The organism is Aeromonas sp. 600774, from assembly GCF_049175075.1.
Taxonomy (GTDB): Bacteria; Pseudomonadota; Gammaproteobacteria; order Enterobacterales; family Aeromonadaceae; genus Aeromonas; species Aeromonas veronii_A.
In genome coordinates this window covers 1-56,269 of the sequence record NZ_JAAKUJ010000009.1, presented here as the reverse complement: position 1 = coordinate 56,269, position 56,269 = coordinate 1, and the positions used below count along the sequence as shown (strand labels likewise).

General features: G+C 61.1%; 51 protein-coding genes (1 of these 51 cut by a window edge). 31 read left to right on the top strand and 20 right to left on the bottom strand.

The window, feature by feature from the left end; all coding sequences use genetic code 11:
* From G5171_RS11210 to G5171_RS11195, 4 genes are all read left to right on the top strand, one after another.
* Positions 1 to 409, top strand: the 3' portion of a protein-coding gene (locus G5171_RS11210; RefSeq protein WP_421250741.1) for a YaiI/YqxD family protein. The gene continues 44 nt to the left of window position 1, outside the view; only the last 409 of its 453 coding nucleotides appear in the window; its start codon lies beyond the left edge, outside the window; the stop codon is at positions 407 to 409.
* 109 nt (positions 410 to 518) lie between these two features.
* Positions 519 to 788 carry a PepSY domain-containing protein gene (locus tag G5171_RS11205; protein WP_005341469.1) on the top strand — a complete coding sequence of 90 codons (270 nt, stop codon included), beginning with the start codon at positions 519 to 521 and terminating at the stop codon, positions 786 to 788.
* 44 nt (positions 789 to 832) lie between these two features.
* The gene (locus G5171_RS11200) at positions 833 to 1,393 is read left to right on the top strand and encodes a cytochrome b/b6 domain-containing protein (protein WP_421250740.1); all 561 of its coding nucleotides are present in this window, start codon (positions 833 to 835) and stop codon (positions 1,391 to 1,393) included.
* Positions 1,394 to 1,482: 89 nt separating this feature from the next.
* Positions 1,483 to 1,983 (top strand): metal-dependent hydrolase, encoded by a 501-nt coding sequence (locus G5171_RS11195; RefSeq protein ID WP_421260225.1) that lies wholly within the window; start codon positions 1,483 to 1,485, stop codon positions 1,981 to 1,983.
* Between the two features lie 64 nt (positions 1,984 to 2,047).
* Here the strand turns inward: G5171_RS11195 and G5171_RS11190 are convergent, their stop codons facing one another.
* On the bottom strand, positions 2,048 to 3,253 hold the full coding sequence (locus tag G5171_RS11190) for a NupC/NupG family nucleoside CNT transporter (RefSeq protein ID WP_005341473.1): 1,206 nt from the start codon (positions 3,251 to 3,253) through the stop codon (positions 2,048 to 2,050).
* Positions 3,254 to 3,795: 542 nt separating this feature from the next.
* Between G5171_RS11190 and dbpA the strand changes: the two genes are divergently transcribed.
* Entirely contained in the window at positions 3,796 to 5,175 is a 1,380-nt protein-coding gene (gene dbpA, locus G5171_RS11185; protein ID WP_005335919.1) for an ATP-dependent RNA helicase DbpA, read from the top strand.
* Between the two features lie 88 nt (positions 5,176 to 5,263).
* A complete protein-coding gene (locus G5171_RS11180) occupies positions 5,264 to 5,554 on the top strand; it encodes a YkgJ family cysteine cluster protein (RefSeq protein ID WP_216980058.1) in 291 nt (96 codons plus the stop codon).
* Here G5171_RS11180 and G5171_RS11175 read toward each other — a convergent pair.
* Entirely contained in the window at positions 5,551 to 5,955 is a 405-nt protein-coding gene (locus tag G5171_RS11175; protein WP_421250739.1) for a hypothetical protein, read from the bottom strand. The genes G5171_RS11180 and G5171_RS11175 overlap by 4 nt on opposite strands.
* 268 nt (positions 5,956 to 6,223) lie before the next feature.
* Between G5171_RS11175 and G5171_RS11170 the strand changes: the two genes are divergently transcribed.
* Positions 6,224 to 7,618 (top strand): PepSY-associated TM helix domain-containing protein, encoded by a 1,395-nt coding sequence (locus G5171_RS11170; RefSeq protein WP_421260187.1) that lies wholly within the window; start codon positions 6,224 to 6,226, stop codon positions 7,616 to 7,618.
* A 75-nt stretch (positions 7,619 to 7,693) separates the two neighbouring features.
* Here G5171_RS11170 and G5171_RS11165 read toward each other — a convergent pair whose 3' ends face one another.
* A complete protein-coding gene (locus tag G5171_RS11165; RefSeq protein WP_421250737.1) occupies positions 7,694 to 8,599 on the bottom strand; it encodes a 1,4-dihydroxy-2-naphthoate polyprenyltransferase in 906 nt (301 codons plus the stop codon).
* 208 nt (positions 8,600 to 8,807) lie between these two features.
* On the opposite strand from G5171_RS11165, the gene G5171_RS11160 reads away from it, so the two are divergent.
* From G5171_RS11160 to G5171_RS11120, 9 genes are all read left to right on the top strand, one after another.
* Positions 8,808 to 10,130, top strand: coding sequence for an isochorismate synthase (locus G5171_RS11160; protein WP_216980054.1), 1,323 nt, complete (start codon positions 8,808 to 8,810; stop codon positions 10,128 to 10,130).
* A 32-nt stretch (positions 10,131 to 10,162) separates the two neighbouring features.
* Positions 10,163 to 11,911, top strand: a complete 1,749-nt coding sequence (menD, locus tag G5171_RS11155) for a 2-succinyl-5-enolpyruvyl-6-hydroxy-3-cyclohexene-1-carboxylic-acid synthase (protein ID WP_421260186.1) — start codon at positions 10,163 to 10,165, stop codon at positions 11,909 to 11,911.
* The gene (gene menH, locus G5171_RS11150; protein WP_421260185.1) at positions 11,871 to 12,662 is read left to right on the top strand and encodes a 2-succinyl-6-hydroxy-2,4-cyclohexadiene-1-carboxylate synthase; all 792 of its coding nucleotides are present in this window, start codon (positions 11,871 to 11,873) and stop codon (positions 12,660 to 12,662) included. The genes menD and menH overlap by 41 nt, the downstream gene beginning before the upstream one ends.
* A complete protein-coding gene (locus G5171_RS11145) occupies positions 12,655 to 12,780 on the top strand; it encodes a hypothetical protein (protein ID WP_265177226.1) in 126 nt (41 codons plus the stop codon). The genes menH and G5171_RS11145 overlap by 8 nt, the downstream gene beginning before the upstream one ends.
* Positions 12,773 to 13,633, top strand: a complete 861-nt coding sequence (menB, locus tag G5171_RS11140) for a 1,4-dihydroxy-2-naphthoyl-CoA synthase (RefSeq protein WP_005354934.1) — start codon at positions 12,773 to 12,775, stop codon at positions 13,631 to 13,633. Before G5171_RS11145 ends, menB begins: the two co-directional genes overlap by 8 nt.
* The gene (menC, locus tag G5171_RS11135) at positions 13,633 to 14,562 is read left to right on the top strand and encodes an o-succinylbenzoate synthase (RefSeq protein ID WP_421260184.1); all 930 of its coding nucleotides are present in this window, start codon (positions 13,633 to 13,635) and stop codon (positions 14,560 to 14,562) included. Before menB ends, menC begins: the two co-directional genes overlap by 1 nt.
* A complete protein-coding gene (gene menE / locus G5171_RS11130) occupies positions 14,555 to 15,982 on the top strand; it encodes an o-succinylbenzoate--CoA ligase (RefSeq protein ID WP_421260183.1) in 1,428 nt (475 codons plus the stop codon). The genes menC and menE overlap by 8 nt, the downstream gene beginning before the upstream one ends.
* 216 nt (positions 15,983 to 16,198) lie before the next feature.
* Positions 16,199 to 18,958: a collagenase gene (locus G5171_RS11125; RefSeq protein WP_421260182.1), complete on the top strand. Its 2,760-nt coding sequence runs from the start codon at positions 16,199 to 16,201 to the stop codon at positions 18,956 to 18,958.
* Between the two features lie 186 nt (positions 18,959 to 19,144).
* Entirely contained in the window at positions 19,145 to 20,092 is a 948-nt protein-coding gene (locus G5171_RS11120; RefSeq protein ID WP_421260181.1) for an ElyC/SanA/YdcF family protein, read from the top strand.
* Between the two features lie 84 nt (positions 20,093 to 20,176).
* Here the strand turns inward: G5171_RS11120 and G5171_RS11115 are convergent, their stop codons facing one another.
* The 3 genes from G5171_RS11115 to G5171_RS11105 form a co-directional block, all read right to left on the bottom strand.
* Positions 20,177 to 20,791 carry a superoxide dismutase gene (locus G5171_RS11115; RefSeq protein WP_421250731.1) on the bottom strand — a complete coding sequence of 205 codons (615 nt, stop codon included), beginning with the start codon at positions 20,789 to 20,791 and terminating at the stop codon, positions 20,177 to 20,179.
* Between the two features lie 17 nt (positions 20,792 to 20,808).
* On the bottom strand, positions 20,809 to 21,288 hold the full coding sequence (locus tag G5171_RS11110; RefSeq protein WP_005354955.1) for a hypothetical protein: 480 nt from the start codon (positions 21,286 to 21,288) through the stop codon (positions 20,809 to 20,811).
* A 174-nt stretch (positions 21,289 to 21,462) separates the two neighbouring features.
* Positions 21,463 to 22,479, bottom strand: a complete 1,017-nt coding sequence (locus tag G5171_RS11105; protein WP_100644989.1) for a chemotaxis protein — start codon at positions 22,477 to 22,479, stop codon at positions 21,463 to 21,465.
* Positions 22,480 to 22,682: 203 nt separating this feature from the next.
* On the opposite strand from G5171_RS11105, the gene G5171_RS11100 reads away from it, so the two are divergent.
* The gene (locus tag G5171_RS11100) at positions 22,683 to 23,402 is read left to right on the top strand and encodes an SDR family NAD(P)-dependent oxidoreductase (RefSeq protein ID WP_335828515.1); all 720 of its coding nucleotides are present in this window, start codon (positions 22,683 to 22,685) and stop codon (positions 23,400 to 23,402) included.
* Here G5171_RS11100 and G5171_RS11095 read toward each other — a convergent pair.
* Both G5171_RS11095 and G5171_RS11090 read right to left on the bottom strand, forming a co-directional pair.
* Positions 23,389 to 25,455 (bottom strand): tRNA(Met) cytidine acetyltransferase TmcA, encoded by a 2,067-nt coding sequence (locus G5171_RS11095; protein WP_421260180.1) that lies wholly within the window; start codon positions 25,453 to 25,455, stop codon positions 23,389 to 23,391. The genes G5171_RS11100 and G5171_RS11095 overlap by 14 nt on opposite strands.
* Complete coding sequence (locus tag G5171_RS11090) at positions 25,452 to 25,763, bottom strand: HlyU family transcriptional regulator (protein WP_335828513.1); 312 nt, start codon at positions 25,761 to 25,763, stop codon at positions 25,452 to 25,454. The genes G5171_RS11095 and G5171_RS11090 overlap by 4 nt, the downstream gene beginning before the upstream one ends.
* Positions 25,764 to 25,899: 136 nt before the next feature.
* Here G5171_RS11090 and G5171_RS11085 point away from each other — a divergent pair, with 136 nt between their 5' ends.
* The 4 genes from G5171_RS11085 (at position 25,900) to G5171_RS11070 (ending at position 29,583) form a co-directional block, all read left to right on the top strand.
* Positions 25,900 to 26,106 carry a bacterioferritin-associated ferredoxin gene (locus G5171_RS11085; RefSeq protein WP_216980044.1) on the top strand — a complete coding sequence of 69 codons (207 nt, stop codon included), beginning with the start codon at positions 25,900 to 25,902 and terminating at the stop codon, positions 26,104 to 26,106.
* 142 nt (positions 26,107 to 26,248) lie between these two features.
* Positions 26,249 to 26,728 (top strand): bacterioferritin, encoded by a 480-nt coding sequence (bfr, locus tag G5171_RS11080; protein ID WP_042053647.1) that lies wholly within the window; start codon positions 26,249 to 26,251, stop codon positions 26,726 to 26,728.
* 202 nt (positions 26,729 to 26,930) lie between these two features.
* Positions 26,931 to 29,036, top strand: coding sequence for a DUF885 domain-containing protein (locus tag G5171_RS11075; RefSeq protein WP_421260179.1), 2,106 nt, complete (start codon positions 26,931 to 26,933; stop codon positions 29,034 to 29,036).
* Positions 29,037 to 29,124: 88 nt separating this feature from the next.
* Entirely contained in the window at positions 29,125 to 29,583 is a 459-nt protein-coding gene (locus G5171_RS11070) for a methylglyoxal synthase (protein WP_005363178.1), read from the top strand.
* Positions 29,584 to 29,672: 89 nt separating this feature from the next.
* Here the strand turns inward: G5171_RS11070 and G5171_RS11065 are convergent, their stop codons facing one another.
* Positions 29,673 to 30,824, bottom strand: a complete 1,152-nt coding sequence (locus G5171_RS11065; protein ID WP_421250728.1) for an iron-containing alcohol dehydrogenase — start codon at positions 30,822 to 30,824, stop codon at positions 29,673 to 29,675.
* A 237-nt stretch (positions 30,825 to 31,061) separates the two neighbouring features.
* On the opposite strand from G5171_RS11065, the gene G5171_RS11060 reads away from it, so the two are divergent.
* Positions 31,062 to 31,643, top strand: coding sequence for a hypothetical protein (locus tag G5171_RS11060; RefSeq protein WP_421250727.1), 582 nt, complete (start codon positions 31,062 to 31,064; stop codon positions 31,641 to 31,643).
* Positions 31,644 to 31,830: 187 nt separating this feature from the next.
* Here G5171_RS11060 and G5171_RS11055 read toward each other — a convergent pair whose 3' ends face one another.
* A complete protein-coding gene (locus G5171_RS11055; RefSeq protein WP_033115559.1) occupies positions 31,831 to 32,286 on the bottom strand; it encodes a hypothetical protein in 456 nt (151 codons plus the stop codon).
* 471 nt (positions 32,287 to 32,757) lie between these two features.
* Between G5171_RS11055 and G5171_RS11050 the strand changes: the two genes are divergently transcribed.
* Positions 32,758 to 34,230, top strand: a complete 1,473-nt coding sequence (locus tag G5171_RS11050; protein ID WP_216976082.1) for a C69 family dipeptidase — start codon at positions 32,758 to 32,760, stop codon at positions 34,228 to 34,230.
* Positions 34,231 to 34,291: 61 nt separating this feature from the next.
* Here G5171_RS11050 and G5171_RS11045 read toward each other — a convergent pair whose 3' ends face one another.
* Genes G5171_RS11045 through G5171_RS11035 form a run of 3 tightly spaced genes read right to left on the bottom strand, consistent with a single transcriptional unit; the run spans position 34,292 to position 35,817 of the window.
* Entirely contained in the window at positions 34,292 to 35,038 is a 747-nt protein-coding gene (locus tag G5171_RS11045) for an SDR family oxidoreductase (RefSeq protein ID WP_104016563.1), read from the bottom strand.
* A gap of 57 nt (positions 35,039 to 35,095) precedes the next feature.
* On the bottom strand, positions 35,096 to 35,341 hold the full coding sequence (locus G5171_RS11040; RefSeq protein WP_421260178.1) for a DUF3624 domain-containing protein: 246 nt from the start codon (positions 35,339 to 35,341) through the stop codon (positions 35,096 to 35,098).
* Complete coding sequence (locus G5171_RS11035; RefSeq protein ID WP_408842074.1) at positions 35,338 to 35,817, bottom strand: GNAT family N-acetyltransferase; 480 nt, start codon at positions 35,815 to 35,817, stop codon at positions 35,338 to 35,340. Before G5171_RS11035 ends, G5171_RS11040 begins: the two co-directional genes overlap by 4 nt.
* Positions 35,818 to 36,004: 187 nt before the next feature.
* Here G5171_RS11035 and G5171_RS11030 point away from each other — a divergent pair, with 187 nt between their 5' ends.
* Together G5171_RS11030 and G5171_RS11025 are read left to right on the top strand one after the other, a co-directional pair.
* Entirely contained in the window at positions 36,005 to 37,447 is a 1,443-nt protein-coding gene (locus G5171_RS11030) for a RimK family protein (protein ID WP_421244081.1), read from the top strand.
* Positions 37,448 to 37,474: 27 nt separating this feature from the next.
* On the top strand, positions 37,475 to 38,014 hold the full coding sequence (locus G5171_RS11025; protein WP_203118327.1) for an MgtC/SapB family protein: 540 nt from the start codon (positions 37,475 to 37,477) through the stop codon (positions 38,012 to 38,014).
* 63 nt (positions 38,015 to 38,077) lie between these two features.
* Here the strand turns inward: G5171_RS11025 and G5171_RS11020 are convergent, their stop codons facing one another.
* The 3 genes from G5171_RS11020 to G5171_RS11010 all read right to left on the bottom strand — a co-directional run bounded on the left by G5171_RS11020 (position 38,078) and on the right by G5171_RS11010 (position 42,283).
* On the bottom strand, positions 38,078 to 39,703 hold the full coding sequence (locus G5171_RS11020) for an alpha-amylase family glycosyl hydrolase (RefSeq protein WP_421260177.1): 1,626 nt from the start codon (positions 39,701 to 39,703) through the stop codon (positions 38,078 to 38,080).
* A gap of 108 nt (positions 39,704 to 39,811) precedes the next feature.
* Positions 39,812 to 41,779, bottom strand: coding sequence for a TonB-dependent copper receptor (locus G5171_RS11015; RefSeq protein WP_421250724.1), 1,968 nt, complete (start codon positions 41,777 to 41,779; stop codon positions 39,812 to 39,814).
* A gap of 246 nt (positions 41,780 to 42,025) precedes the next feature.
* On the bottom strand, positions 42,026 to 42,283 hold the full coding sequence (locus G5171_RS11010) for a DUF2442 domain-containing protein (protein WP_337073174.1): 258 nt from the start codon (positions 42,281 to 42,283) through the stop codon (positions 42,026 to 42,028).
* Positions 42,284 to 42,540: 257 nt separating this feature from the next.
* On the opposite strand from G5171_RS11010, the gene G5171_RS11005 reads away from it, so the two are divergent.
* Complete coding sequence (locus G5171_RS11005; RefSeq protein ID WP_337073173.1) at positions 42,541 to 44,505, top strand: LTA synthase family protein; 1,965 nt, start codon at positions 42,541 to 42,543, stop codon at positions 44,503 to 44,505.
* A 91-nt stretch (positions 44,506 to 44,596) separates the two neighbouring features.
* Here G5171_RS11005 and G5171_RS11000 read toward each other — a convergent pair whose 3' ends face one another.
* Entirely contained in the window at positions 44,597 to 45,067 is a 471-nt protein-coding gene (locus G5171_RS11000) for an Lrp/AsnC family transcriptional regulator (protein WP_005336001.1), read from the bottom strand.
* A gap of 143 nt (positions 45,068 to 45,210) precedes the next feature.
* Here G5171_RS11000 and G5171_RS10995 point away from each other — a divergent pair, with 143 nt between their 5' ends.
* The gene (locus G5171_RS10995; RefSeq protein WP_266134717.1) at positions 45,211 to 45,729 is read left to right on the top strand and encodes a cyclin-dependent kinase inhibitor 3 family protein; all 519 of its coding nucleotides are present in this window, start codon (positions 45,211 to 45,213) and stop codon (positions 45,727 to 45,729) included.
* On the opposite strand, the gene metA is transcribed toward G5171_RS10995, so the two are convergent.
* Entirely contained in the window at positions 45,730 to 46,677 is a 948-nt protein-coding gene (metA, locus tag G5171_RS10990) for a homoserine O-acetyltransferase MetA (protein WP_042053667.1), read from the bottom strand.
* 144 nt (positions 46,678 to 46,821) lie between these two features.
* Between metA and G5171_RS10985 the strand changes: the two genes are divergently transcribed.
* The 4 genes from G5171_RS10985 to yidA all read left to right on the top strand — a co-directional run bounded on the left by G5171_RS10985 (position 46,822) and on the right by yidA (position 52,109).
* Positions 46,822 to 48,060, top strand: a complete 1,239-nt coding sequence (locus tag G5171_RS10985; protein ID WP_216980032.1) for an HD-GYP domain-containing protein — start codon at positions 46,822 to 46,824, stop codon at positions 48,058 to 48,060.
* Positions 48,061 to 48,113: 53 nt separating this feature from the next.
* On the top strand, positions 48,114 to 49,262 hold the full coding sequence (locus G5171_RS10980; RefSeq protein WP_421260176.1) for a CinA family nicotinamide mononucleotide deamidase-related protein: 1,149 nt from the start codon (positions 48,114 to 48,116) through the stop codon (positions 49,260 to 49,262).
* Between the two features lie 255 nt (positions 49,263 to 49,517).
* Entirely contained in the window at positions 49,518 to 51,185 is a 1,668-nt protein-coding gene (locus G5171_RS10975; protein WP_421250722.1) for a DUF342 domain-containing protein, read from the top strand.
* Positions 51,186 to 51,299: 114 nt separating this feature from the next.
* Entirely contained in the window at positions 51,300 to 52,109 is an 810-nt protein-coding gene (gene yidA, locus G5171_RS10970; protein ID WP_421250721.1) for a sugar-phosphatase, read from the top strand.
* Between the two features lie 108 nt (positions 52,110 to 52,217).
* On the opposite strand, the gene G5171_RS10965 is transcribed toward yidA, so the two are convergent.
* Complete coding sequence (locus tag G5171_RS10965) at positions 52,218 to 55,301, bottom strand: transglycosylase domain-containing protein (protein ID WP_421250720.1); 3,084 nt, start codon at positions 55,299 to 55,301, stop codon at positions 52,218 to 52,220.
* Positions 55,302 to 55,509: 208 nt separating this feature from the next.
* Positions 55,510 to 55,827 carry a PTS system regulator TmaR gene (gene tmaR / locus G5171_RS10960; RefSeq protein ID WP_005336024.1) on the bottom strand — a complete coding sequence of 106 codons (318 nt, stop codon included), beginning with the start codon at positions 55,825 to 55,827 and terminating at the stop codon, positions 55,510 to 55,512.
* Positions 55,828 to 56,269: the final 442 nt, after the last annotated feature.

Sequence of the window (56,269 nt, the reverse complement as noted above, 5' to 3'; positions counted from 1 at the left end):
GGAGATCCTCTACCGTGCCGCCCACCGCGCCCAGGTCGTCACTACCCTGGTGGCCAATCAGGGATTGCGGGTGCCCCCCTCGCCCTTCATCAAAACCCAGCAGGTGGAGAAGGGATTCGATGTGGCAGATCATGTCATCGCCCAGCAGGTTCAGCCCGGCGATCTGGTGATCACCGGTGACATCCCCCTCGCCTCCTGGGTGATCGATGCCGGTGGCGAGGCGCTCAATCCCCGCGGCGAGATCTACACCCGCGAGACCATCAAGGCGCGGCTCGGCATGCGCAACTTTATGGAAGAGCTGCGTTCAGCCGGCGTGCAGACCGGCGGCCCGGCCCCCTTCAATGCCGCCGACAAACAGAGTTTTGCCAACGCCCTCGACAAGTGGCTGGTCAAAGGCAAGCTTGAATAAGCCTCTCCCCGGCGCAAGCTGGGGAAAATCTCTTATCCCTCTTAACGCTCTCTTAAGTCTTGCCGCCTAACCTTGTCGCTGTTGCAACATCAACCGCAAGGAGCAAGCAATGAAACTGACCCCCCTGTTGTTACTGATCCCCCTTTTGAGCGGCGCAGCCCTGGCTGATCCCCAATGCACCCAGACCGACCAAAGCAAGTGGCTGAGCGAGGCCGACGCCCAGCAGCAGATCAAGGCGATGGGCTACGACATCAAGAAGTTCAAGGTCACCAAAACCAACTGCTACGAGATCTACGGCTGGGACAAGGAGAAGCGCAAGGTCGAGATCTACTTCGACCCGACCGATCTGAAGAAAGTAAAAGAAGAGATCGACGAATAACGCAGTGACGGGCCGCTCTGGTGGCCCCTCCATGGAGTCTTGCCATGACAACCTCATCTGAAGTGAAAGTGTGGGATCCCCTCATCCGGGTGTTCCACTGGGCGACCGTCGCCCTCTGCCTGCTCAATTTCTTCGTACTGGAAGAGGGAAGCAAGCCCCACAAATATGCCGGCTACGCAGTAGGAGTCCTGCTCATCATCCGCCTGCTGTGGGGGATTGTCGGTTCCCATTACGCTCGCTTCGGCCAGTGGTGGCCGACACCGGCTCGGGTCCGCCACTACCTTCTCCAGCTGGCCCGTGGGCGCCACCCCTACTACCTCGGCCACAACCCGCTCGGAGCACTGATGATCTGGCTACTGCTACTCTCTTTGATTGGCACAGTCATCACAGGCTGGCTCACCACCTGGGATGCCTTCTGGGGTGAGGAGTGGCTGGAGGAGCTGCACGGTATCATTGCCAACACCCTGATGGCCGCTGTTGGCATCCATGCAACCGTGGTGATCCTGACTGATCGCCTAACCCACAGTGATCTGTTGCGTGCCATGGTGCTGGGTAAAAAACGGGTGCCCGTTGACATCAGGGTGGAAGATCCGCGCAGTGAATAACCGGGCGGCCCATCGGGACCCGGTTTTTTGCTGCAATAGCCCGCGACACTGGTAAGATGCGCCGCCATCTTATCTACGCCGTAATCATCATGACCGCCCAAGGGCACCTGCTCTTCTCCGTTACCTGCACCCTGATCGCCCACAAACTGCAGCTCACTCCGGCCCTGGCCGATGCCAGCTTGTGGCAAACCATCCCTGCCGCGCTGGCCAGCGCCCTGTTGCCCGACCTCGACCACCCCAAATCTGTGCTGGGGCAGCGACTGCCGTGGATCTCGAAACCTTTGTCGCGGCTGTTCGGCCATCGCGGCTTCACTCACAGTCTGCTGGCGGTCACCGCCGCTGTCTGGGGGCTGAACCAGAGTCTGCCGCCGGGCACTCTGCCCATGGGGGTCAAGGATGCCCTTATCGTCGGCTACCTCAGCCATCTGCTGGGGGACTGGCTCACCCCGGCAGGCATTCCGCTCTTCTGGCCCATCAAACGCCGTTACCGGCTGCCGGGCTGGCCGCTGCGCAGTGGCGGCGCCATCGAAACCGGCTTTTGCACCCTCACCCTGCTGGTTGCCGGCTGGTGGTGCGGTTGGCGCCTGTAAGCCAGCAACAAAAAAGCCCCTGACGAGGTCAGGGGCTCAAACCGTGGCAGATGCCACTAGAAGATCAGATCATGATGCCTGCGATAACAGCAGAGAGCAGGCTGACCAGAGTTGAACCGTAGACCAGCTTCAGACCGAAGCGCGAAACCATGTTGCCCTTCTCTTCGTTCAGCGCTTTTACTGCACCGGCGATGATGCCGATGGAGCTGAAGTTGGCGAAAGAGACCATGAAGATGGAGAGGATGCCGACGGTACGCGGGGAGAGCTCGGCAGCAATCTTGCCCAGATCCATCATGGCCACGAACTCGTTGGTCACCAGCTTGGTCGCCATGATGGAACCCGCTTGCAGCGCTTCACCACTCGGAATACCCAGGATCCAGGCGATTGGATAGAAGAGGTAGCCCATGACGTACTGGAAGTTGACACCAAACGCCAGCTCGAACAGGTAGTTGACCAGGGCAATCAGGGCGATAAAGCCCACCAGCATGGCCGCCACGATAACGGCCACGGAAAAACCGGCCATGATGTACTCGCCCAGCATCTCGAAGAAGTTCTCTCTCTTCGGCGTATGGTGCTCGTCGCCCTCGGCCAGCGCCTTGGCATCGGTCACGGTATTGTCCGGCTCGTAGGGGTTGATCAGCGACAGCACGACAAAGGTGCTGAACATGTTGAGCACCAGCGCAGCCACCACGTAACGCGGCTCGATCAGCTGCATGTAGGCACCGACGATGGACATGGAGACGGTGGACATGGCCGTTGCCGCCAGGGTGTACATCTGCTTCTCGTTCAGGTGCGGCAGGATCTTCTTGAGCGCGATGAAGTTCTCGGATTGACCGACGATCATCGAGCTGATGGCGTTGAAGGACTCCAGCTTGCCCATGCCGTTGATCTTGGCCAGCACGGTGCCGATACCGCGGATAACCAGCGGCAGCAGGCGGATATACTGCAGAATACCGATTAGTACGGAGATGAAGACAATGGGCATCAACACCATCAGGAAGAAGGTAAATGAACCTTCATTCATCATGCCGCCAAATACGAAGTCGGTTCCCTGCTTGGCAAACTCCATCAGCTTGGTGAAGCCAGCGGCAAAGCCACCTACTACAGCCAGACCCACTTCCGAGTTCAACATGAACCAGGCCAGCGCCAGTTCGACCACCAGCAGTTGGCCGATATAACGCAGCTTGATCTGTCTCCAGTTGTGGCGGTTAGCCAGCAGAGAAAGAGCGAGGACCATAACCAGTCCGAGCACAAAGTGAACGTATTCCATACCTGTAGCACCTGAGTGAATTGTAATTTTCGACCGGCGCCATCATAGACATTTGCACATTTAAAAATCAGAGAGTCATCACAATCCCGTGTAATAATATGCATGCAGGATAATACAAACGTTTTTAAATTAATTACGCAACAACCTGATATTAATCGCACAACTTTGACGACGACAAATTCATTAAAAAACATGATATTACACAATTAAAATGGCATTTTTACGGCCCTCCAAAATATCTCGACATCATTTTCGCAACATTATATTTAATGCCGCACTCGCCAATTGAATATTTTTCAATCATTATATTTAAACAACAGAAATAGCAAACGTTTATCCTCAATAAATAATTACATGCATGTTTGAATAATTACCCCGATATCCTTTCACATATTGCTCACAACCAATCTGGCAACAAATGACCCCATATGTTCCCCCATCGCTGACCGTTCAAAAATCCGCCACATCCGGTGTCACATTCTGGTATGATGCGCAGCCTTAGCGCTCGCGCATCCCCGTTTTCTCCGAAATAGAGTCCTTTTGTGAATAACAGCGAATTTAGCAGCCTCAATCTCTCCCCCGCCCTGCAAGAGAACCTCACCAGCCTGGGTTACCTGCAAATGACCCCGATCCAGGCCCAGAGCCTGCCCCTGGTACTCGATGGCAAAGACCTGATCGCCAAGGCAAAAACCGGCAGCGGCAAGACCGCCGCCTTCGGTCTCGGCCTGCTGGCCAAGCTCAACGTCAACCGCCTCGAAGTGCAGGCACTGGTACTCTGCCCGACCCGAGAACTGGCGGATCAAGTGGCTCAGGAGATCCGTCGTCTGGCGCGCGCCCTGCCCAACGTCAAGCTGGTCACCCTGTGCGGCGGCACCCCGACCGCACCGCAGTCCGCCACCCTGAGCTTTGGTGCCCACATTGCCGTCGGCACCCCGGGTCGTATTCTCAAGCATCTGGAGCAAGGCACGCTGGAGCTATCCGGCCTCAAGACGCTGGTGCTGGATGAAGCGGATCGCATGCTGGACATGGGCTTTGGCGAAGATATCAACCGGGTCATCAGCTATGCCCCCCAGCAGCGTCAGACCCTGCTCTTCTCCGCGACCTATCCGGAAGGGATCGCCCAGATGAGCCGCGGCGTGCAGCGCAATCCGGTCGAGGTGAGCGTGGAGTCCCTGCATGAGGGGAGCGCCATCGAACAGAAGCTCTACGAAGTGCCCGCCGGCCAGCGCCTCGACGCCCTCACCTGGCTGCTGAGCCACTACCAGCCCAGCTCCTGCGTGGTGTTCTGCAACACCAAGCGCGCCTGTAACGACGTGGCCGACCATCTGGCCGCAAAGGGCTTCTCGGCGCTGGCGCTGAACGGCGACCTGGAGCAGCGTGAGCGGGATCAGGTGCTGGTGCGTTTTGCCAACGGCAGCGCCACCATTCTGGTGGCCACCGACGTGGCGGCCCGCGGTCTCGACATCAAGGAGCTGGGCGCCGTCATCAACTACGAGCTGACCTATGATCCGGAAGTGCACGTGCATCGCATCGGCCGTACCGGCCGCGCCGGCCAGCAGGGTCTGGCCCTGAGCCTCTATCAGCCGAACGAGGCCCAGCGCGTCAACTTTATCGAAGAGTACCAGCAGGCTCCGATGCCGCTGGGTGATCTCGACAGCATCGGTCGCGACATCAAGCCGATCGCCCCGCAGATGGTGACCCTCTCCATCGATGCAGGCCGCAAGACCAAGGTGCGGGCCGGTGACATTCTGGGTGCCCTGACCGGTGAAGGCGGCATTGCCGGCGCCGATGTGGGCAAGATCCAGATCTCCGAGCAGTACTCCTACGTCGCGGTGAAGCGCAGCGTGGCGAGCGCCGCCCTCAAGCGGTTGCAGGAAGGCAAGATCAAGGGTCGCAGCTACCGCGCCCGCAAACTGGGCTAAGGTTTTTGCAAGCCTTTAGCCAGACCACAGGCGCCTGACAGGCGCCTGTTTCATATCTCCGATGCCGCCATGCGGCAAGACAGGCCCCATGACCCAAGCAATCCAGACCGATGTGAGCTGCCAGAACTGCGAAGCCTGCTGCTGCCGCCTCGAAGTGATGCTCTTTACCGATACTGGCGTGCCGGACCGTTATGTACTGGAACGGGAAGGCGAGATACCGGTCATGCGCCGGCTGGACGATGGCTGGTGCGCCGCCCTCGACCGCAACACCATGATGTGCCGTATCTACGAGGTACGGCCGTTGATCTGCCGTGAATTCGAGATGGGGGAACCCGACTGCATCGACGAGCGGGACAAGTGGTTTATCAATCTCGGTTAAATTGAGCGGCTCACTGCGCAGAGCGATAGCTCCTGCTCCAGCCAGCGAATGGCGGCCCCCTCCTGCTCGAAATAGCGCACAGCCCGAAACGGCAAGCCTTTGAAGATTTGATCGGCCAGATAGCGCTTGAATCCCCCCGACAGCACAACCGCCAGAAAGAGACAGCCGTTCTCGGCACACCAGCCAAACTGGCGGCGAAAACGGGCCAGCACCTCGGGCCCGGCCGCTTCGAACTCGGTCGCGACCTCGACAATCCCCCAGGGGCTATCCATCAGTCCGGCCAGTTCGTGACGAAAACGCGCTTCATAGGCCACGGCGCCTGCCAGATTGAAGGGGCCACGCGGGCGGCAGATCAGCATCTGGCCCCTGCGCTCCATGTCGAATTGCCCATGTGGCTGCATGACTGCTCCCATTCCGTTACCACCACCATCGCCTGCAAATTGTTACCACAAGGTAATAATTTATAAGGAAAAGTCCAGCAGCAAACAGGCTTTTCCCAAAGCGTGCTCATCCTATCCGGCAAACCGTTGGCACCTCATGTTACCGACATCCCGCACCGAACCGATCTCAAGATGTGTGATTGCAGTTAACGAAACGTTACTGCTATTATCCGCGCCGCCACAAACATTCCACCAACCGAAAGGTTTGGTGCTCCAACAAGGATGTGCAATGAAAAACAGGGACTCGAGTCATTACCAACGGATCTGGCGCTGGCACTTCTACGCCGGTCTCTTTGTCGCCCCTTTCCTGATCCTGCTGTCACTGACCGGGATCGTCTATCTGTTCAAACCCCAGCTCGACAACCTGATGTACCCCGAGCTGATGAAGGTCACCCCCGCCAGCCAGACACTGAGTGCCGACCAACTGCTGGCCAAGGCGATGATGACCATGCCCGATGCCAGCCTGCGTAAATACCTGCCGCCTGTCGCTCCCGAGCAGAGCGCCCAGTTCATCGTCAATCGGGGCGAGCAGGAGCTTACCCTGTTCCTCGATCCCGCCAGCGGCGCCCTGCTCGGCACCATGGATAACAAGTGGAATCTGCAAGCAGTGGCTCGCTCCCTGCACGCCGACCTGCTGCTCGGCACCACGGGGGATCGGCTGATCGAACTCGCCGCAGGCTGGGGGCTGGTACTGCTGCTGAGCGGTCTCTACCTCTGGTGGCCACGCAAAGGGCCCGGGGTGGGCGGCATCCTCTGGCCCAGAGTGAACCAGCGCGGACGCCTCTGGTGGCGAAATCTGCACGCAGTGGTCGGCTTCTGGGGCGCCGGTTTCCTGCTGCTGTTGCTGCTGAGCGGCATGACCTGGACCGGCTTCTGGGGCGATAAGTTTGCCGCTGTCTGGAACCGCTTCCCCGCCGCCATGTGGAACGAGGTGCCCAAATCGGCGCCGCTGGCCCGCACCCTGAATCAGGCACACGAGCAGACCGTTCCCTGGGCGGTGGAGAACACCCCTATGCCCAGCTCGCAGCCGGTCGATGAGGGACACGATCACGGTGCCATGAACCATGGCGAGCATGAGGGAGTGGTGATGGCGAGCCAGCGCATTGCGCTACAACGGGTCGTCGAGATCGCCCATGAGCGGAGAGTCCATCCGGGTTACAGCATCACCCCGCCGGTCGGCGCCACCAGCGTCTACACCATCGCCCTGTTTGCCGACGATCCGCGCAACGACGCCACCCTGCATGTCGATCAATACAGCGGCAAGGTGCTGGCCGATGTGCGCTGGCAGGATTACGGCCCGGTCGCCAAGACGGTAGAGAGTGGCGTCATGCTGCACATGGGCAAGCTCTACGGCTGGCCCCATCAGCTGGCCATGCTGCTTATCTGCCTGATGGTGCTGGCCAGCGCCGTGAGTGGTCTGTGGATCTGGTGGTGCCGTCGTCCGCAGGGCCGTCTCGCCGCGCCGCCGTTGCCTGCCAAACTCCCGCCGATGCGCGGTGCCATCGCCCTGCTGATCCTGCTGGGGATCGCCTTCCCGCTGGTGGGCGCCTCCATGGTCGCCATCTGGCTGCTGGATACCCTGATTTTCTCCCGCCGCCCTCTCAGGGTGGCGCGCGCCAGCTAAACCGGCCAAAACCAAAAAGGGCTCCCATATCGGGAGCCCTTTTTATTGTTCGCCTTGGCGAGCTGCGACCAGCAGTCAGGAGAGCGCCAACCCGATAGAGAGCAGCAGACTGAACAGAAACGCGCTGATGGCGGTCTTCTTGAGGGCGCCAGTCAGCACCTCGCCATCGTAGCTTTCGCGCAAGGTGCGCGCCGCATCGCTGAGGGGCTTCATGGCGGGCAGGAAGATCCACGGCCAGAAACTGGCGGGCTGGATCAGGATAAAGGCGATGGTTGCCAGCAGCGCCGCCCCCAGCAACACCCAGTGATAGGCGATGGCACGGTTGCGGCCAAGGCGCACTGCCAGGGTGATCTTGCCGCTGGCGGCGTCGGTCTCGATATCGCGCACATTGTTGATATTGAGCACGGCGGTGGCCAGCAGACCACAAGCGGTGGCAGGCAGCAGCAGATCCCACTCCAGACTCTTGGTGAAGAGGTAGTAGGAGCCGAGCACCCCCAGCAGACCGAAGAAGAGGAACACCGAGATATCGCCAAACCCGCGATAGCCGTAAGGGGTCTTGCCGACCGTGTAGGTCACCGCCGCGACAATGGCCGCGCCACCCAGCACCACAAATGCCAAAATCTGCAGCCACTGGCCGCCGAAGGCACAGCCCAGCAGCATCAGGCCACTGGCCACCGCCGCCAGCGCGGTCAGCCCCATCGCCACGCACATCTGCTTTTTGGTGATAAGACCGGAGACCACCGCCCGCTGCGGGCCGATCCGCTCACCGTTGTCGGCGCCGGAGACCGCATCGCCGTAATCGTTGGCCAGATTGGAGAGGATCTGCAGCAGGATGGCGGTCAGCAGGGAGAGCGCCATGATGGTGCCATCGAAGGCGCCACGACTGGCAGCCAGCCCCGAGCCCAGCAGGATGGAAGAGCAGGCGAGCGGCAGTGTTCGCAAACGCGCCGCCAGCAACCAAACAGAGAAGGTATTTGTCATTTTGTGATGGCCAAACAATCGGATATTGATCGTGTTAAGGGTTATCGAACAGGATTTGGGTATACTTGACCCCGGAGAGTGAAGCTCCCGCGGGCGATTTACATGGACGAATGGGCAGATAATATATAGGAAATCATCGCCCTTTGGCATAAACCTACGGCATCCAGCTACCGGATCGCTCGTTACTACCCGGCTCAGACAAGAATCCATGTTGGCTCAGACCCATATCAAGCAACAACTGGACGCCCTGCGTCACAGCAACGTCAGCGGCTTCGTACGGTTGCGAGTGGCGATCGAAATCCGCTCCTTTCTGGGCTGGCTCGCGGCGCAAACCCTCTATCCCCGCATCTACTGGCAGGCCCGTGGAGAGGCTCGTCCCGAGTATGTCGCGCTGGGCGCCATCCATGAACTGACCGAACCGCACGCCATCAAGCAGGTGTGCACGAACACAGCCAACCAGCATCATGACGACAGCCCTCGCTACTATGGTGGACTGGCGTTCGATCCGGCCCAGTCCGGCTGGCAAGGGTTTGGCCCCTGCCGTTTCGTGCTGCCCCGCATCGAGCTGGTGCGCCGTGGTGAGTGCGTCAGTCTCTGCCTCAACCTCTGGCTGGATGAAAACAATCTCGAGGCCGAACTGCAGGCGGCCGAAGCCGCCCTCGATGCCCTGCGTCCGGAAGCTGCGCTGCCCGCCCTGCAAAAGCAGCCCTGGCAGCGACAGGATTGCCCCGGCCCCGCCCAGTGGCAGACGCTGGTGGAGCGCGTCACCGCCCCCGATTTTCAGGCCCACACCCCCAAGGTGGTGCTGTCGCGGGAGAGCGTGCTGACCAGTCCGAACCACGATGCGGATATCAATCCCTGGGCCATGCTCGACCAGTGGGCCCGCCACGCCCAGGACTGCTTCCACTTCGGTTTTCAATTCTCCCCCGAGCAGGCCTTTATCGCCTGCTCCCCCGAGCGGCTCTACCGCCGGGAAGATCGCCACCTCTTTACCGAGGCGCTGGCGGGCACCATTCGCCGCTCCGGCGATGAAGAGGTGGATGCCCAACTGGCCGCCGAGCTGCTGGCCGACAGCAAGAACCGGCTGGAGAACCGGCTGGTACATGCCGACATCCTCAGCCGACTGGCGCCACTGACCCACGATGCCACCCTGACCGAGCCACGCATTCTGAAACTGCGGCTGCTGCAACACCTCAAGTGCGATATTGAGGCCGAGCTCAAGCCCGGCGTCTGCGACTGGCAGCTGCTCGATGCCCTTCATCCGACTCCTGCGGTGGGCGGTGCCCCGCGCGAGGCGGCGCTCGCCTTTATCCGCGAGTTCGAGCCCTACGATCGGGGCTGGTACGCCGGTGCCTGCGGCATGCTGAGTAGGGAGACCTCCGAGTTCTCGGTCGCCATTCGCAGCGCCCGCATTCAGCCGGGCAGCGTCACCCTGTTTGCCGGTGCCGGCATTGTCGCCGGTTCCGAGCCTGTCGCCGAGTGGGCCGAGCTCGACAACAAGATCGCCAATGTGCTCTCCCTGCTGGGATAGTCATTCACCCTTTTCACGCTACGAGAGCCCCTATGCCCACCCGTAAAGAGCCTGCCAGCGAAGAGTTTTCCTGCCCCCCGTTTTCGAGCCAGCACGCCACCTTCAACCACGTCTGGTCCTCCCTCTTGCTGGAGGAGCTCTTTCGCCTCGGGGTGCGCGACATCGCGCTGGCCCCCGGTTCCCGCTCTGCGCCGCTGACCATGGCAGCCGCCGCCCATCAGGGCTTTCGTCGTCACCTGCACTTTGACGAGCGCGGTCTCGGCTTTATGGCGCTGGGTCTTGCCAAGGGGAGCAACCGGCCCGTGGCGGTGATCATGACGTCGGGCACCGCGGTAGCCAACCTCTGGCCCGCCGTGGCAGAGGCCCAGCTCACCGGCGTACCGCTGATTATTCTCTCCGCCGATCGCCCTCACGAGCTTATCGACAACGGCGCCAATCAGGCGATCGACCAGCAGGGGATCTTCGGCCGCTACCCCGTCTATCAGCAGAACCTGCCGAGCCCCACCCCGACTATTCCGGCGGCGTTTGTGCTGAGCTCGGTGGATCAGGCGCTGGCCAAACAGGCGCTCACCCCCGGGGTGGTGCACTTCAACTGCATGTACCCGGAGCCCCTTTACCCGGGGGAGCACTATCAGGATTTCTCCGACTATCTGGCCCCCCTCGGTGACTGGCTCGGCTCGCACAAGCCCTGGAGCCCGTGGCAGCAAAACGAGCCGACCTGCCCACCTCAGGCGGAGTGGGAAACCTTTCGGCAACAGCGCGGCATCGTTGTAGCTGGCCGCATTACCGACCCGAATCAGGCACAGGCCGCCGCCGCGCTGGCGGAGCAACTCGGCTGGCCGCTGCTGGCAGATCTGCAGAGCCAGATCCGTTTCGATAGCCGCAACCTAATCCATATGGATCTGGCGCTCAACGACCCTGAATTTGTCGCCGAGTTGGGCCGCGCCGAGGTGCTGCTGCAATTTGGCGCGCGGCTTGTCTCCAAGCGGCTTGGCCAGTTCATAAAACACCATTCATGGCAGGATTACTGGCTGGTGGATCCGCAACCGGCGCGGCTCGATCCCGACTACCGGCTGCGCAACCGGCTACTCTGCAGTGCCAGCGCTTTTGCCTCTGCCCATCCGGTCACGGCCAGCAAGGCTCCCTGGCATCGGTTGCCAACTCTGCTGCAACCGGTCGGTCAGGCGATAGCCGCTGCCTGCGATCGCTTCTCCGAGCTCGGAGTCTGCCATCGCATCAATCGCCTTATCGAGGGGCAGCTCTTTGTCGGCAACAGCATGCCAGCCCGACTGATGGACATGCTCGGCGAAACGGGCAAGGGGCCGAGCCGGGTGATGACCAACCGCGGCGCCTCCGGCATCGATGGCCTTATCGCCACCGCTTACGGATTTGCGCAAAGCAGCAACCAACCCACCACCCTGCTGATCGGCGATCTGAGCGCCCTGCACGATCTCAACAGCCTGGCCCTGCTCAGCAAGGCGAGCCAGCCGTTGGTGGTGATCCTGCTCAACAACGATGGCGGCAGCATCTTTCGCATGTTGCCGGTGCCCACCGAAGGGGAGCTGCTGGAGAGCTACTATCGGCTGCCCCACGGCCTCGGCTTTGAACATGCCGCCGCCATGTTTGGCCTCGCCTACCGCGCTCCGACAACCTTGGCCGAGTTCGAGCAGGAGTACGGTTTGGCCCTCAAGGGTGGCGTTACCCTGATCGAGATCAGGGTACCGAGCGAGCAGGTGGCCGATGATCTCAAGGCATTGGGAGCCACCATCCGTGAGCTGTAACGACACACCGCTGGTTCTGCTGCACGGTCTGCTCGGCGATGGAAACGACTGGCAACCGGTCATTGACCGCCTGCCCGGCCACCACTGCATTGCCCTCGACCTACCGGGTCACGGCCAGCATCACGAGCTGCGGGTCAACGACTTCGAGCAGAGTCACCAGTGGCTGTGCCGCGAGCTAGCCAGTCGCGGTATCGAGCACTACCTGCTGGTCGGCTACTCGCTGGGCGGGCGACTGGCCCTCTACCACGCCAGCCGTGAGCCGGCGGGGCTATCGGGACTGCTGCTGGAGAACTGCCACCCGGGGCTGCCAACCGGTGAGCGGGCCGCCCGCATCGCCCACGATGAGAGCTGGGCAGAGCGCTTCGAGCGCGAGCCCCTGGCTGACGTGCTGGCCGACTGGTATCGGCAGGGGGTATTTGCCGATCTCGACGAGGCGGCCCGCGCCCGCCAGATCGCTCGCCGCCTTGGCAACGACGGCAAGGCCGTGGCCGCCATGCTGCGCGCAACCTCCCTTGGCAAGCAGCCGGATCTCGCTTCCTGGCTGGGGCAAGGCGAGTTGCCTGTCAATTATGTCAGCGGCAAGCGGGATCACAAATTCCATCAGCTGGCTTGCCTCATGGCGAGTCAGCATCGCAAAATCAACCACTTGGAGCTGGATGGCGGCCATAATCTGCATGCCCATCAGCCTGATAACTTTGCCCGACTCCTCGCGGAGTGGGTCAACCAACAAGAAGAGACGAGTCATGATTGAAGCAATGACGGAAGCTGAACTGTATGCACCTGTTCAACATGCCGGGATTGCCCAACTCTGTGTTCAACTCGGTGCGCAACTGCACTCTCCCAGATCAGAAGGAAAAAACCATGATTGAAGCAATGACGGAAGCGGAACTGTACGCTCCGGTTGAGTGGCAGGATTGCTCCGCCGGTTACGAGGACATCCTCTATCACAAGTCCAACGATGGCATTGCCAAGATCACCATCAACCGTCCCCAGGTACGCAACGCCTTCCGTCCCCGTACCGTCAAAGAGATGCTGCAGGCGCTAGCCGATGCCCGTTATGACGATCAGATCGGCACCATCATCCTGACCGGTTTTGGCGAGAAAGCCTTCTGCGCCGGCGGCGATCAGAAGATCCGTGGCGACTACGGTGGATACCGTGATGACGAGGGGACTCACCACCTCAATGTGCTCGACTTCCAGCGCGACATCCGTACCTGCCCGAAACCTGTGGTTGCCATGGTGGCCGGTTACGCGGTCGGTGGCGGCCACGTGCTGCACATGATGTGTGACCTGACCATCGCCGCCGACAACGCCCAGTTTGGCCAGACCGGCCCGAAAGTGGGCTCCTTCGACGGCGGTTGGGGTGCTTCCTACATGGCTCGCATCGTCGGCCAGAAGAAAGCCCGCGAAATCTGGTTCCTTTGCCGCATGTACGATGCCCAGCAAGCCCTCGACATGGGTCTGGTCAACACCGTCGTGCCATTGGCCGAACTGGAGCGTGAAACCGTGCGCTGGTGCCGTGAAATGCTGCAAAACAGCCCGATGGCGCTGCGTTGCCTGAAAGCCGCCCTCAACGCTGACTGTGATGGTCAGGCGGGCTTGCAGGAGCTGGCGGGCAATGCCACCATGCTCTTCTACATGACCGAAGAGGGTCAGGAAGGCCGCAACGCCTTCAACGAAAAGCGTCGCCCCGACTTCTCCAAATACAAGCGGAACCCCTGATGACACTAGCCCTGTATCGCTATCAACTGCCTTTTACCCAGCCACTGACCTTTCACGGCAAGGTGGAGGTGGCGCGAGAGGGGCTGTTGGTGCGCATCAACGACGGCTGGGGGGAAATTGCCCCCCTGCCCGGCTTCTCGAAAGAGAGCCTGCAACAGGCAGAGGCAGAAGCCCTTGCCACGCTGGCGGCCCTGGCCGCCGGCGATACCCCGAACCCCGTGCTGCCGTCGGTGCAATTTGGCTTCGACTGCGCGCGCCGGACATGGTCCGAGCAGAGCAACCCGCTGCCGGAGCCCTATCCCCTCATTCAAGGCTCCCCCCAGGAGCTGCTGCGCAACTGGAAAGAGTGGCTGAACCGCACGCCCGGCAAGGCCAAGCTTAAGGTGGCGCGCTACCCGATGCGTGACGAGTTGGCGCTGATCCGCCTGCTGTGCGACCGCATCCCCTCCCTCAAGCTGGTGCTGGATGCCAACCAGGGCTGGACTCGCGAGGAGGCGTGGACCTTCTGCGGCCACCTCGACCCGAACCGCATCGAGTATCTGGAAGACCCCTGCGCCGACTTTGCCGACATCGCCTTTGTCGCCAACCGCACCGGCATGCCAGTGGCGCTGGACGAGCTGCTGGCACAAGGCAAGCCGTGGGAGCCGATCCCGCAACTGCGCGCGCTGGTGCTCAAGCCTACCCTGCTCGGTTCACTCGCCAACTGCGAAGCGCTGATCGCCCGCGCCCGCGAACTGCGGCTCAAGGTGATCATCTCCTCCTGCTTCGAATCGGATCTGGGCCTGAACCAGCTGTTTCATCTGGCGGGCGAATGGGCGCCGGAACAGGCGCCGGGTCTGGATACCCGCCGCTGGATGGCAGGCAATCTGCTGGGGGAAGATGGCAAACCGGATCTGAGCCGACTGGAGCAACTGTATTACCGTGATTGACCCCTCCAGCTCATCCGAACAGACGCCTTGCCCGGTACGCCACCGGGCAATCACAGCCCCGAACCGCATTGCCATCCACACCGCCTCGCCTCTCAGTTATCGCCAGCTCGATGCTCGCCTCAACAGCCTGTGCCAACAGCTGGAACAAGCCGGAGTGCGTCGTGGCGCTCATCTGGCGGCGGTGGTGCGCGGTGCGCTGGAAGATGTGCTGCTGGCGTGGGCCTGCGTGCGCAGCGGCGTGGTGTTCTGCCCGCTCAACCCCGCCTTTCCTCTCGAAAAGCAGCGCGAGCTGGCGGTGCAACTCGATGCCGATGCCTTCTGGTCGGCAGGGGAGATCCCGGCAGGCAACTGGCAGCCCTTGCCGATCGACTTCACGCGCGAACTGCCAGCAAGAGAGGAAGCGTGGCCGCTGGAATCGACCCAACTCAACAATATGATCCTCACCTCCGGCTCCAGCGGCACGCCGAAAGCGGTGGTGCACCGGCTCTGCAACCACCAGGCCTCGGCGCGCGGCTCTGCCAGCCTCATTCCCCTCGATGAGAAGTCCGGCTGGCTGCTTTCCCTGCCGCTGTTCCATGTGGGCGGCTACGCCATCCTGTTTCGGGTCTTTCTGGCGGGCGCCACTCTGGTACTGGATCAACGTGAACGCTCCCTCAAGGAGCGGCTGGAGTGCCAGCCCATCACTCACCTCTCGCTGGTGCCAACCCAGCTCTGGCGTCTGCTGGCAGAGGGTTTTGATCCCGCTCGCACCCGCCTGCGCGAGCTGCTGCTCGGTGGCGCCGCCATCCCGCAACCGCTGGTGAGCCGACTCTGCGCCATGGGGCTCGAACCCAAGGTGAGTTATGGTCTCTCCGAGATGGGGAGCCAGGTCTGCACCGCTATCCCCGGCGATGCAGGCGTAGTTGGCAAACCGCTACCGGGACGGGAAGTGTGCATCAGGGAGCAGGAGATCTGCGTGCGCGGCGCCACCCTGTTTGCCGGTTACTACCGAGATGGCGAGCTGGAACTGCCCCTCGATAACGAAGGCTGGTTTCATACCCGCGACAAGGGGAGGTTCACTGCGGCAGGGGAACTGCTGGTAGAGGGTCGGCTCGACAACCTTTTTATCTCGGGCGGTGAGAATATCCAGCCCGAGACCATAGAACAGCGACTGGTGGATCATCCCACCGTCGCCCAGGCGCTGGTGGTGCCGGTACCGAGCGACGAATGGGGGCAACGCCCCGCCGCCTTTATCGACTGGCACGGCGGACCGGTTCCCGACTCCGAACTGGCAGCCTGGATCCGCAGCGCCCTGCCCGGCTTTATGGTGCCCGACCACTGGCTCCCCTGGCCCGATCTTGGCGGCAATCTCAAACCCTCACGCCAACAGTTGGGCAAGATTGCCCGACAGCTGACCACTCGGGCACAACAAGCTGAATGAGATCGGACTCACAATTTACCGATCTGCTCTGAAAACAGAAAAGGAAACATGTGAGTCTTCACTGCGGCGGCAGCTCCCGATAATCCGCATAGATGCTAGGCCATGACATCTTATTGATTTATATGGCCTAAAATTGAAAGTTGATATCCCTTTGGAACCATTTAGATTGCTTTGCGATTACTCGCAAGACAATACACAAACAACAAAGGGATAAAAATGAACCGTTCAGGTACCGGGTGGCTGCTGCTGGCAGGCCCCCTGCTTTTGGCTACATCCTCGGCGCAAGCCAACTACTCCCCCAATGACTGGCGACAGTATCAGCTGACTGGCGAATCGAGCCGGCAACTGGCTGCGCGCATCACCGAGATCACCTACGAGCTCAAGGCGCGCAGCAGCAACGCCCCCTATCAGCAGCTCAGGGTCTACCGTCGCTTCGACTGGCAGAGCAGCGATCTCGCCGCACTGGCCGAACAGCAGTGTGGCGAGCCGCAGCTCAAGGTAGATGCGGGCTGGCAGATCCGCTTCGTACGCTGTGAAGATCGGATTCCGGCGGGCAAGCTCATTCCCGCCAGCAGTTATGACTTTGGTTATGGCCTCAAGCAGGGTCGCTGGGAGCAGCTGGCGGGCACGCCGACCGCCCAGCGGCAGGATCGTCTGCCGCTGCCACAAGCCATCATCCTGGGTCAGAGCGAAAGGGAGCTGGATCGCTGCGAACTCAACGCGCAGGGCCGCTGCACCGAGTCGGAGTGGCACTATCAGCCGCAGGATTGGCAGCAGTTGCAGGTACTTGAAGAGACCCCGAGTGAGCGGGATGGCCGGTTGGAGCAGATCTTTTTCCGTCTGCAACCGGTGGCAGGCAGTCAGGCTGCCGCTCAGGTCAGCGAGATCCACGTCTGGCGCCGCTATCAGTGGCAGCTGGATCAGCTCACGCCTCAGCAGGAGTGTGATGAGCCGCAGGAACGCAAGGAGGGGAGCAACACCATCCGCTATCGCATCTGCCGTCAGGTGATCCCTGCAGGCAGCGAGGTTCAGGTAACGCTGCAAGATAGCGGCTACCAATACCCGGTCGCTGGCGGCGAGTGGCAACCCCTGCCAGAGAGCAAAGCGTGGCAGGAGAGTCGGGTGCTCAATCGCCCCATCGTGCTGGCCAGCAAGGAGGAGCAGCTGGAGTGCCGCCGCGCCAACGGTCGTCTCTGCTCCGAGCCAGAGCAGCCCGATGTGGATCTGCTCGACAGCGATGCCGCCAAACTGGTGGCCGACGTGAGCGGCCAGAACAGCCCTGCCTGGCAGGCGGATTACGGCCACGATGACGCCAAGCTGATGGCGGTGGTTCGCGGCATGCGTGCCCTGCTGGCGGCCAACCAGCCGACCCATCCGGCAATGGACAAGCTGCTCTACTATGTGCGCGCCCATAACTACCATGGCGGCGTTGGCAAAGAGAGTGATCAGGCCGCCCGGGCTCTAGCCGGGGTAATGATTGATCTGCTCAACCACCCCCTGCTGCTGGGTGCCGAACCACAGGATCAGGCTGGCACAGTGCTGGAAGCCTGGAGCGTAGCGGCGCAGGGACAACTTGGCCAAGCCGCCTTCCGCCAGAGTGCCGCCCCCATGCTGGCCCAGCTCAACCAGGCGCTCGGCTATGCGGTGCAACATGCGGCACAGATCAATGGCCACAAACCCTGGGCCGATGGCCTGTTCGAGCTGCTCAATCTGGTCGATCAGAGCGCCTCTTACGGTCAGCAGGCAGACTTCAGCGCAGCTGTGCTGCAACAGGAGGCGGCATTGCGCCAGAGCCTGCTGCAACTGGGCCTGAGCGAGCTGGCCCTCTGGAAACAGCGCGATGGCTCACGGGATCTGTTTATCTTCAACAACATCCTCGATGCCCACAGCCGCCTCTACCAGATGATGCGCTATCTCCATCACACCAGCCTGGATAAGGCGATCGCCTATCGCCAGCAGCTGGATCGCGATGTCATCGCCATCATGCGCCAGCAAGGGCTGATCCCGGGTGGACAGCATCCGGCTGCCATGCTGGAAGAGGTCTCCCTGACCCTCTCCAGCTACTACCTCACCTACACGGATCGCACCAGCGAAGCCTGTGTCAGCGGTGAGTTCGCCGAGCTTTGTACCCCGATCCGCATGGAAGATATTCTGCCGTTCGAGCACACCTGCTCGCCAACCCTGCGTCTGCGTGCTCAGGATCTGACCCAGGCTCAGGCCGAAGGGATCTGCCGCGAGCTGGGTGATGAAGAGCAGCGCTTCCACCAGCAGATGGAGACAGGCTGGCAACCGGTGGCCGATGATCACAACGAGGCGCTGGAGCTGGTGATCTTCAACTCCTCCGCCGACTGGGGCCGCTACGGCAGCGCGCTGTTTGGTGTCTCCACTGACAATGGCGGCATCTACATCGAGGGGGATCCAGCTCGTCCCGGCAATCAGGCCCGCTTCTTCGCCTATGAGGCAGAGTGGAAACGCCCTGCCTTCCAGGTGTGGAACCTGCGCCACGAGTACGTTCACTATCTGGATGGCCGCTTCAACCAGTACGGCAGCTTCGGCCACTATCCGCTCAACCGCACCACCTGGTGGGCCGAGGGGATTGCTGAGTACATCGCCCACGGCCAGTGCTTTGCCCGGGGTCTGGATAACGTGGCAAACCGCCCCGCCAACCAGCGTCCGACACTGGCGGCTATCCTCCACCTTGACTACGACCAAGGTGGCGAGATGGTCTACTCCTGGTCCTATACCGTGCACCGCTTCCTTAACGACACCGGTCGCGGCGCCAGCTGGCTGACGCTGGCACAGGCGCTGCGCAATCCGGATCGGCAGCAGGCGATGAGCGACTTCGAAGGGGAGCTGGACCGGCTGATCGCCAACGACAGCGACGCCTATCAGGCATGGCTCGCCCGGGATCTGCTGCCCTGGTGGCAAGCAAACAAGGAGTCAGACGCCTGCAAGGGTAACGACTCCGCCCACTGATAGACCTTCACCGACCAGAGGGGCTGCCACCGCAGCCCCTCGCTTTATCCTCCCGCTTTCCCGACCTCTGCTGCGACAACCTCTGCCCGAATGAGGTGCCCGCCCGTTATCAAGCCTGACGCCGGCGGCCGAGTTGTAATAGAATGCCGAGAGCCACCCCCTTTTCAGACCCTGACCGCACCACGCATGAAGAAGTTTGCCAAGATCCTCCTCGCCTGCCTGCTGATACTGCTGGCACTGATTGCCTCGGTGCTGGCCTATAGCGAATGGATCGTCTCGGATGCCCGCCACTACACCTACGATCAGGTGGACGAGGTGCCCTACAACCGGGTTGCGGTGGTGCTGGGTACCTCCAAATATCTCTCCGGTGGCGGCCCCAACCACTACTTCAAATACCGCATCAAGGCGGCGGCCGAGCTCTACAACAATGCCAAGGTGGACTTCATCATCGTCTCCGGTGACAACGCCACCGTGCAGTACAACGAGCCACGCCAGATGCGTCGCGCCCTGATCAAGGCGGGTATCCCCGCTTCCGCAATCTATATGGATTTCGCCGGATTCCGCACCCTAGACTCAGTGGTTCGCGCCAAGGAGGTGTTCGGTCAGGAGCGCTTTACCGTGGTATCCCAGGGCTTTCATAACGAGCGGGCCATTTTCATCGCCCGCCATTTCGGTATCGATGCGGTTGGCTTCAATGCCGAGGATCCCAGCGCCTATCAGGGGATCCGCACCCGGGTGCGGGAAGTCTTTGCCCGCCTGATGGGGCTGGTCGATCTCTACGTGCTGGACAAGGGGCCCAAATTTCTCGGAGAGCCAGTGCCCGTCGGTCTGCCTGTGCCTTGCCAGTCACTGAGCACCATCGGCAGCCTGCAACCCTGCCTCAAACAACCCAAACCGGCGGTGGATGAGGCCAAGCCAGCGGCAGTCTCTGCCGCGGTTGCCACGGAGTCAGCTACTCCATCTGCCTCGGCCGTGACTGAACAAGTCACTCCTGCTGTATCCGCAGCGGCAACGACTGAGCTGGTCACTCCCGCCCAACCCGCGATGGAAACCGCCGCAGAGGCGTCCAGCACGGCCTTGCCCACATTGCCGATGACCCCTTCAGCCGCCAGCGTCAGCACTGCCACACCATAAACAGACGACCCGCCAACTGGCGGGTCTTGTTATTACAGCGCGGGTTGTAGCGGTGAGCCTGCACACCCATTCCCAGCGACCAGGTCAGCCTCGCGCCGCCTGATAGCGGCGGGCCACTTCGGCCCAATCCACCACCTGATAGAAGGCTGCGATATAGTCAGGACGCTTGTTCTGGTACTTGAGATAGTAGGCGTGCTCCCACACATCCAGCCCCAGGATCGGGGTATGGCCATGCATCAAGGGACTATCCTGGTTGGCACTGCTCTCCACCTGCAATCTGCCCGCCTTGTCCACCACCAGCCAGGCCCAGCCACTACCAAAGCGGCTCAGAGCCGCCTGAGTGAAAGCCTGCTTGAAGGCATCGAATCCCCCCAATTCCCGCTCGATGGCCAGAGCCAGCTCACCGCCCGGCTCACCGCCCCCCTGCGGGCTCATCACCAGCCAGAACAGGGAGTGGTTGGCATGGCCGCCGCCATGGTTGCGGACCGCTCCCTGCTGGGCGGTTGGCAGGGTGTCGAAGCGGCTCAGCAGCTCCTCTACCGGCAGTGCGGCCAGATCGGGCGCCGTTTCCAGTGCGGCGTTGAGGTTATTGATATAAGTCTGGTGATGACGGCTATGGTGGATCTCCATGGTCAGTGCATCGATATGGGGTTCCAGTGCGTCGTAGGCATAGTTCAGGGCTGGCAGAGTATGGCTCATGATGACCTCTGTTCGGATTAATGGAGCCGGGATGAGGGCTCGCTCTGACACAGGCAGTGACCGAGCGAACGCATGATCCCGGCGTGGCTGCCGTGGCGCTGTACGAACGTCAGCAACTCGGCACGAGTTGTGCGGGTATGGCGCAATGCAGCCTCTCGCAGGCGAGAGGAGCAAGCGGGGGAGTGACAGGTCGCCAGCAGGCAGTCGTGCACATAGCAGAGCAGGTCGGCGGCGCGATCGGGCAGAGTCATGGCCACCAGCAGATCCGCCAGATTGTGGTGAGCCACAACCAGCGCAGCCACCGCCTCATCCGCGTCGTGCCACTGAACCAACTGCTGACGAGCCAGCCAGAGCGCCTGCTGATAATGAGCCAACGCCTGATGATACTCGCCGCAGTCAAACAGCCGATTACCCTCTCGGGTCTGCTGTTTCCAGTGACTCATGCTGCTGCCACCTTCGGTCGACTCGACCCACCCCTTCACCCAGGTTGCTGTCATATGCTTCACACCAACAAATGATAATAATTATCATTACACGAGTCGTATCCGGGAGACAAGGGGCGTCGGGATCGCAGCAAATAGCCAAAACAGCGCGGCCACCCCTTGGCAAGGAGTGGCCGCTTGAGGCACCGGTCAGTGGATTCGACCGGCCAATTGGAAGTTAATGGCAGGTCAGATGTTGTTGGCGGGCGAAGGCGGGGCAATTCCCAGCAGCATGTGATCCATCATCCCCACCATGCGCCCTATCTCGGGCTTGGTGATGGTATCGTTGGCCCCCAATTGCAGCGCTTTCTGACGGTTGTCATCGCTCATCAGGGAGGAGAACATCACGATGGGCATCTCCTTGTAGGAGGGGGTGTCCCGCAGCCGCTTGAGCAGGTGCATGCCATCCATGCGCGGCATCTCCACATCGGTGATCACCGCATTGACGAAGCCGGTCACCGGCATTCTCTCCTCCTGGGCCAGACGATCGAAATCCGTCATCATCTCCAGTCCCTCTCCCCCGTCCTTGGCCGTGATCACGTTGTAGCCAGCGGTGCGCAGGGTGGTCTCGATCATCTTGCGGATAAAGGCCGAGTCGTCCACCACCAGAATGGTTTTGCCCTGGCGCAGCGCCATCATGCGATCGTCGATGAGCACCTTGCGGTCCTGGGTGACGTCGTACTTCTCCATGCTAAGTTCGGGATTGATGTCGGCGATGATTTTCTCGAAATCGAGGATCATGATGAGGTTGCCATCGCGCCTGACCACGGCCACCACACAGTCGTTTTCACCCGCTTCCAGAAACTGGCTGGGGGACTCCACATCCTCCCAGGAGACTCGGTGGATCCTGCTGACACTGTCGATCAGGAAGCCGTTGGCCATCTTGTTGAAGTCGGTGACAATCACCACCTTGTGGCTGGGATCCGGGTTGGTTTTGATGCCAAGCCAGCCCGCCAGATCCACCAGCGGGATCAGCCGATCCCGCAGGGAGAATACCCCCACCATGTGGCGCTGGGCATTGGGGTAATCTGTAGTCTCCGGCACCCGGATCACCTCGCGCACCTTGGCAACGTTGATCCCGTAGTAGGCGATCTTTTCGCGCCCGTCCGGCAGCTGCTTCTTGAGGTGAAATTCGATGATCTCGAGCTCGTTGGTGCCGCTCTCGGTCAGAATGGATTTACGCTCTTCCCCGTCTTTGGCCATCATGGTGACTCTCATGTTCTGGTTGCGCAGGCAGCACTCTGCTGCGGTTTTCCCTCAGTATAGGAATGGAATTCGCCCAGTAGCTCGGATCTCGGCAAGATTGCAGCGTTAACCGCTTGATCCCGCAGGCTGGCACGAGCGTATCTGCCAATCAGGACAAAGTTGGCGGATGGTGAAATCCATCATGCACTCACAAGGAGCCTGAGATGAGTGAAGGCATAATCGTGATTGGCGCTTCTGGCGGGACCGGGGCAGCTCTGGTGACACATTGGTTGGCGGCTGGTGTCGGGCCAGTGATTGCCATCAGCCGTCAGCCCGCACCTGCGGGCCTCTCGTCGCCGGCTCTGCACTGGCTATGTTGTGATTACAGCGATGAGCAGATGGCAACTGCGGTAGCCCGCATCGCGGAGTTTGCACCGAAACCGCACAGGGTGGTGATCTGCAACGGCATACTGCATCAGGGGGAGATCCAGCCAGAGAAGCGACTAGAAGCAATCAATCTGGATGCCATGACCCGCCTCTACCAGACCAACGCCTTGCTGCCGCTGCGCTGGATCAGCCAGTTGTTACCGCTGTTTGGCCGCGAGCCCTGCACTTTAGCCGTTCTCAGCGCTCGTGTCGGCAGCATTGGCGACAACCGAGCGGGCGGCTGGTATGGCTATCGTGCATCCAAGGCCGCCCTCAACATGCTGCTCAAGTGTGCCGCCATCGAGCTGGCCCGGCGGGCCCCCGGCGTCAAATTGCTGGCCTTCCATCCCGGCACAGTGGATACCCAACTCTCTCGCCCGTTTCACGCCAATGTACCGCCAGGAAATGTGCAGAGTCCCGAACTGGTAGCCGACCATCTGATTAACCTGATGAGCCGGCTGCAACCGGATGGCGAGCTGAGCTTTCTCGACTGGCAGGGCAAACCTATCGAGTGGTAGAGGAGATCAGGAGACGCGCCAGCAGCGCCCGCAACCTCTTGATCACGGCGGGCTTGCCCGCCAGTTGCAACCTCGCAGCCAGTCTTCCCCAGTCGGCATATTGCCAGATGGGGGCAATCAGCAGATAACGCTCTTCAGGAGTCAGTGAACCCAGCACAGCCAGATTGCGCGCCAGCCACAGCTGCAAGCTGGATTGGCTCAGTTCGAACGGCTTGTGATGCAGGGCAAAGCACTCAATTTCGTCACGCTCGAACTCGCCAAGCTCAGCCGCGGTGACGGTGCTGCCTTGCAGGCATTGCCATACCAGCTCGGGCTCCAATCCTTTCAGCTCACCCGCCAGCAGGGTCGGCAGCTGGCGTACAAAACGCAGCTGCCACTGATTCAACTCGGTCTCATGCTCGGGTTTCAGCGCCTTTAGCAGCAGGGCTGCGTGGCAGCCGCTGGCGGCATCCCGCTGCAGGCCGATGCGCAGCACCTCCAGCCCGGCCTTGCGCCAGAAAGGGAGCAGGTCGGCGCTGGCCGAAAAGGCAGAACCGAGGTAATCGATCCCCACCTGACGATAATGTTCTTCAAGCCTGCCAAGCAGCAGCGAACCCAGTCCGTGCCGGTGCAGCTCGGGATGGATGGCGATACGCATCACCCGGGCGTATCTGCGCCCCCCCGCCGTTTTGAAACCGGCGTGGGCCAGCAGCGACTGGGGCAGCAGATGGCCGCGCGGACGGCGGCGACCGGCCCAGATCGCCTCGGCCAGCTCGGGCTCTATCTCCCCTTCCCGCGCCACCAAGGCCACACCCAGCAGGCTCTCGTCCTGCTCCAGCAGATGGATGTCGAGATCCGGGCTCTCCAGCAGGGATCTGAGATCGCTCGGCGTAGTCTGGTAGTGAGCCAGCACCAGCAGGCCGAACAGCTGGTTGAGCAACGTCTCGTCGCTCTCCAGCGCCTCCTGATTGACCAGACGCCAGCTCGGGCTGGTCGGCGGCAAGGGCATTGCGACTTCGGCATTGAGGCCGAGCAGGCGGAAAATCAGCGGCTCCAGTGGATCACGCTCACTCCAGCGAATGGGTTCAGAGAGGCGGATCTCCTGCCACTCCGGGGTCTGGCTATCGAGCACACGCTTGAAGCGCAGGTGAAAACCTCGCCCCGTCCCCTCGTAACCGTGCTCGGTGGTGGCAAACACGATGCGACTGTGGCGGGCAAGCATGGCCTCGAGCAGCGGGGTCGGAATGGCGGCCGCTTCATCCACCAGCAGCAGATCGGGATTCATCGCCTCGTGCACCAGCCGATCCGGCGAGCAGTAGCTCAGTCCGGTCAGCTGTTCAGGCGTAGTATCTAGCCCGCGAGCGGCGTGGGCAAACAGGGTCGCTACCGTTGCCTGTGAGGGGGCCGTCACCACTATGTTCAGCGAGGGTTGCTGGCGCAGCAACTCGGCGGCAGCCAGCCCCAGCAGCGCACTCTTGCCACGACCGCGGTCGGCGCTCAGCACCAGTGGCCGACGACGATGGCCGTGCAACACCTTGTGGATGGCGGGCAGCGCCCGTGCCTGATCGCTGCTCAGCCTGCGTTCGGGCCCAAGCGGTTGCCACGGCTGCGCGCAAACCGGCGGCTCCAGAGAGAGGGCTGGATCACCTTCCAGCAACCGAACCAGTCGGGCGATAAAGCCGTGGCCGGCCCGGCCCGCCTCCTCCGGCTGGGCCACCAGCCGGATCCGGTCAGGATCCGGCCATGCAGGCCACTGTGTTCTGGGCGGGGTCAGCAGCAACAGCAAGCCACCAGCGCATAGAGTGCCAGCCAGCGCCCCGAACGCATCGGGGTGAAAGCCGCTGAAGGCGTTGAACACCAGCGTGTCGCACTCCTGACCGAGCCGCTGCAGCGCCTTGGCGGCGGGTTGCGGGGCATAACACTCGGGCCCGGCACCCAGCCAGAAGACGGTCTCACCGAGCAGGGATTGGGCGCGGGCAATGCAGTCGGCCTCCTCCCCCTCCAGCCAGATCAGGCGCCGCTCACCGGCGCGGGCCAGCGCCTCGCGCAGCAAGGCGACCTCTTGCAGAGTCATGAAGCCTGGCTGTCAGCCGGTTTGCGGGGCTCGAACATGCGATCTCCCATCTGATCGATAAAGGTGTGGGCCTTCTGCACCATGAAACGCTCGGCATCGGCCGGATTGACAAACAGATCGGAGCGGATGAAACGGTGGGTTTGCAGCACGCCGTCCAGCTCTTTGGTGATGCGGCCAGCCAACCGGTACTGGCCCCCTTCCGCCATTGGCTCGGGGTAGATGAGATAGCCGGCATATTCGGTGGGAGTGACTTCGGCGACCACAGCGGGCTGGCCGCCAAACAGGGCAGTGAACAGTTTCTTGAGCATGATGTTTTCCTCAGTGACAGGGCATTGTCACCAAGGGGTTGATGGCTGGCAAGCGGGGGATCTTATTACCAACGGTTATTTGCACTACGAACCATTCTCATTTAGATTTCATGTCATTCCACAAGAGGTAATCATCATGTACGTCTGTTTGTGCCGCGGCATCACAGATACCCAGATCCGCAAGGCGGTGCAGTCAGGTAAAAGCGAATTCCGCCAGCTCAAGCAGTCGCTCGAGGTGGGCGCCCAGTGTGGCAAATGCGTGCGCATGACCATGGAGATCATCGCCGCCGAACTGGACAAGGCCGAGCTGGAACAGGCGCCGCTCTACTACGAGGTGGCCTGAGCAGGGCCTGTCGCCGGTAAAACCGGCCCGTCTTTTCAATCCCTTTCCGCAGGCGAGCTAGCTCGCTGGACCTCTTGTTGTCACTTTTCTGGACTAAGCTCTAAGGATCTCAGCCTCAGGCACGAACCAAGGAGCACTGTCGATGAAAGGAGATCCCAAGATCATTGCCCACCTCAACAAGGTACTGGCCAATGAGCTGATAGCCATCAACCAATATTTTCTGCATGCCCGCATCTACGATGACTGGGGCCTCAAGGCGCTCGGGCACAAGGAGTATCACGAGTCCATCGATGAGATGAAACACGCCGACGAGCTGGTCAAACGGGTGCTGTTTCTGGAAGGACTGCCCAACTTGCAGGATCTGGGCAAGCTGCGCATAGGCGAGACGGTGGAGGAGATGCTGCGCTGCGACCTGTCGCTGGAGATGGATGCCATCCCCGACCTCAAGGTAGCCATCGCCTATGCCGAGTCGGTACAAGACTACATCAGCCGCGACCTGTTCCAGGAGATCCTGGAAGACGAGGAGGAGCACGTGGACTGGCTGGAGACCCAGCTCGATCTCATCGATCGCATCGGGCTGGAGAACTACCAGCAGTCGCAACTGCACCACAGTTCATCCTGAATAGTTATGGCATGAAAAAACGGTTAAAAAACCCGCTACGGCGGGTTTTTTAATGTCTGGCTGCATAGCTTTTCACACCACTTATCAGCATGAAAAATAAGCGTATTTTTGTTAATCAGATCGCAAAAACAGACGCTTGGGAGTTGCACTATTGGAGCCCCTCACAGGGACATACAATAACAACATGTGAAAGGACTACATCATGCACTTCCTACCCAACAAGCTCGCGCTAGCCTGCGCCATTGCCCTCTCTCTTGCCGCCTGCAACGACAACAGCTCCAACGCCCCGGCGGATCCCGCCGCCGCCAAGGCCTCTCTGATGCAGACCATGGACGAGGCCCTGCGCGAAGGCCAGGCGCTCGACCCCTACGGTTTTGCCATCGATGCCGCTAGCATCGCCAAGCGCAAGGCCCTCGACAACGCCCTGCTCAAGCGGCTGGATGCTCTGGACGTGAGCGTGCTGAGCGAACGGGACCGGTTGTTCTACGACATGATCCGCTGGGATCTGCAGATCAACCTGGCGGGTTACGATCTGCCCCAGTCCCAGATCCCGATCCATCACTTCCGCAACCGGGTGGTGGATCTGGCCGATGAGGTGGGGGCCACCCCGGCCAGTGGCAGGGCCGCCCGCACCGTCGAGGGTGGCTTCGACTACTTCGAGCAGAGTTCGGCCGAGCGGGTCGCACCGGGGGATGCCGCCTGGCGGCGCGATATCGATCGCCCGGCCGCAGCCCCGGTTCCGGTGAGCAAGGCGAGGGCCGCTACCGCGCCACTGGCCTGGTATCAGGAGCACCTCACCTGGCTCAAGGCCTATAACGGCTACCTTGCCGAGGTGAAGCACCAGTTCGAACTGGGCAGCGCTCAGGGCAACACCCTGCCGGACGAGCTGGTGGACCGGCTGCTGGCCCAGCTCAACAGCAAGCTGGATGGGGAGGCGATCGCCGGCGCCTATCTCGGCTGGCAGCAACTGCCGGGAGAGGCGGACGAGGCGCTGCGCAGCGAGTACAAGGGGGTGCTGGACAGCATCAACGGCCGCTATCTGGCGCTGCGCGACTACCTGGATTACCAGCATGGCGGCGCCTATGCGGTGCGCCTTGGCAGCGGCGAGTGCGACGACGGTTTCTGCGGCATGACCAACGGGCGCGACTGGTATCGCTGGCTGCTGAAGAAGCACACCACCACCGACATGACGCCGGAGCAGGTGCATGCGCTGGGGCTGAGCGAGGTGGAGCGGATCTTCGGCGCCATGGTCAAGGTGTGCCATACCGTCGGCAAGTGTGACAGCGACGACGTGGCCCAGAGCAAGCAGAGCGGCCAGATCTACGCCTTCTTCCGCTATCTGAACGAGCCGGCCTTCTTCTACCAGAATCCGCTGGCGGTCTGGTCTGCCGGCCTCAACCCGGACAATGCAGCCGGGGCGACCCTGAGCGGGCCGCAGCAACAGGCGCTGGCCGAACACGAGCGGGCACTGCAGGAGTACAACGCCTTCAAGAGCAAGGCGGCGCTGGTGCTGCCGGACTTCTTCGATGCCGAGCGTACCATTCCCAAGCTGGATTACGAGGTGGTGCCCGTCTCCTATGAAGATGCGCCATACGGCGGGGTGGCTTGGTATCAGGACGGCAACCCGCAGACCGGCCGCAAGGGGCAGTTCTTCCTCAACACCTACTTCCCTTATGGTCTGCAGAGCTGGAACATCAGCACCCTGCTGGCCCACGAGGCGGCGCCAGGCCACCACTTCCAGATCACCATCGCCCAGGAGCTGGCCGCGAAGGATCCCGACTTCCCGCAGTACGTGGCGAACGCCTCCTACACCGCCTATGCGGAGGGCTGGGCGCTCTACACCGAATACCTGGCGGATCACGACATGGGGCTCTATCAGGGGCGCGGTCTCTATGATCCGGAGGTGGGGGACGTGAAGGTCGAGGGATCGTCCGCCTTCAACAACCAGCTGCAGTACTTCGGTCGCCTCAACGAGGAGATGCTGAGGGCCATGCGGTTGGTGGTGGATACCGGCATTCACTGGTATGGCTGGAGCCACGACCAGGCCGTCAACTACATGAAGGAGAACTCGGCGCTGGGGGCGGGGGATATCAGCTCCGAGGTGCCGCGCTACATGGCCTACACCGGCCAGGCGACCTCCTACAAGGCTGGCCAGCTGGCGCTGATCCGGATGCGGGAGTCGGCCGAGCAGGCGCTGGGCGCAGGCTTTGACCTCAAGGCGTTCCACCACCATGTGCTGGAATACGGCATGCTGCCCATCTCGGTGCTGGAGCAGAAGAACCAGCAGTGGATTGAACAGTCGAAGTGATCACAGTTACGGCGCCCGGCAAGGCAATGGGCGCCGCTTTCGATTAGGATACGGCTCTCTGCCAATAACAATGCTACGGACGATTTCCATGGAACAGATTGCACGCGAGATGGCACCCCACAAACGGGTGGCACTGGTGGCTCACGACAACATGAAGACCCCTCTGCTGAACTGGGTGATGCGCCGCAAGGAGGAGCTCAAGCTCCACCATCTCTATGCGACCGGCACCACCGGCACCATGCTCGGCAAGAAGGCGCAACTGCCCATCACCTGCCTCTTCTCCGGCCCGATGGGGGGCGACCAGCAGCTCGGCGCCCTGATCGCCGAGGGCAAGATCGACGTGCTGATCTTCTTCTGGGATCCCCTCAATGCGGTGCCCCACGATCCGGATGTTAAGGCGCTGCTGCGCCTCGCGGCAGTCTGGAACATCCCGGTCGCCACCAACGAGGCGACCGCTGATTTCATCATGGACAGCCCCCACATGCGCCAGGCGTTCAGCGTGCAGATCCCGGACTACGCCGGCTACCTCAAGGCGCGTACCGAGTGATCGGCTAACCCGTCATGCAAGAGGGCCGCAACAAGCGGCCCTCTTTAATTGGGAAAATGAATCAGCCAGGGAAACAAACCGGCGCAGGCTTATAGCGCACGGGCGAGAATGCGCGCCACCCGATCCGGATCGATATCCTGCTGTTCACCGAGCGCAGTGCGCCCCACCCGCTTGAGGTTGGAGCAGACCGCCGGAATGCAGCTTTCGCTGAGGCCATAGTCGGCCAGCCGGGTGCCCAGCCCCATCTTCTGGAAGAACTGCTCGGTACGGATGATCGTCTCCTCGATGCGCAGGGCCTTGTCCTCGCGGGTCGAATGCCACACCCGCTCGGCAAACTGGGCCAGTTTCTCCTGCTTCTGCGCAGCCCGCTCCCGCAGCAGGGCGGGCAGCACCACCGCCAGACTCTGACCATGGTCGAGCCCGTAAAGCGCCGTCAGCTGATGGCCGATGGCGTGGGAGGCCCAATCCTGTGGCACCCCGCAACCGATAAGGCCGTTGAGCGCCAGACTGGCCGCCCACATCAGATTGGCCCGCACCTGATAGTTGGTCGGCTCCGCCAGCGCCTTGGGGCCGTTCTCCACCAGCACCTGCAGCAGCCCCTCCGCCAGTCTGTCCTGCACCTCGCCTCCCACCGGGAAGGTGAGGTACTGCTCGGCGATATGGACGAAGGCATCCACCACCCCGTTGCCGGTCTGGCGCGGCGGCAGGCTGTAGGTAGTGGTCGGGTCGAGCACCGCAAACTGCGGCTGCACCAGCGGGCTTCTGAAGGAGATCTTCACATCTCCCCGGCTCACCACCGAGGTGGGATTGCTCTCGGAGCCGGTCGCCGGCAGGGTCAGCACACAGCCCATCGGCAGCGCCTTGTGCACGCTCGCCTGCTTGCCGCAGATATCCCAGGGATCATCCCCCTCGTAGCAGGCTGCGGCCGCAACAAACTTGGTGCCATCGACAACCGAGCCGCCCCCGACTGCCAGCAAGAAGTCGATGCGCTCGCGTTTCACCTGCGCCACCGCCTCCATCAACAGCTCGAATCTGGGGTTGGCACCGATGCCAGAAAACTCCTGCCACGTCACCCCCTCCAGCGCCCGGGTCAACTGCTCATACACCCCGTTCTGCTTGATGCTGCCACCGCCGTAGAGCACCAGCAGCCGGCTGCCGGGCGGGATCAGTTCGGGCAGGCAGGCGATCTGCCCCTCGCCGAAACAGATGCGGGTCGGATTGGCATATTGGAAGTTGTACACGGCGGGCTCCTCGACTTGATCAATGCGGGGACATTGTGCGCCCACGATCCCGACAGGTCAAAAAACGGGAGCCGGCTATCAAATTGCATATTGAGCAGGCTGCCTGCGAAATAAAGAGCGACGGCTCTGCTATGGTCTCCTGGCAGCTTTGCTATGGTCTCTTCGGGAGCTGGGAGTGCTGCCTTGCTCCATCCCGGCGCTGCCCCTTCCAACTCCTTTGCTCACAAGGTCTGACACATGAAACTAAAACATGCATGGATTGCCGCTCTGCTCTCCCTCTCAACCACGCTGACGCAGGCCGCCGAGGTCACCGCCGACGTCGCCACGGCCCCCGGCAAGGCCAACATAGTGGAGGCCGTATACGCCCAGGCGAAGGTGACCGCCATCGACATTGCCAGTCGCAAGGTGAGCCTGACCAATGCCGCCAGTGAAGCGTTCGATATCATCGCCGGTGAACAGGTCACCAATCTGGCCAACCTCAAGGTGGGCGATACGGTGGCGCTCAGATATCTGCAGATGCTGGATCTGGAGCTCATCAAGGGCGGGGCGGGCGTCAGACAGCGGATCGTGGAGGTGGCTGCCGACAAGGCCGGAGCAGGTGAGAAACCGGGAGCCGGCGTGGCCAGAAAAGTGACCCTCTATGGTGATGTCATCGCCGTCGACAAGGCGCAGCAGACCATCACGGTCAAAGGGGTGGATCACACCCTGATGCTCAAGGTACACGACCCGGCGCAGCTTGCCCTGATCGCCCAGGGGGATCAGATCAAGGCCGTCCAGACCCAGGCAGTGGGGATTGGCATAGTGCCTGAAAAGAAATAGCGCCTGAAAAGAGATAGCGTGGCTGACTTGTTCCAGCCCCGCTCTTGCTCAAACAGAAAGGGAGTGGCATCTGCCCTCCCTTTTTTACTGCGCAGCTTGTTGCATGGCGCAGTTCACTTAACCCCGACAGGGGCAAGTGCTTGCCCCCCTAGCCACGAATTGCCGTTTGAGTCGTGCCGGCAACCCCTCAGGCGGTTTTGGCCTCATCTTTGGATGAGCTCTTCTTGCCGGTCAGGCGATCCATTGCCTCTTTCAGCATCGCATCTTTCTGCTCATTGAGCGGCTTGCTCTGCTCAGCCCGCTCTTCCGGGGTCAGCTTCTTGTTGTCGGCGATAGCCTTGAGCTTGTCTTCTATCTCGTTGAATTTTTTGCGATCAAACCCGAGTGCCTTATCCACCAGCTGCTGCACCACGCCCCCCTTGTCGGAGCTCATGTCGAGCGCCGGCGGCAACTTGCTGTTCTTGGCCAGATGTTCATAGGTGAGCACCTGCTGGGCCTGACCGGTCATGCGCTGGGTGGAGAGGCTGACCATCTCCTCCCAGCCACCACCCTGACCACCGCTACTGGCACTGTTGAGGGTGGCGAGGGCGCGGTTGTTGGAGGCGCTCTGGGCAAGCTGCTGGCTGTAGGGTTTGATATCCATGAAGACTCCCGTTCTGTGTGCCGACCCGCCGGAGCGGGCCGACTGAATGCGGCGGTATGGGGTCTGGCCCCACCTTTGACAATAAAACCAGCAAGTTACAGGCCAACTTGTTAGATTGGTCGAGATCCCCGCGCTGGCAAGCTTGCCAGCGGTTACAGCCCCGACGCAGCGTCAGAATCATGACTCATCCGCTGCTTTCCCCCAATTTCCGACACATACCGCTGCCTCAAAAACGCTGCACCCTATAAACCGCAGGAACGCTCCGTCGATCACAAAACAAACAACCAGCGAGGCATACAATTTTGGCGCACATCACAACCAGCCAGCCGTGTCATGGATGATCTGTTCGTAAAACCAATAACAGGCAGACCAATCTGCCGAGCGCACTCCGCTGCCAGTTCGGAGTTGCGGCCTCCCCACACCTCATCCCCTCGTCTGACTCTCACTCACCGCAACCTTTCGGGCATAACGATGAAAAAACACACCTTGAGTCTTCTCTCCGCCACCCTGCTCACCCTGCTTGGCACCAGTGCCGACGCCTGTACCGGCCTTATCGTCGGCAAGGGGGCCAGTGCCGATGGCAGCGTGATGATCGCCAGAAACGAGGATTTTGGCGTCAACAACTGGAACAAGTACCTCGCCTTCCGGCCCGCGCAGCAGAACGAGGGCAAGGTCTGGAAACTGGGTAACGGGCTGGAAGTGCCGATGCCCAAGGCGTTTTTCGCCTACTCCGCCATTCGTGACTGGGATGCCACAGCCAGCGACCCCGACGGCAAGTATTACGAGGAGCGCGGCATCAACGAGTTCAACGTCGCCATTTCGGCCACCACCAGTGCCGAGGTCAACGACAAGGCCCAGAAAGCCGATCCGCTGATCGAGAAGGGAGTGATTGAAGCCATCATCCCGACCCTGATCCTGCCGCAGGCCAAAACGGCCAAAGAGGGGGTCGAGCTGCTCGGCAGCTATGTGGAGCAATATGGCGCCGGTGAGGGCAACAGCCTCTATCTGGCGGATGTGAACGAGGCCTGGCTGATGGAGATCGGCTCCGGCCACCACTGGATTGCGGTGCGGGTGCCGGACGACAGCTACGCCATGGTGGCCAACGGCCTGCGCATCCACGGCGTCAATCTCGACAGCGCCGATGTGCTGCACTCGCCCAAGCTGCTGGAGTTTGTACGCGAGCACAAACTGCTGGATAACGCCGACCCGAAAGAGTTCAACTTCGCCAAGGCGTTCGGGGTCATCGCTGACCCGTATAACGTGGATCGGGAGTGGCTCGGCCAGAAAATGCTGACCGCCAGCCATCCGCAGCCGACCCGGCAGGCGCAATATCCGCTCTTTATGAAGCCGGATGATCCCATCGCCGTGCCGGACGTGGCCAAACTGCTGAGCGCCACCTATGAGGGCACGCCGCTGGCGGGCAAGGCTGAGCGGCCGATCCGCATCGATCGCCAGCTGGAATCCCACGTCATCCAGCTGCGCAAGGAGATGCCCAAAGAGCTGCAGGGATTGATCTGGCAGAGCTACGGCGTGCTGGCCGAATCTGTGATGGTGCCGCTATACAACACCCTGGAATCCTACCCCCAGCCCTATCGCACCGGCAGCGACAGCTACTCCGATGACTCTGCCTACTGGCAGTTCCGCAGCCTGACCGCGCTGGCCAGCGCCGATCCGGACAAGTACCTGCCGCTGCTGCGCGGCGTCTGGAGCAAGGAGAGCAGCAAGCTTTACAAGGAGGTAGCCCTGCTCGACAAGAGCCTGAAGCAGGCCTATGCCAGCGACAAGGCTACCGCCATCGGGCTAGCCGCCGACTACTCCTATGGCCAGTTGGAGCAGACCTATCAGATGGCCAAAACGCTGCGCTACAAGCTGATGACGGATCTCACCAAGCGCACCGAGAAGAAGTATTCGCCGGAGGAGTTCAAGAAGATCATGAGCCTGTAATCGGTTCGCCAACGCAAAGAGGCTCCTAAGGGAGCCTCTTTTGTTTCAGCCAATGCGGCGATCAGCGACGGCTGATATTGAGCGGGCCGAAGGTCTGCGCCACCGGCATGATCTCGATGCTGTTGATGTTGACGTGGGCCGGTTGCTGGCTCACCCAGAGCACGGTATTGGCGATGTCTTCCGGCTGGATCGCTTCCACCCCCTGATAGACGGAGGCCGCCTTGGCATCATCACCGTGGAAGCGCACGTTGGAGAACTCGGTGCCGCCGCACAGGCCCGGCTCCACGTTGGTGACGCGGATGGCGGTACCCGCCAGATCGGCGCGCAGGTTGAGGCTGAACTGCTTCACGAACGCCTTGGTGGCGCCGTAGACGTTACCACCCGGATAGGGGTAGGTGCCCGCAATCGAACCGATATTGATGACGTGACCGCGATTGCGCGCCACCATGCCCGGCAGCAGCAATCGGGTGAGCAGGGTCAGACCGCTGATGTTGGTGGCGATCATCTGCTCCCAATCTTCCAGATCCGCCTTGTGGGCCGGCTCCAGCCCCAGCGCCAGACCGGCGTTGTTGACCAGCAGATCCACCTCGCTCCACTCGGCTGGCAGAGCAGCGATGGCAGCGCGGGTGGCCGCCTTGTCCTGCACGTCGAACGCCAGCGGCAGGAACTGCGCGCCCAGCTCGTCAGCCAGCGCAGCGAGCCGCTCGGCGCGACGACCGGTACCGATCACCTTGTAGCCCGCCTGCACCAGCTGGCGGCTGATGGACTCACCAAACCCGGACGAGGCGCCCGTTACCATTGCTATCATCTGAACCTCCATTATCTCAACCGATATTGTTATTTATGTTGTTGAAACCAATCTGACTTATTCATCGCTCAATTCACGTCCGGTCGCCTTGCGCCAGACAAACACCGCCAGATGGAGCAGAAAGAGTGCCGAGCCCCCCAGCGCAAACAGCAGGGCGGTGAGGGCGTTGACCGAAGTGTCGGCACCAAACCACCACCAGACCAGCCAGCCGACCATGCCGATGGCAAAGGTCTGGCCGGCACAGAGCGGGCAGCGCCCCAGCTTGGCCCTGATGGCGGTGGCAAGACAGTTGTCGCAGCTCATCCCCTCTCCTCTTCTCTCCTCTCTCCGGCCAGCTTCAGCACCAGCCGATGGGCATGCTGACCCGGGCCATAGTAGTCGGGCAGCCGCTGGGTGGCTTTGAACCCCAGCCCCCGATAGAGCGCCAGTGCCTCGGCGTTGGCATCGCCGACCTCCAGCCGGATCGCCCCCCAGCCAGCCTCCTGCCCTTCGCGGATCACCTGCTCCAGCAGGCGCCGCGCCCAGCCCTGACGACGGATGGTCCAGCGGATGGCGAGGGTCTGCACGATGAGGCGATCCCACCCCTTGTGCTCCAGCAGGCAGAGATAGCCCATCAACTGCTCCTTCTCATCCAGCACCAGCAGGGTGCGGCCTCTGGCCTGGGCGAGCAGATAGTGCCAGCGACTGCGGCCAAAGGCGACCTCGGGAGGAAAACAGTAGCGTTCCAGTTTAACGATGGCGCCCAGATCGCTGGGTCGGGCGGCGCGGACGGTCAACACGGGGAGTCCTTGTTCGGTTATTTATCCTCAGCACCAAAAATGCGACTTGTATCACAAGTTACCAAGGCAGAATATTAGGCACTGTAACCTCTTGTTTCCCCTCGCGCCATTGTCGTGCTTGTCGGTGCATCGAAGCCCACTGGGGATCCTGCCGCTTAAGGCAGTTTCATCTGTGGAGCCGAAAAATATGAGTACCTACGTCATCGTCGAAGAGCTGGGCGACTGGCCCTGCCATGCCGATTATCTGCTGACCGCCCGCACCTATCTGCAACACGGGGTGCCCACCACCGGCGGCCGCCCCCGCATCATCAACCTCTGCCGCAATCTGGAACACCTCAGCGCCGGCTACTACTGCTCGCTGCTGGCCCAGGCCCGCGGCCACCACTGTCTGCCGGGTTTGCAGGCCATCAGCCAGTTGCAGCCCCAACAGCCACCGGCCAAGCTGTGGCGAAAATTGCAGGGCTGGCTGGCCCAGCAGAGCGAAGACAGGATCCGGGTACGCGCCATTTTCGGCCAGAGCGAACTGAGCGAGCTGGCGGGGCTGGCCCGCTACTACTATGGCCTCAGCCAGCTGCCGCTGCAGGAGCTGACCCTCAAGCGCGGCCGCCACGGCTGGTCGGTGCGCCAGCAGCAGAGCCTGTCACCGCTGGCGCTGAGCCCGAGCGAGAAAGAGCTGATGCTGCACCACGCCCAGGCACTGGTGGGCACCGGCGACGAGGAGCAGGCGGCGCCACTCTACCAACTCGCCATTCTGGTCGACCCCAACGACGGCCGCGCCAGCAGCGATGCAGTGGCGCTGGAGCGCTTTATCAAAGCGGCCGCGGCGCAGGGGATCCGGGCCGAGATCCTGGCGCCGTCAGCCATCGAGCGGCTGCCGGAGTTCGATACCCTCTGGCTGCGCTCCGAGACGGCGGTCGGCCACTACACCTTCGAATTTGCCCGCCGCGCCGAGCAGCTCAAGATGCCGGTGATCGACAGCTCCCGCGCCATCCTCGCCTGCAGCAACAAACTCTATCTCTACGAGCTGATGGTGCGCAGCGGCGTGCCCATGCCGCCCACCATGGTGGTGACCCGCCGCGGCCGCCACCACGTGGACGAGCTGGTGCAACGGCTCGGCCTGCCACTGATGGTGAAGGTGCCCGACGGGGCGCAGGGGCGAGATCTGGCCATGGCCAGCGACGAGCAGCAGCTGGCTCGCCTGCTGGACGAGGGGCTGGCCCGCTCCGCCCTGCTGCTGGTGCAGAGCCGGATCCCCGCCGAGTTCGACTGGCGCATCGGCTTTCTCGACGGTTCGCCGCTGTTTGCCTGCCGCCGTTTCCGGCCCGAGCCCGGCAACCGCATTCGCCGCCGCAAACACCCTCTCGACATGAGCCGCATCGAGGCGCTGCCGCTCAACGAGGTACCGGAACGGGTGCTGCAAACCGCCCGCCGCGCCGTCCATCAGCTCGGCAACGGCCTGTTCGGGGTCGACCTGCGCCAGCAGGGGCGCGACTGCGTGCTGCTGGAAATCATCGACAATCCCTGGATACGTGGCGATATTGAAGACAAGGAGGCGCAGGATCTCTACGAGCGACTGGCCCGTGCCTTCCGCCAGCGGCTGGAGAACCGGGGGCAGAGCGCGGCCGGATAACAACAAGCATCGATTGCAGAGGTGGATATGATGACGACTGATTGGTGGGACATTGCACCCCTTGGCTGGGAGAACATCCTGGTCTGTCTGGTGTGCGGCACTCTGGTAGGGCTGGAGCGCCAGCTGCGCGGCAAGCCGGTCGGCATACGCACCTCCTCGCTCATCATCCTCGGCACCTACTGCTTTCTCGCCATCGGCGCCGCCCTCAGCCCCCAGAGCGCCGATCAGGCACGGGTGCTGGGCCAGCTCATCACCGGCATCGGCTTTCTCGGTGCCGGGGTGATGATGACCCGGGATGGTCAGGTGCTGGGGGTCACCTCCGCCGCCACCGTCTGGATGCTGGCCGCCCTCGGCGCCCTCATCGGTATGCAGATGCTCCATCAGGCGCTGCTGCTCACCGGCGTCACCCTCTCCATCCTGGTCGGCGTCGACTATCTGGAGACCAGCTTCAAGAGCCTGCGCCGCGGGGTGCACAACCGGCTGGAGAGCTGGCGCAATGGCAACGGCAATGGTCACCCGCCAGCCGCTCCCCGCCCGGATGAGCTGGGCAGCAGCATCGAGAAGTAGGACGGCGTCGCAAATGAAAAAAGGGCTCCGCTATGGAGCCCTTTGCGTTGGGGCGAGGTCGCACTATTGCAGCAACAGGAAGCGACCGGTGAGGGGTGGCAACTCCACCGTCACGCTGCTGCCGCCGATGGCCAGGCGCTCGCCGCTCTGCAGATCCACCAGCGCGCTGCCACTGCGCAACTTGCTGGCCGGCACAGCATAGCTCTGGGGCGTGCCGGAGACGTTGAGCAGGTAGACTACTTGCTCCGCCGCCGTCTGCTTGATGTCGCCATAGACGCTTCCCTCGGCCACCAGCTTGACCCGCTCCCCCTGATAGAGGGCGGGGTGGGCGGCGCGCAGGGCCAGCAACTGGCTGAGCCACTGTTTCAGCTCGCTCTGCTCGCTGCTCGGCACGAAGCCGGTGGCACCTGGCACCTTGCCATCGCTGCGGGCCACGTGATCGTCACAGAGCCCCTGCGCGGCACAGTCGCCCCCCACCTGCTGGGCAAAGTCCGGCACCTCGTCGCCAAACTCCTCGCCGTAGTAGAGGGTGATGGGGCCGGAGCGGGCCGCCAGGAAGCTGAAGGCCGCCTTGTGGCGCTGCCAGTAGTTCGCCGGATTGAAGTTGCCGCGCTCCAGCAGATCGCCGAAGCGCACCAGATCATGGTTGCCCAGCATCAGATTGGGCATGGCGTGATCCGGGTAGTTCTCCACCTTGTTCCAGCTGGCGTCGAGCACGCTGGCCCCCTGCCCCCCCTTGCCGGACTCCTCCACCGCCAGCGCCTGCACCAGGCCGTAGCGCAACGGGAAGTCGAACGCCGAAGAGAGCGCCGGGTTGTCGCTCGGCCCATACGCCTGGGCGCGGATCTCGTCGGCGCCCTTCCACACCTCACCCACCATGTAGCCGAGGGTACCCCACTGCTGGCCGGCGTTCTTGCGCGCCGCGCTGACCCGCTCCACCTCGCTGCGAATGGCGCGCCAATCATCCAGCCCAAGCTGATAGGCCTGATCGAGGCGCCAGCCATCGATGCCGTACTGCTCGACCCAGTAGCGGGCCACCTCCTTGAAGTAGGCGAGACTCTGGGGCTGGCTGTAATCCACCAGCTGGCCGGGATAACCGGCACCGCCGCTCTTGAGGGCGGGCAGCCGTCCCTCGGGCGAGGGCTTGCTCACCCCCACCTTGTTGACGTGGCCGAACACCCCGTCGAGGAAGACGTAGAGGCCGCGCTGATGCGCACCGTCTACCAGTTTCTTGAGCTGGACGTTGCTGCCGAAGTTAGGGTCCACGTTGAAGAAGTCGCAGGCGAAGTAGCCGGTGGCATCCAGCTTGTCGTCACCGCCTTGCCCCGCGCAGGAATCAAACACCGGGGTGAGCCAGATGGCGTTGACGTTGAGGCTCTTGATGTGGTCCAGGCTGTCGATGATCCCCTGCAGATCGCCGTTGTGCTGGGAGGGGCCGTAGCCGACACCATAGTTGGCGCTGTCGTCGCCGTCGATAAACGACTCCACCATCACCTGATAGGTGCGCAGGTTGCAGGCCGGCTGATCATTGCCGTAGCAGGCGCGGCTGGCGGTGGCCGGCGGCGGGGTGACCGGCGGATTGACCACGGGGGGCGTGCTCTCCCCGCCCGAACTACCACTGCCGCCGCAAGCCGCCAGTAACAGGGCGGCCCCGAGCAGGCCGCCATAGCGTAACGTTCCCTGTTTCATTGTTGTGTTCCCGCTGTGAGAGCAGGCGTCTGATACGCCTGTTTTCACCATGATAACGATGCTCACACAGCGGTGTCTGTGACTGAAAACGTTATCTGACTCAACTGGTTAGAGCACACCGACCGAGGCGAAGCGGTAACTGACCGAGAGCCAGTAGGCGCGGCCCGGTTCCGGTATCCGCCCCACCTGCTCATAGCCCAACCCGGCCTGACTGCTGTGCACCGACTTGGAGAGGTGCTCGTAGTAGAAGGTGTCGAACAGGTTGTCTACCCCGGCCGAGAGCTGCCACCCCTTGGCAAACTGCCAGGCACCGCTCAGGTTCATGGTAAAGAAGCCCGGGGTCTCACCCTGATCCTGACCGGCGACAGTGCCGGAGCCCACATCGACCCGATCCTGCGCGGCCACGGCGCGGCCCAACAGGGTCAGATTCCACGCCTCGGCTGGCTGCCAGCCCAGCGCCAACTTGCCATCGAGCGGCGGCATCTGGGCCAGCGGCTTGTTGTCGCTCTGGTTTTCACCGTAGACCACCGCCAGGCCGCCATCGAGACGCCACTGCTCGGCAAACTGCCAGCGCCCCTCCATTTCGCCACCGCGGGTCTGGGCGTCGATATTGCGCACCTTGTTCGACTTGTTGTTATAGAGCAGGTAGTCCTTGATGTTGGCGCTAAAGAGGGAGAGGGTCAGATCCAGCTCGCGGCTGCGCAGGGCCAGCCCTGCGTCCCACTGGCGGCTGCGCTCCGGGTTGAGGGTGAACGGGGTGCTGTCCTTGCTGCGTTCCCAGTAGTCCGGCGCCCGCTCTGCCTGTCCCCACGCCAGATAGCTGGACCAGCGGGGCGACCACTGGTACTCGTAGCGACCAAAACCGCTGTCGAGGTGCTCGGTCTCGCTGTAGAGGGTCTGATCACCCGCACCATAACGGGTTGTCTCGACCCGATCCTGACGATACCCCCCCTTGTAGCTGTGGGCCCCCTGCTGGCGCCCCAGCTCGGCAAAACCGCCCTGCTGCTCGAAACGCAGGGTGCGCTGGCGATCCTTGGTGGCATAGTCGACGCCGCCCCGGCTGCGGTGCTGATCCCGGTTGCTGTCGAGCCCGGCGGTCAGCAACCAGTCGGCTGGCAGAGCGATGTCGTTGGCCCAACGCCCGCCGGTGTTGCGGCGATCCGGGTTGGAGAGCATCTTCATGCCGCTGTTTGGCCGCAGACTGAAGTTGTCCATGATGTGGTCGATGTAGTTGTCCCACAGGGTCAGCTCGCTGCGCTGCCAGTGAGTGGTGATCTCCTCCTGCTTGAGCTTCAGCCCGAAGGATTCGCGGTCAAACATAGGGCCATCCATGGTGCGGTCCGCATAGGCGGCGCGGGCATTGCTGCGCTCGGCGGTGAATTCCAGCCAGGTGTGCTCCCCTGGCGTCCAGCCCAGCTGGGCGGTGCCGTTCTCGCGGCGATAGAAGGAGCGCACCTTGTCACCGTGGCCATCGCGGTAATCGTCACTGTCGGAGTGGGTAAACTGACCACGCAGATAACCATCGGTCGAGCCTGCCGTCATGTCGACCATCTGGTCATCGCGGCCGAAGCTGCCAAAGAGGGCCGAGGCGTCGCTCTTGAAGCCCGGTGCCATAAACTCTGGCCGGTCCCGCTCAAACAGCACGGTTCCCGCCAGGGTTGCCCCCTGCTCGAGGGATTGCGGCCCCTTGAGCACTCTGATCCGGTCAAAAGATTGGGGGAACACATAGGCAGTGGGCGGGTCCATCCGGCCACCACAGCCACCAGCCAACATACCGCCATCCATCTGCACGTTGAGGCGGGACATCCCCATCCCCCGCAGCACGGGATCGCCACCGAGCCCCCCTTTGCGCACCATGCTCATGCCAGTGACGTTTTTGAGATAACCGGCGCCATCGGCAGCGGGCATGGGGGAACCGGGCTTCTTGGGGTCCAGCGTCACCTCCAGAGTGCTGGCGGGGCGGGTTGCCACCACCACCATAGGATCCAACTGTTGAACCGCTTCCTGACCGGCAGCACCGTGACAGGCGAGCCCGCCCACCAGCAGGGCAAGAGGAGTGCGCATATGACAAGCCATACATTTGTCCTTATGTATTTGTTTATTTTATTTTTTTCATTCAACCGACCAAACCTTTCAGTAACAGAAAGGTTTACCATCAAGCCGCAAAAAAGGCCTGCGGCGCGAAAGCGGCAAGCCTCTGTCAGGTGAAGCGAAGACTAGTTGGCAAAATGTTGCGCAGGTTTTACCCAAGTTGACTCAGAAAGGCAAACAGGCAAACATTCCAGTAACAGTAATCTGGCATTGGCTCACAAAAAATGGGGATTAACTGAAGGCTTCTCGCTCATCGATGGGAGAGATGAGGTGATAGACCTCGTGGGCAGACAAGGTACATCCGACGGGCCACTCCAGCTGATGGTAGCGATTGATAAAGACCCGGGCACAGTGACGCTCGCTCTCCAGCTTTGCAAACAGCGGCTGGATGCGCCAGGGGGTCAGATCCAGCACGCCTGTGGTGCCGTCCGATAACACCAGAAACAGGCGCCATCCCTGCACATACTCGACATCGATAAAGACCGGCATCCCTTCGGCTCCGATTGAGATAATTCGCGGCAATTATAAATCGCGATCCCACCCCTATTCGCGCTGCGGGTCACATTTTATCCAGCTGGTTATGCTGTGCTCATTCGCTGTGCGACATCACATTTTTAGATGACAAATGTGCTGGTTTCGACTTTTAACAAACTTGAATGCAACCTTAACCAATTCGATCTGTCATAAGCTCACAGCAAGTAAACACGTCTGTGGACAGACGTCTTCAGTCTTAATCAGGAATAAAGATGACAGTACTAAAACAGCGACTCGGCCCGTTTTGGCCCTTTGCCGTCTTCTGCGTTTTCGCGCTTTTCTCTCTCTCTTTCAGCAGGCTCACCCTCGGTCTCTGGCAACTGGAACGGGTGGATGCCGTGGCCGGTTGGCAGGAGATGCTGCTGCAAGGGATCCGGGTCGATTTTGCGACCCTCTGCTGGGTCTGGGGAGTCCCCGCTATGCTAACCCTGCTGCTGGCCGGCCCCCACACCATCGGTCGCGGCTGGATGCAACTGATGCGCGTCTGGTTGACTGTCGGACTCTGGCTGATGCTGTTCCTCGAGATATCCACCCCTTCGTTTATCACCGAATATGGCGTGCGCCCCAATCGCCTCTATGTGGAGTACCTCATCTATCCGAAAGAGGTATTCGCCATGCTATGGGCGGGCCGCAAGGCTGAGCTACTGCTGGCGGTGCTCTTCAGTGGTGCCGTGCTGGCCGGTGGATGGTGGCTGAGCGGCCGTCTGGTACGTGGCCTCAGCTTCCCCCGCTGGTACCTGCGTCCGGCATTCGCCCTGCTCATTCTGGCCATAGGTTTTCTAGGTGCCCGCTCCAGCCTCGGCCACCGCGCCCTCAACCCGGCCATGGTCGCTTTTGCCGAGGATCCGCTGGTCAACGCACTGACCGTCAACTCCGCCTACTCTCTCTTTTTTGCCATCAAGCAGATGGGCGCCGAGGAGGATGCCAGCCGCTTTTACGGCAAGATGACGGAGCAGAAAGTGCTCGAGGTCATGCGCAGAGAGAGTGGCCGTCCGTCCAGTGATTTCAACTCCGATCTGCTACCCAGCCAGACCTTCAACGAGGCGAGCTTCAAGGGCAAGCCGAAGAATCTGGTGATCTTGCTGCAGGAGAGCCTGGGCGCCCAGTTTGTCGGCTCTCTCGGCGGCCTGCCGCTTACCCCCAACATCGATGCCCTGTCGCAGCAAGGCTGGGCCTTCGAGCAGCTCTACGCCACCGGCACCCGCTCGGTACGCGGTATCGAAGCGGTACTGACCGGCTTCACCCCGACCCCGGCGCAGGCGGTGGTCAAACTCGGCAAGAGCCAGACCAACTTCTTCACCATCGCGGATCTGCTCAAGCAACGGGGTTACGACACCAGCTTTATCTACGGCGGCGAGAGCCACTTCGACAACATGCGCAGCTTCTTCCTCGGCAACGGCTTCACCACCATCATCGAGCAGAAAGATTTCGACAATCCGGTGTTCAAGGGCTCCTGGGGCGCGTCCGACGAGGATCTGATGGCCAAGGCCGACGACACCTTCAACGCGCTGCACAAGGAGGGCAAACCCTTCTTCAGTCTGGTGTTCAGCTCCAGCAACCACGATCCGTTCGAATTCCCGGACAACCGCATCGAACTCTTCGAGCAGCCCAAACAAACCCGCAACAACGCGGCCAAGTATGCGGATTACGCCATCGGCGAGTTCTTCAAGAGGGCGAAACAGTCCGACTACTGGAAGGATACCCTGTTCCTGGTCATCGCCGACCACGACAGCCGGGTCGGTGGCGCCAGCCTGGTGCCCATCCCCCGATTCCATATCCCCGGCGTCATCGTCGGTGACGGCATTGCACCGAAGAAGGATCCGCGCATCGTCAGCCAGATCGACATGGCGCCGACCCTGCTCTCCCTGATGGGGATCAGTGCCGACTACCCCATGCTCGGCAAGGATCTGACGCGCATGCCCGCCGACTGGCCGGGGCGCGCCATCATGCAGTACGACAAGAACTTCGCCCTGATGCGCGGCAAGGATGTGGTGATCCTGCAACCGGAACGGGCAGCAGAGGGCTATGTCTACGACAATGCCAGCGAGAAGCTGACTCTGGCGGCGCAGCCGGACGCCTTGAAGGAGGATGCTCTCGGTCTTGCCCTGTGGGGCAGCATGGCCTATCAGAAGAGCCTCTATCAGACGGCCAAGGATGAACGCACCGCCGCCAATTGAGCCGCTCGTGCTGCTTCAACCCATAGCAGAATAGAAAAAACCGCCAGCTGGCGGTTTTTTCCATCTATCCATACCGTCGGCCCACAGGCCGTTATGGCTGGGGAAAGCAGGGCAGGGAGCGGCTGAACTTGTGCTCGAATACCAGCGAGGTTTCGAGGTGCACCACCTCTTCGCGGGAGGTGAAGTGATCGAAGACGAAGTTGCGCAGGTGCTCGGTATCGGAGACACAGAGGTGCACCAGAAAATCATCCTTGCCCCCCATGTGGAACAGGCTGATCACTTCGGGCAGCGCCAGAATGGCATCGCGGAAAGCATCGATGATCTGGCGGCTGTGGCGGGCCAGCTGCAGGGAGACCATTGCCTGAATGTGACCCCCGAGGGCCTGATAATCCACTTCACAGTGCGCTCCCTTGAGCACGCCATCCTGCTGCAACTTACGCACCCGCTCCAGACAGGTGGAGGGGGCAACGCCCACCAGCGCGGCCAGATCCTTGTTGGTCATGCCCGCATCCCGAAACAGATGGGCCAGGATATCCAAATCCAGTTGATCCAGGTTTCTCATCTTAACTCCTTGAACCGCTCAATTTTTTAGACTCTGCCCGTAAACCGGGGCAAACACAACGGCCATTGACATCCCCCCTGCCCCGCCTATCCTTGGCGCCATTCACCGGCCGCAACCCTGCGGCCACCACGCGAGGATCCGCCATGCACCCGTATCACCCCTTCTGGAGCCTTGAAGTTCCCCGTGTCGACGGTCAGCTGCTGCTGACCCCCTGCCCCGGCACCCAGCAGGTGCCGCTGACTCTGGCGCTCGATCAACTGCGGTTGGCCGGTGCCCACGGAGTGGTGACCCTGATGACAAGCGCCGAGTTAATCCGACTCGAACTGGCGCAGCTCGGCCAGCAGGTCGAGCACGAAGGGATGCGCTGGTTCCATCTGCCCATCGAGGATGATCTGGCCCCCGATGCCGCCTTCGAAGCTGCCTGGCAACAGGCGCTGCCACAGCTGCGCGAGCTGCTGGGGGATGGCAAACATCTGGTCATCCACTGCAAAGGGGGCAGCGGTCGTACCGGTCTGGTCGCCGCCGCGCTGCTGATGACCCTCGGCCAGCCACAGCAAGAGGCGATGGCCGCCATCAAGGCCCACAGACCCAAGGCGTTTATCCTGGCCTGCCACCGCCAATGGCTCGACCAGCTGGCCGAGCGGCTGGAGCAGGGCGACTGACTACTTGCCCCCCTGGTCGTAGGTGAAGACCTTGCCGATATCCTCCACCCGATAACTGGTGAGCTGATAGACGTAGTAGTTGAGCCAGTTGGCAAACAGCAGATGACCATGGCTGCGCCAGCTGGCGCGCGGCGTCCGGCTCGGATCGTTATTCGGGTAGTAGTTGACCGGAATGGCCGGGTCGAGCCCCGCCGCTAGATCACGCTGATACTCCCCATCCAGTGTCAAAGCATCGTACTCCGGGTGCCCGGTGACAAACACCTGACGACAATCCTTGGTCGCAGCCAGATAAACCCCCGCCTCTTCTGACTCTGCAAAGATCTGCAAGTCGGTCTGGGCACGGATCAGATCGCCATCAAACGCCGCATAACGGGAGTGGGGGGCGACAAACTCGTCGTCGAAACCGCGCAGCAGCGGCTCATGCTCGTCGAGGCGGTGGTGGCGATAAACCCCGGAGAGCTTCTCGCCGTGGGTCTGCTTCTCCATGCCATACAAGGCTTTAAGCGCCGCCTGCACCGCCCAGCAGAGAAACAGAGTGGAGGTCACGTGCTGATGGGACCACTCGATGATCTCGACAATGCGCGGCCAGTAGACCACCTCCTCGAACTCCACCAGCCCAAGCGGCGCCCCGGTGATGATCATGCCGTCGTAGTTGTTGCCACGCACCTGTTCGAAGTCGTGGTAGAAGTTCTCGAGGTGGGCCTGAGGTGTGTTCTTTGACTCCCTGTCATCAATGCGCAGCAGATCCACATCCACCTGCAGCGGCGAGTTGGAGAGCATCCGCATCAGCTGGATCTCGGTCTCAATTTTCTTGGGCATCAGATTGAGGATCAACACCCGCAGCGGGCGGATGTTCTGGGTGACGGCCCGGGATTCCGTCATCACGAAGATGTTCTCCTGCCCCAGCACTTCGGCGGCGGGTAACTGATCCGGGATCTTGATCGGCATGCTTACTCCCTGTACTGCATCGGTAAATATGTCTGGACATCCAGAAGCCTATAATAAAGCTCACGCACTGTCATCAGATACCTTTTGTATTCACCCCCACCTTTGACTAGCATACGGCTCAGTATCTCCCCTGCATCCAAGATAATGACCGGTATCAAGATTTCCGTAGATCGACTGCAAGTCGGCAACTATGTATCCCTGCCACTGGGGTGGCGTGAACACCCATTCCTGTTTTCCAGCTTCAAGATCAAAAGTGAAGAAGAGATCGAGCTGATCCGCCGTCTCGGCCTGAAACTGGTTACCATCATTCCCGACAAGAGCGACGTTCCGCCCAAGCCCCTCAATCAGGTACAGCCTCAGCAACAAGAGAGCGCAGACGCCGCACAGCGGCAAGCCCGAATGCAGCAGGAGAAGGATCAGCGTATAGAGCAGTTGCAACAGTATCGCCGCAATTTGCAGCAGTGCGAGAAGCAGTTCCAGCAGTCGCTGGCACAGGTGCGCAGCGTGATGAGCAAGATCCAGTCCCGCCCCCTCAATGCCATCGGCGAGGCACAGGAGCTGGTCAACGCCATGACCGAGCAACTGCTCTCGGTGGACGAGATGGTGCTCCATCTGGTCTCCGACAGCGAGGATGGCAACAACCTCTACTTCCACTCCCTCAATGTGAGCGTGCTCAGCATGCTGCTGGCCAAGGAGTGCTGCATGACGGCCGACGAGATCCGTCAAGTCGGCATGGGGGCGCTGTTCCACGATATTGGCAAGCTGAAGATCCCGAGCCAGATCCTGCGCAAGACCGAACCGCTGACCAAGCCGGAGCAAAACCTGATGGCCCAGCACCCGCGCTACGGGCTGGATCTGCTCAATCTGGCCAAGGATTTCCCGGCCGAGGCGAAGGGGATCGTGCTCCATCACCACGAATATCTCGATGGCAGCGGGCCGGAAGGGCTCAAGGGTGGCCAGCTCGATCCGCTGACTCAGATGGTGTCACTGATCAACGAGTACGATAACCTCTGCCACATGCAGGCCAAGGTACCCTACTCGGCCCTGAGCGGCCTCTACAAGCAGCGCAAGGCGCAGTTTAATCCGGAGTACCTCAGCATGCTGATCCGGCTGATGGGGATCTACCCCCCCGGCAGCGTGGTGCAGCTCTCCAACGGTCAGGTGGGACTGGTGATGTCGGTCAACGCTTCCCGCCTGCTCTACCCCTCGGTGCTGGTCTACGATCCGCGCATTCCCCGTCAGGAAGCCGCCATCATCGACCTGCAGCAAGCCGAACTGTCGATCGCCAAGGTGATCCACCCCAAACGGCTGCCGCCCGCCGTGTTCGAGTACCTCAATCCGCGTACCCGGATCAGCTACTACTTCGAGCACAACAAAGCCTGATTGTGTTGGCCCGAGGCCAACCGTTGCCACCCGTTTAATCCAAGGAGCCAGCCATGCGTATCGAGATCATCAGTACCGGAGATGAAATAGTGACGGGTCTGGTGGTGGATACCAACGCGGCCTGGCTCAGCGCTCTGCTGCTGGAGCAGGGCTGGCAGGTGCGCCGTCGCCTGACGGTAGGGGACAACCTCACCGACCTGAAAACGGTGCTGCAAGAGAGTGCCAGCCGCGCCGAGGTGGTGCTGGTGTGTGGCGGACTCGGGCCCACTGCCGATGACCTGACCGCTCAGGCGGCAGCTGAAGCCTTTGACCAGCCACTCACCCTCTTCCCCGAATGGCTCGCTACCATCGAAGCGCGCTACGCCAGCCGTGGCCGCCCCATGGCACAAAGCAATGCCAAACAGGCATGGCTGCCACAGGGGAGCGAGATCCTCGACAACCCGGTCGGCACCGCCTGCGGCTTTGTGGTGCGAAGTGGCCAGAGTCAGCTCTTCTTCACCCCGGGCGTGCCGTTCGAGTTCAAACAGATGGTGCGCGAGCAAATTCTGCCGCGCCTCAAACAGCTGGCCGGTGCGCAGATCGATACCGAGCTGCGTCGCTTTTACACCTTCGGCGTCTCGGAGTCGGCGCTCAGCGATATGCTGGATGCCGAACCCTGGCCAGCCGGCATCGAGCTGGGTTACCGCTCCTCCATGCCCCTTATCGAGCTGAAACTGATCGGCCACGACGCCAGTACCGCTGACATGGAGAGTGCCGAGCGCCGACTGCTGGATACGATCCGTCCCTGGCTGGTTGGCAGCGGAGATACGGAACCGGCGCAGCAGATCCTGGCGCTGCTGCAAGGCAAACCGCTGGCTCTGCTGGAGGGAGAGAGTGGCGGCGCCCTGCTGGCGCTTTGTCACGGCCATCCCAGGCTGGAGGCCAACTTCAGTACGCAACTGGCCGATGAGCTGGCGCAACTGCCGACCGCCGATGCGGGCCTGCAACTGACCATAGGGCGAGAGGGCACTGAGGGTGTACCACTGCTACTAAGCGCCGATGGAAAACACGTCGGTCAGACGGTCAAGGTCAGCCACCTCGACCCGGAGAGTCGCCGCAAGATCCTCGCCTTTGCCGCCCTCGACATGCTGCGCCGCCATATGCTGGGTGAGCCGGTGCTCGGCGATTACCTCACCCTGGCCAGAACAGCCCAGCGCAGCTGATAAGAACCGCCACTCCCCTGCCAGCAACCCTATGTCGCTGGCGCTGCGATCCGTCTTTTCACTCCGTTTCCAAACAGCGCCCACATTTATCTGGCCGCCATCACCGATTTGACTTCAATTCATTGACCATTCAGAGGAAATATCTGAATACTGCCCACTCTCAGGGTTGGCGACTCGCTTTATTAATCATTGAGAGATTAAATGACAGTAGAGGAACGAGCAGAGCGTTCCGTTCTCATCCAGCAAGGAGATGCGGTGTTAAGCAAAGAGTGGTTGCTGCTATCAAGCGATATGGAACTGGTCTGCCTGCGGATTGCCGCCGGTCTCACCAAACCTGTCACGGAACAGGATGTGCAGGCTCTGCTGCTCGCTTCCAACTGTCGCCGCTATCAGCCGCTGCCCGAGGGGATCAAACAGGCAATCAGCCTGCTTAATACCCTGCTCACCAACCCTGCCGCCCCCGTCCCTGCCAACCCCATCCCCATCGGCAAGCGTCAGGATGCCCGACTCGCCGTAATAGTGGAGAAGGATCGCATGAGCGCCATCGCCCAGATCACTGCCGACTGGGGGGGCAAGTATGTGACGCTGGAACAGCTGAAAGAGACGATCGCCATCAGCGAAATCAAACAGGGGGTGAGTGAGCAACTGCTCACCGCTGCCATCCAGTCAGCCAAGGAGGCCGCCCCCGGCAGTCAGCTCAAGCTGGTGATTGCCAACGGCCAGCCTGCCGTCAATGGTCAGGACACTCGCTATGAGCGGCTGGTGGAGACACCGGCCGAGCGGATCCTCAAGCCGCAAGAACTGGAGCATGGCAAAGTCGATCTGCGAGATCTTGGTTCCATCGTCACCGTCAAGGCAGGGGCCCAGCTGATGCGCCGCCATCCTGCCACCGTCGGGGTGCCCGGCTTTACCGTGACAGGTCAGGACTTGCCTGCCAAGGATGGTAAAGACAGTCCAATGAGTGCTGGCGAGGGAACCTTCATCTCCCCCGACGATCCCGACTTGTTGATCGCCAGTAGGGCTGGCCTGCCCTGCCAGGAGAAAGCAGGTATGAAAGTGGACGAGGTACTCAGTGTCAAGCAGGTGGATGCCCGCCACGGCCACATTGCGTTTGAGGGGGGATTAATCGTCAGCGGCGACGTCAACCCGGGCATGAAAATACGGGTCAGCGGTGACATCGTCATCGGTGGATTTATCGAAGGAGGTTGGATCGAAGCAGGGGGCAGCATTACGGTACGGCACGGTATCATTGGCCGCCGCAACGAGCAGGGAGAGTACCTTTGCCAGCTCAATGCCCAAGGGGAGATCCACGCCAGCTATGCCCAATACGCGCAGCTGGAAGCGGGTGGAGATATACAAATCCAGAGCCAGCTCAGCCACTGCTACACCCGCAGTGGACGGGATATCAAGGTGGGTGACACTAACATGCGTAAAGGCAATCTGCTGGGTGGAACCAGCATTGCCAATCGTCTAATCATGGCCCCCAGCCTGGGGGCCGAGGCCGCCAACCATACCCGGCTGCAGATCCTCGGTGGCTACTTCACCCACAAGGAACAGGAACACCAACTCAAGTTGCGCCAGCTGGAGTGTCAGGCCCAGCTCGACAAGATCAAGGCACTGGTGATGAAACTGCTGCAACTGCCCAGCGATAAACGCAATCCTGATACCTTGCGCAAGCTCAAACCAATCCGCGATCACCAGCTGGCGGAGCTGACCCTCATCCACGAACAGATCACGGCAAACAATGAAGATATGCAGAACTTGATGGCGCAAATGGAGGTCATTGCCACCCAGCATCTGTTCTCCGGCATCGAGGTCGAGATGGCCTGCTTTAAACGCAAGGTTACCATCACCCGAGGCCCCACCCGTCTGACCATTCATGATGACACGTTGGAGATGACCCCTTACGAGGGGCACAAATAGATCAACCGACACCGGCAGCTCGCTGTGCCGGCCGTGATCCCGACGCCGATTTTCGCTACACTCGCCACTTCCTTGGCCCCACCGGGCGGGCCACCCAGACTCAGGTAGTGAGAGATGTACAAGCTGATCGCATTGGATATGGATGGCACCCTGCTCAACCCGCAGGGCCAAATTACTCCCCGCACCCACGCCGCCATCAGCGCCGCGCGCGCCAAAGGGGTAACCGTAGTGCTGGCCTCTGGCCGTCCACTGGAAGGCATGAGCCGCTATCTGGAAGAACTCGGCCTCACCTCAGAGCATGACTACGTCATCTGCTACAACGGCGCCCTGGTACAACAGGTTGCCGATCAGCGCATCATCCGCAGCCAGCTGCTGACCGGCAGTGACGCCAGCGCCATCGCCAAACTGGCCGACGAGCTGGAGGTGAACGTCCACGGTTTCTCGGTCACCCGTGGCCTGATCAGCCCCCGTGTCAGCACCTACACCGAGCACGAATCCCGCCTGATCGGCATGCCGATCAATCTGATCGACTTCGCCACCCTGCCTGCCGACGAGCAGATCATGAAGGTGATGATGATCGACGAGCCGCCCCAGCTCTCCCGCGCCATCGAGCGACTGCCCGCAGAGCTCTATGAACGCTATACCGTGGTACAGAGCGCCCCCTTCTTCCTCGAGTTCATGAACAAGCACAGCAACAAGGGGACCGGCGTTGCCGCGCTGGCCGAGCACCTTGGCCTGACCGCCGCTCAGGTGATCTGCGTCGGAGATGCGGGTAACGATCGCCACATGATCGAGTACGCTGGCCTCGGGGTTGCGATGGGGAATGCCACCGACGAGATCAAGGATCTCGCCCAGCACACCACTGCCCGCAACGATGAAGATGGTGTGGCCCAGGTGATCGAGCAGTTCGTACTGAACACCTGATCGCAATCGATCGCCGCTGCGCCCGATTAGGAAATGAAAACGGGGAGGCTGTCAGCCTCCCCGTTTTTCTGGTCAGTTACCTGCGTGATGAGCGGTAATTCGCTCGTTTCACTGGTTCGCCAGACACTGGGTATGGGAACCTGGTTGCAGGTAAGGCATCAGCAGGGGAGCCATGCCCTTGAGCACCTGCACCGGCAGTGCAGATGTGAAGCGGAACTTGTCGGACTGGCTACCCGGTACATAGGCGGTCAGGGTACCGAAGTGATCATCCCCCAGATAGAAAACGAAGGTCGCGGTTCGGTTGCGCGCCAGCGAGCTGGTCACATTGCCATAACGGCCTACTGTTTCAATCCGGTTATCACCGGTGCCGGTCTTGCCCCCCATCTGCAACACAGTGCCGTCCTGCAGAGTAAAAGCACCGGCGATACGTCTTGCTGTGCCCCCTTCCACCACCTTGGAGAGCGCACTGCGCAGGGCTGCCGCCACCTCTGCCGGCATCACTCGGGTTCCCTCGGTGTGTTGTGGCTCAAACTCGGTCTCGAAGGGAGTCCCCTTGGCAAACGAGAGGTGCTCGATCCGCAGGGTCGGCGAACGGATGCCACCATTCTGGATTATGCCCATCAGCTCGGCCAGTGCAGCCGGACGATCACCGGAGCTCCCCAAGGCGGTCGCCAAGGACGGCACCAGATGGTCGAACGGATAACCAAGCTTGGCCCAGCGCTGATGAATATCGAGAAACGCTTCCACCTCCAGCATGGTGCGGATCCGGCTATCACGAGCACTGCGATGACGGGTCTTGAACAACCAGCTGTAGACCTCCTGGCGTTCGTCACGGCTGGCAGCAACGGCATCGGCAAAGGTTGCCTTGTCAAACTCCTTGAGATAGGCCAGCAACCACAGCTCCAGCGGGTGAACCCGGGCGATGTAGCCCTGATCCGGCAGTGAATACTTGCCCGGGCCATAGCTCACATAGAGCTGATTAATCCGCTTGGCACTCAGCTTCTCCCGCGGCAACCGCTCCGCCAGGAAGGCAGCAAAAGCCGCTTCGCTGGCTTCCGGCATCAGGTAGCGGTGAACCGCCGCCAGACGTACCGCACTCGGCTTGAGACCGTCGAGGAAGGTATCGAGCTGCTCCTCGGGGGTCTTGCCGCGATATTTGCGCCAGAAGCGCAGCAGATAGGTCTGGCCCTCTTTGTCAGCAAATTTGGCCAGATACTCCTGACGACGGGGATCCTTGTCATCCTTCAGCAACTGGGCACGGTTGCCCTCCTTGTAGAGGCTGTAGCGCACGATATCGCGCATCAGCCGCACAAAGGGCAAGTTAATCGACTCACGCAGAGAGTCACGCAACGTCGGAATGCGATTGTTATCCTCGCGGCGGAAGTTGTTGAAGGTGTGCATGCCGCCACCGGTAAAGAACCCTTCGTTGGGGCTGGCGGAGTATTTGCGATCCAGCGCCGCTTCCAGCATTACAGGCAGGCTCTTGTCCTGAGCCGTCATCAGATAGGAGATGGCCCAACGGCTGAGGTTGTCCTGAGAGACGGCGGCCAGCTTGCGCAGATTCTCGACCGGCATCCCGGCATAGTTGTCGTGCAGCTCAGCCACGATCTCCAGATAGGTGGTCAGCACCCGCAACTTGGCGGTTGAGCCCAACTCCAGCTTGGAGCCTTCATTGATATCGAACGGCTGATCGGTGTTGTCGGTCTGCACCCGCACCTTGAACCCTTCCGGCGACTTCTCGAACAGGGTGAAGCTGTAGCGCACATCGCCGGTCTTCTCCGGCGAGAGCAGGCGCTCACCAAACAGCCCTACCTGGGCGGCAAACGTCGGGTCGGCCAGCTGTTGCAGATAACGGGAGATTTCGTTCTGCAACGGCATGTTGAGGCTGGTATCGGCGGTCAGATCCATCCGGTCGAGGTCATAGAGCTGCACCCCGAGCTGGCGGCTCAAGCGAGTACGGGCAACCTGCAATCCCTTGTTATTGTTCACCCGGGTGATAGCCGGGGACTGCAGGAAGTCACGGAACGTAATCTTGGCCTTGAGCGCCGCCTCCATCAGAGGTGGCGTGATCATCCCCTCCTGCACAAACAGGCGCAGGTAGCTGTCGGTCAGGGTAGCCAGCGCCTCTCGCCCTTGAGCCAGATAGTAAGAGGGGCGGCGGTGCGCAATCATCAGCGAGACCACCTGACGCAGGGCAAGCCCCTGTTCGGCCAGCGGCGCATTCTGGTTGCGGGCGGGATCCAGCAGACGGTTCACGTCATCGACATTGGCACCAAACCAGACCCAGAGGCCATCTCCCAGACCATGTACTTCACCATATCCCGGCGCAGCCGAGAGCGGCACCGAGTTGAGGTAGGCCCAAGCAACCAGCTTACGCGCTTCGAGGGTTTCCGGCCCGAGACGATAGGCCCGCACGCTGGCAGAGGCCATCTGACGGATCTTCTCGGTCGGCGACAGGGTCAGGCCATCCGGCGAGTGGCGATACTTCTCCACCTGGGTCGCCAGGGTACTGCCACCGGCAGATTGATCCTGCATATCGAGCGCCTTGCCCACTTGAGAGAGCGCGGCCTTGGCAAAACGGGGCCAGTCGACCGCCGGGTTGGCCAACGGCTCTTCGTTGCTCAGCAAGTCGCGGTTCTCGATAAACAGCAGCGACTGGATGACGAGCGGCGGAATGGAATCAAAATCCGGATAGTGATGGGTCGGATACTTGAATTGATAGAAGGGCTCGGCGCGGCAATCGTGCAGCGTCAAACCGGCCTGCACCTTCTCGGTATAGGGCACGAAGAAGCCACGACTGGCATAGTCATAGAGTGCGTCGGAGAAATGCACCTGTTTGCTGACTTCATAGCCCCGCTGCAGCAAACGCTCCTGCATCATCGGCAGTTGCACATAGCCGAGCCGCTTGTCGAACGGGCCATCCTCAGGGAAGGCGATCTGCTTGCTCTGACCAGGTTCGACCTGATACGTGAGCTTGGCGGCATAGCGGGAAATCTCCTGAGATTGCAGCTTCGAGGTTTTCATCTCATAGCCAACCAGAGCGATCACCGCCCCCAGGCACAATAAAAAGAGAAAACAGAACAGCCAACGCCACCAGGGACGACGCTTGCGCTTTGGGTTCCCGTCCGAGGTCTGGACAGATGAATCTTGAGATGCCACTTGTGTCAAATCCGTCTGTTCTGATGCGCCCATATCAGCCCCACCATGGTTGCGCAATTTATTGTGTTTCACTCAAGCTTAGTCTTTTCAAGTCAATGGCTTGAAACTATTGACCGCTTTGTGGTGATGGTAACAGGGCAATTCTAAAAAGGGGAGCCGATTGTTGCAGGAGTGGCAGAGATCCGAGCTGATAACAAAACACCGGCCAGTGGCCGGTGTCTCTTAAGCGAAAGCGCAACGCTTATTTGTGAGAGCTCATGCCCTTCAGTTTGGTGCTCAGCTCTTTACGCTCTTTGGAGAGCTCGGCGTTCTTGATGATGTGGTCATCCACGCGCTCTTCATAGTCGGCACGCATGTTGGCGATGATCGCCTGTACATCATCAATGCTCATGCCCGGCTTGATGTAGTCGCTCAGGTTGTCGAGCAGCAGTACGCGCTTCTGGTTGTCACGGATCTTCTTCTCGTTATCCGCAATTTCACGCTTGAGTTTGTTCTGGCGACGGGACATACGCACATATTCCAGTACATCGCTGAAGGTGGACTTGTTTACTTGTTCCATATCGATACCACTGACTTAAGGTTGATAAAAACTGGCCAAGTTACACCTGGAACCCGGCAAACTCGGCGCGGGACAGGCAAACTCAAGATGCCCTTACTCTACCGAGTTATAAGCGAGATACAACCCTAATCGCGCGCCATGAACAGAGTTTGGCCAAAAGTAAACCAGTTAAAATGGCCAGTAATCCATCAGATAAGGGGTTGATATAGATAGAAAATGGTGGAGGTGACAGGGTTTTAGTTCTCTTCCTGCAGATAAATGCTAACACTGGCTGTTTAACACGCTAAAAATACAAAGCCCGGTTATGAACCCGGGCTTTGTGTTGATTCTGGTGTGCAAATCTGGAGGTCACGGTGAAAACCTTACATAGCAAAAAGGCCTTCCCAATCGGGAAGGCCTTCAAATTAGTGGCGGAGCGGACGGGACTCGAACCCGCGACCCC

What these genes read in the sequence shown, in the direction of transcription:
- G5171_RS11205 (WP_005341469.1), top strand. Translation starts at nt 519, where the DNA reads ATGAAACTGACCCCCCTGTTGTTACTGATCCCCCTTTTGAGCGGCGCA.
- G5171_RS11200 (WP_421250740.1), top strand. Translation starts at nt 833, where the DNA reads ATGACAACCTCATCTGAAGTGAAAGTGTGGGATCCCCTCATCCGGGTG.
- G5171_RS11195 (WP_421260225.1), top strand. Translation starts at nt 1,483, where the DNA reads ATGACCGCCCAAGGGCACCTGCTCTTCTCCGTTACCTGCACCCTGATC.
- G5171_RS11190 (WP_005341473.1), bottom strand. Translation starts at nt 3,253, where the DNA reads ATGGAATACGTTCACTTTGTGCTCGGACTGGTTATGGTCCTCGCTCTT.
- G5171_RS11180 (WP_216980058.1), top strand. Translation starts at nt 5,264, where the DNA reads ATGACCCAAGCAATCCAGACCGATGTGAGCTGCCAGAACTGCGAAGCC.
- G5171_RS11175 (WP_421250739.1), bottom strand. Translation starts at nt 5,955, where the DNA reads ATGCAGCCACATGGGCAATTCGACATGGAGCGCAGGGGCCAGATGCTG.
- G5171_RS11170 (WP_421260187.1), top strand. Translation starts at nt 6,224, where the DNA reads ATGAAAAACAGGGACTCGAGTCATTACCAACGGATCTGGCGCTGGCAC.
- G5171_RS11165 (WP_421250737.1), bottom strand. Translation starts at nt 8,599, where the DNA reads ATGACAAATACCTTCTCTGTTTGGTTGCTGGCGGCGCGTTTGCGAACA.
- G5171_RS11160 (WP_216980054.1), top strand. Translation starts at nt 8,808, where the DNA reads ATGTTGGCTCAGACCCATATCAAGCAACAACTGGACGCCCTGCGTCAC.
- menD (WP_421260186.1), top strand. Translation starts at nt 10,163, where the DNA reads ATGCCCACCCGTAAAGAGCCTGCCAGCGAAGAGTTTTCCTGCCCCCCG.
- menH (WP_421260185.1), top strand. Translation starts at nt 11,871, where the DNA reads ATGATCTCAAGGCATTGGGAGCCACCATCCGTGAGCTGTAACGACACA.
- G5171_RS11145 (WP_265177226.1), top strand. Translation starts at nt 12,655, where the DNA reads ATGATTGAAGCAATGACGGAAGCTGAACTGTATGCACCTGTTCAACAT.
- menB (WP_005354934.1), top strand. Translation starts at nt 12,773, where the DNA reads ATGATTGAAGCAATGACGGAAGCGGAACTGTACGCTCCGGTTGAGTGG.
- menC (WP_421260184.1), top strand. Translation starts at nt 13,633, where the DNA reads ATGACACTAGCCCTGTATCGCTATCAACTGCCTTTTACCCAGCCACTG.
- G5171_RS11125 (WP_421260182.1), top strand. Translation starts at nt 16,199, where the DNA reads ATGAACCGTTCAGGTACCGGGTGGCTGCTGCTGGCAGGCCCCCTGCTT.
- G5171_RS11120 (WP_421260181.1), top strand. Translation starts at nt 19,145, where the DNA reads ATGAAGAAGTTTGCCAAGATCCTCCTCGCCTGCCTGCTGATACTGCTG.
- G5171_RS11115 (WP_421250731.1), bottom strand. Translation starts at nt 20,791, where the DNA reads ATGAGCCATACTCTGCCAGCCCTGAACTATGCCTACGACGCACTGGAA.
- G5171_RS11110 (WP_005354955.1), bottom strand. Translation starts at nt 21,288, where the DNA reads ATGACAGCAACCTGGGTGAAGGGGTGGGTCGAGTCGACCGAAGGTGGC.
- G5171_RS11105 (WP_100644989.1), bottom strand. Translation starts at nt 22,479, where the DNA reads ATGATGGCCAAAGACGGGGAAGAGCGTAAATCCATTCTGACCGAGAGC.
- G5171_RS11100 (WP_335828515.1), top strand. Translation starts at nt 22,683, where the DNA reads ATGAGTGAAGGCATAATCGTGATTGGCGCTTCTGGCGGGACCGGGGCA.
- G5171_RS11095 (WP_421260180.1), bottom strand. Translation starts at nt 25,455, where the DNA reads ATGACTCTGCAAGAGGTCGCCTTGCTGCGCGAGGCGCTGGCCCGCGCC.
- G5171_RS11090 (WP_335828513.1), bottom strand. Translation starts at nt 25,763, where the DNA reads ATGCTCAAGAAACTGTTCACTGCCCTGTTTGGCGGCCAGCCCGCTGTG.
- G5171_RS11085 (WP_216980044.1), top strand. Translation starts at nt 25,900, where the DNA reads ATGTACGTCTGTTTGTGCCGCGGCATCACAGATACCCAGATCCGCAAG.
- bfr (WP_042053647.1), top strand. Translation starts at nt 26,249, where the DNA reads ATGAAAGGAGATCCCAAGATCATTGCCCACCTCAACAAGGTACTGGCC.
- G5171_RS11075 (WP_421260179.1), top strand. Translation starts at nt 26,931, where the DNA reads ATGCACTTCCTACCCAACAAGCTCGCGCTAGCCTGCGCCATTGCCCTC.
- G5171_RS11070 (WP_005363178.1), top strand. Translation starts at nt 29,125, where the DNA reads ATGGAACAGATTGCACGCGAGATGGCACCCCACAAACGGGTGGCACTG.
- G5171_RS11060 (WP_421250727.1), top strand. Translation starts at nt 31,062, where the DNA reads ATGAAACTAAAACATGCATGGATTGCCGCTCTGCTCTCCCTCTCAACC.
- G5171_RS11055 (WP_033115559.1), bottom strand. Translation starts at nt 32,286, where the DNA reads ATGGATATCAAACCCTACAGCCAGCAGCTTGCCCAGAGCGCCTCCAAC.
- G5171_RS11050 (WP_216976082.1), top strand. Translation starts at nt 32,758, where the DNA reads ATGAAAAAACACACCTTGAGTCTTCTCTCCGCCACCCTGCTCACCCTG.
- G5171_RS11045 (WP_104016563.1), bottom strand. Translation starts at nt 35,038, where the DNA reads ATGATAGCAATGGTAACGGGCGCCTCGTCCGGGTTTGGTGAGTCCATC.
- G5171_RS11040 (WP_421260178.1), bottom strand. Translation starts at nt 35,341, where the DNA reads ATGAGCTGCGACAACTGTCTTGCCACCGCCATCAGGGCCAAGCTGGGG.
- G5171_RS11030 (WP_421244081.1), top strand. Translation starts at nt 36,005, where the DNA reads ATGAGTACCTACGTCATCGTCGAAGAGCTGGGCGACTGGCCCTGCCAT.
- G5171_RS11025 (WP_203118327.1), top strand. Translation starts at nt 37,475, where the DNA reads ATGATGACGACTGATTGGTGGGACATTGCACCCCTTGGCTGGGAGAAC.
- G5171_RS11020 (WP_421260177.1), bottom strand. Translation starts at nt 39,703, where the DNA reads ATGAAACAGGGAACGTTACGCTATGGCGGCCTGCTCGGGGCCGCCCTG.
- G5171_RS11015 (WP_421250724.1), bottom strand. Translation starts at nt 41,779, where the DNA reads ATGGCTTGTCATATGCGCACTCCTCTTGCCCTGCTGGTGGGCGGGCTC.
- G5171_RS11010 (WP_337073174.1), bottom strand. Translation starts at nt 42,283, where the DNA reads ATGCCGGTCTTTATCGATGTCGAGTATGTGCAGGGATGGCGCCTGTTT.
- G5171_RS11005 (WP_337073173.1), top strand. Translation starts at nt 42,541, where the DNA reads ATGACAGTACTAAAACAGCGACTCGGCCCGTTTTGGCCCTTTGCCGTC.
- G5171_RS11000 (WP_005336001.1), bottom strand. Translation starts at nt 45,067, where the DNA reads ATGAGAAACCTGGATCAACTGGATTTGGATATCCTGGCCCATCTGTTT.
- G5171_RS10995 (WP_266134717.1), top strand. Translation starts at nt 45,211, where the DNA reads ATGCACCCGTATCACCCCTTCTGGAGCCTTGAAGTTCCCCGTGTCGAC.
- metA (WP_042053667.1), bottom strand. Translation starts at nt 46,677, where the DNA reads ATGCCGATCAAGATCCCGGATCAGTTACCCGCCGCCGAAGTGCTGGGG.
- G5171_RS10985 (WP_216980032.1), top strand. Translation starts at nt 46,822, where the DNA reads ATGACCGGTATCAAGATTTCCGTAGATCGACTGCAAGTCGGCAACTAT.
- G5171_RS10980 (WP_421260176.1), top strand. Translation starts at nt 48,114, where the DNA reads ATGCGTATCGAGATCATCAGTACCGGAGATGAAATAGTGACGGGTCTG.
- yidA (WP_421250721.1), top strand. Translation starts at nt 51,300, where the DNA reads ATGTACAAGCTGATCGCATTGGATATGGATGGCACCCTGCTCAACCCG.
- G5171_RS10965 (WP_421250720.1), bottom strand. Translation starts at nt 55,301, where the DNA reads ATGGGCGCATCAGAACAGACGGATTTGACACAAGTGGCATCTCAAGAT.
- tmaR (WP_005336024.1), bottom strand. Translation starts at nt 55,827, where the DNA reads ATGGAACAAGTAAACAAGTCCACCTTCAGCGATGTACTGGAATATGTG.